Genomic DNA, 57671 nt, shown 5'->3' on the forward strand with positions numbered 1-57671 from the left:
CTCGGCGGCCCATTGCCGTTCGGACTGCGACGGGGTTGCCTGGGTTCCGTTGTCGCGACTCGACTCGGCCCGGTCCGCGCTTCCTGCATTGACCAGTTGGCGGTCGTGCGCTCGGTCGGCGTCGGAGGTGGCCAACTTCTTTTTCGCTTCGCGGTTCACGATCAGCCGACCCACGGCCACCGCAATGCTGGCAACGATGAAGATGGTGAGGATGGTGAAGGCTGCACCGAAGGTGAGCTCGAAGGCAATGCCGTTCTGACCGAGGCTGAAGTCGACGAAGAAGCCGATGATCCAGCTGAGCAGTCCGCCGAGGAGTCCACCGACCACCGCGGCCTTGAGCCAGACCATGGTGAGGTCCTGGCCGTCGTCGGGATCGGGGTGAGCGCGTCGATCGCGGACACCGTCGATTCCGGCCCAGACGACGATCACGAGAATGACCAGTGCGTACGCCACCCATCGCAACGCCGAACCACTCAACGGCCACATCGACACTGCCGCCCCCAGCAGCAATCGAACGACGGCGTTGATCAATCCCATACCTATGCCACGCACTGCCCACCCAGTCATGCGCCACAGCATATGCGCCCGTCGCCCATCGTGTGTCAGGGCCCACAGAATTGGAGTCCGGTACAGCCGGGCCGGGGTGACCGGAAGCGAGCAGTACTGTCGGTTCCATGCCTGCCGATTTCGGTGCCCGCCGTGGTGCCTTGCGAGAACTGTTGGCCGCGGACGGCCTCGATTCGATGTTGATCACCGATCTGCTCAACGTCCGATATCTGACGGGCTTCACCGGCTCGAATGCGGCTTTGCTGGTGTCCAGTGCCGACTCCGTCGGTCGCGAGGAAGAGACCGTGATCTGCACCGACGGCCGGTACGTCACGCAGATCGCCGAGCAGGTACCGGACCTGCGGGCCGAGATCGATCGCGCGTCGGCGATGCATCTCCTCCGCTCGGGTGTGTCGGGGCGTGGCGGCCGTATCGGTTTCGAGAGTCACGTGGTGACCGTCGACTCGCATCGTGCGTGGTCCGAGCTCGACGGCGGTGTGGAGTTGGTGCGTGCGCCGGGTGTCGTGGAGTCGTTGCGCATGGTCAAGGACGAGTTCGAGGTGGGGTTGCTCAGGGACGCCTGCCGCGCCGCCGATGATGCTCTGGCTCGGTTGATCGACGGGGGAGGTATCCGTGCCGGTCGGACCGAACGTGAGGTGGCCCGCGAGCTGGAATCGTCGATGCTCGACCACGGAGCCGATGCGATCTCGTTCGAGACCATCGTCGCAGCGGGTGCCAACTCGGCGGTTCCACATCACCGGCCCACCGATGCGGTGCTGGCCGACGGCGACTTCGTCAAGCTCGACTTCGGTGCACTCGTCGGCGGCTACCACTCCGACATGACTCGGACTTTCGTCATCGGGACTCCCGCGCAGTGGCAGCGCGATCTGTACGAACTGGTGCAGCGGTCGCAAACTGCCGGTCGCGACGCCTTAGCACCGGGAGTGAGCACCGCCTCGGTCGACGCTGCATCCCGCTCGGTTATCGAGGACGCGGGGTATGGAGAGTACTTCCTGCACGGGCTCGGTCACGGCGTCGGTCTGGAAATCCACGAAGCGCCGGGAATCGGGAAGACGAGCACCGGTACACTGCTGAGCGGTGCTGCGGTCACCGTCGAGCCGGGTGTCTACTTCTCCGGTCGCGGTGGCGTTCGGATCGAGGACACACTCGTCGTTCGCGACGGGGGTCCGGAACTGCTCACCCTGACAAGCAAGGAACTCACGTCCGTCTAGCGCGCGGGCGGGAGTGAATCCCGCACGTGACCGACGGCGCGTCACGCGCACAAACGATTGAGGAGACGCGAAGCAAGTGGCTTCCACCAGCGATTTCAAGAACGGACTGGTTCTCAACCTGGAGAACCAGCTGTGGTCGATCATCGAATTCCAGCACGTCAAGCCGGGCAAGGGACCCGCATTCGTGCGGACCAAGCTCAAGAACGTGCTCTCGGGCAAGGTCGTCGACAAGACGTTCAACGCCGGTGTGAAGGTCGAGACCGCAACGGTCGACCGTCGCGACATGACGTACCTCTACCACGACGGTAGCGACTACGTGTTCATGGACGCCGACACCTACGACCAGCTCTCGATCGGTGAGGCCACCGTCGGCGACGGCGCCCGCTTCCTACTCGAGAACCTCCGCGTTCAGGTCGCCATGCACGAGGGCGTGCCGCTGTACGTCGAGCTTCCCGTCACCGTCGAGCTCGAGGTCAAGCACACCGATCCCGGTCTGCAAGGCGACCGCTCCACCGGCGGCACGAAGCCTGCGACTCTCGAGACCGGAGCCGAGATCTCGGTGCCACTGTTCATCAACACCGGCGACAAGCTCAAGGTCGATTCGCGTGACGGCAACTACCTCGGGCGTGTGAATTCCTAACGTGTCATCGAAGAAGTCGACGGGCGCGCAGAACAGTGCTCCCGGTGCGAAGAAGCTGGGTGCGCGCCACAAGGCCCGCAAACGAGCCGTGGACTTTCTGTTCGAGGCCGAGGCGCGCAACGTCGATCCCGTGAACCTGGCGACCGAGCGCATCGAGCTGGCCCGTGCCGACGACACCATCGCGCCGGTCAGCGACTACACCTCGACGTTGGTCGAGGGTGTGGCGGAGAACCTCGATCGTCTCGACGGAGTGATTGCCGATCACCTCAAGGACTGGACGCTCACGCGTTTGCCTGCGGTCGACCGAGCCATTCTTCGCGTAGCCGTGTGGGAGTTGTTCCACGCCACCGACGTGCCTCCCGTCGTTGCCGTCGACGAAGCCGTCGAGTTGGCCAAGCAGTTGTCCACGGACGATTCGCCCGGCTTCGTCAACGGTGTGCTCGGCCAGATCGTTCTGGTCGCGCCCCAGGTTCGTGCCGCCGCTGCGGCGGTCTCGAGCCGCACGCAGTCAGACGCGTCCGGCGAACCGTCGGTCGACGCCGAGCAGTGATCAGCCGGTCGAAGCTCGTGTGACCGAACGCTCTGCGAGCCTGCTGGTCCTGGTTCGCAGAGCGTTGCTAGGCTCTACGCAGTTGTTGTCAGACATCCTTTAACGATCCGTCCAGAGAGGCGGAGAAGGAGGTCGTAGTTTGCCTGCGCCCGAAAGCTCGTCCGCGAACCCCGCTGTACGTGAATTGCTGTCCTCGGCCGATGTGGGTCGCACCATCTCCCGTATGGCGCACCAGATCATCGAAAAGACCGCGCTCGATGGCCCCGACTCGCCACGTGTCGTTCTGCTGGGTATTCCCACCCGCGGTACCACTCTGGCCGAGCGCCTCGCCGAACGGATCGAGGCATTCTGCGGCGTGCGGCCCCCGCTCGGTTCTCTCGACATCACCCTGTACCGCGACGATTTGCGCAACAAGCCGCATCGTCCACTCGAACGGACGTCGGTGCCGGTCGGTGGCGTCGACAACGCTCTGGTCGTACTGGTCGACGACGTGCTGTTCTCGGGCAGGACAGTTCGCTCCGCGCTCGATGCGCTCCGAGATCTCGGTCGACCCCGCGCCGTTCAACTGGCGGTTCTCATCGATCGTGGCCACCGCGAACTTCCCCTACGGGCGGATTATGTGGGCAAGAACGTCCCTACTGCGCGCACCGAGGACGTATCGGTGTTGCTGTCCGAGCACGACGGCCGTGACGGTGTGAGCCTGTCCGAGGGAGGATCGACGCGGTGAAGCATCTTCTGTCGGTCTCCGATCTGACGGCCGAATCGGCCACCGAAATTCTCGACGAGGCCGAACGCTTCGAGCAGGCGCTGCTCGGCCGAGAAGTGAAGAAGCTGCCGACACTGCGCGGACGCACCATCATGACGGTGTTCTTCGAGAACTCGACACGTACCCGCGTCTCGTTCGAGGTGGCGGGCAAGTGGATGAGTGCCGACGTCATCAACGTCAGCGCCAGCAGCTCGTCGGTGTCGAAGGGGGAGTCGCTCCGCGACACCGCGATGACGCTGCGCGCCGCCGGTGCCGATGCGCTCATCGTCCGACACCCGGCATCCGGTGCCGCACACCAGATAGCTCAGTGGACCGCCGGCCAGGGCACTGGCCCCAATGGTCATTCAACAGGCTCCAATCCAGATAGCGGTCCCGCGGTCATCAACGCCGGCGACGGTACCCACGAACACCCCACCCAGGCGTTGCTCGACGCTCTCACGGTCCGGCAACGACTCGGCGACATCGCAGGACGCCGCATCGCGATCGTCGGCGACATCCTGCACAGCCGGGTGGCGCGCTCGAACGCGATCCTGCTGGCAACGCTCGGTGCCGAGGTGGTGCTGATCGCACCACCGACCCTGCTGCCCGTCGGAGTGACCGGCTGGCCGGTGCGGGTCTCACACGACATCGACGCCGAACTGCCCGGTCTGGACGCGGTGCTGATGCTCAGAGTGCAGGCCGAACGCATGAACGGCGGGTTCTTCCCCTCCGCTCGCGAGTACTCGATCACGTACGGGCTGTCCCAGCGGCGGCTCGACCTGCTGCCCGAGCATGCCGTGGTGCTGCACCCCGGTCCGATGCTGCGCGGTATGGAGATCGCGTCCTCCGTGGCCGACTCTCCGAAAACTGCAGTCCTGCAACAGGTTACGAATGGAGTCCACGTGCGAATGGCCGTGCTGTTCCGATTGCTGGTCGGTTCGGACGGGGGTGCATCGTGAACGCATCCGCAACCTCCGTCCTGCTCCGCGGGGTATTGCTGTACGGCGAAGGCCCCGAAACCGACGTCCTGATCACCGGCGAGGAGATCGCAGGAATCGGTTCGGACCTCGACGCCGACGGTGCCGAGGTCGTCGATGCGCGCGGCCAAGTCCTGCTTCCCGGATTCGTCGACATGCACACGCACCTGCGCGAGCCCGGCCGTGAGGACACCGAAACGATCGAATCCGGTTCGGCAGCAGCCGCTTTGGGCGGTTACACTGCGGTGTTCGCGATGGCGAACACCGATCCGGTTGCCGACTCGGTAGTGGTCACCGATCACGTCTGGCGTCGGGGACAGGAAGTCGGTCTTGTCGACGTCCACCCGGTCGGTGCGATCACCGTTGGGCTGAAGGGCAAGCAGCTCGCCGAGATGGCCACGATGACAGCGGGAATCGGCCGGGTGAAGATGTTCTCCGACGACGGCCACTGCGTCGACGATCCACTGATCATGCGTCGGGCGCTGGAGTACTCGAGTTCCCTCGGTGTGCTCATCGCCCAGCATGCCGAGGAGCCCCGGCTCACTGTCGGTGCCGTTGCGCACGAGGGTCCCACTGCGGCTCGGCTCGGACTGGCAGGTTGGCCGCGCGCGGCCGAGGAGTCGATCGTGGCACGGGACGCCCTGCTGGCCCGTGACGCGGGTGCGCGGGTGCACATCTGTCATGCATCCACCGCGGGCACCGTCGAGTTGATGAAGTGGGCACGCGAACAAGGTATTTCGATCACCGCCGAGGTCACCCCGCATCACCTGCTGCTGGACGACTCTCGACTCGAGACGTACGACGCGATCAACAAGGTGAACCCGCCCCTGCGCGAGAAGTCCGACGTCGAGGCGCTGCGCAAAGGCTTGGCCGACGGTGTGATCGATTGTGTGGCAACGGATCACGCACCGCACGCCGAGCAGGACAAGTGCTGCGAATTCTCGATCGCTCGCCCTGGGATGCTCGGACTCGAAACCGCCCTGTCCATTGTCGTCGACACGATGGTGAATCCCGGCCTGCTCGACTGGCGAGGCGTGGCGCGAGTGATGAGCGAGCGTCCCGCGGAGATCGTCGGACTGACAGATCAGGGACGCCCTGTCGAGGTCGGGGAGATCGCCAACCTCACTCTGGTCGATCCGAACAGGAACTGGACGGTCTCCGGTAAGAACCTTGCGAGCGTTGCACACAACACGCCGTTCGAGGACATGACCTTCTCCGCGAAGGTGACCACGACCGTGTTGCGCGGACGAATCACCGTCCGAGACGGAGTCGTAGCGAACAGAGCGGGAGAGTAGAACCGTGGACAGAGTTCTCATCGTCATCGGATTCGTCCTGTTCTGGGCGCTGATGATCGCACTGATCTTCTGGGGTTGGCGCGGACGGCAGAAGCGTCAGGAAGGACGCATCGGCGAGTTCCCGCCCGTGCCGGATGACCTGGGTAGCACCCTGATTGCGCCGGGCACCGGACTGTATGTCGGCAGCACCATCGCGCCGAGCTGGCAGGACCGCATCGCCGTCGGCGACATCGGCCATCGCGCGACGGGTGAGCTGTCGCGATACGACAAGGGCATTCTGCTCGATCGAGACGGCGAGTCGCCCATCTGGATTCCGGCGGAATCGATTCGCGCAATCCGTACCGAGCGCGGACTTGCCGGCAAGGTCATGACGAAGGACGGGCTCCTGGTCATTCGCTGGGAACTGCCGACGGGGACCGAGATAGACACCGGCTTCCGGGCCGACGACAAGCAGATCTACCCGGTGTGGACAGCGAGTTCCACCGGCGAAACCAAGGAGGAAACCGCGTGAGCAGCGCAGTTCTTGTTCTGGAGGACGGCCGGACATTCCGCGGCACCACGTTCGGCGCTCAGGGGCGCACCCTCGGCGAGGCCGTGTTCTGTACCGGAATGACCGGGTACCAGGAGACACTCACCGACCCGAGCTATCACCGACAGATCGTCGTCGCGACCGCGCCGCAGATCGGGAACACCGGCTGGAACCAGGAGGACGGTGAAGCCGCCAGCGCCCAGGATCCCAACAAGATCTGGGTGGCCGGATACGTCGTGCGAGATCCGGCGCGCCGAACGTCCAGTTGGCGCTCGACCGGGACTCTGCAGGATCAGCTCGAGGCGCAGAACGTCGTCGGGATCGCCGGAATCGATACGCGTGCTCTGGTGCGGCACCTGCGCACGCGCGGTTCGATGCGAGCGGGAGTGTTCTCGGGCGACGCACTGGGCACCTCCGAGGAGATGCTCGAGCAGGTGGTGGGTCAGCCGTCGATGCTCGGCGCCGATCTCGCCGGTGAGGTGACCACCGGAGCCGGCTACACCATCGAGCCGAGCGGAGATGCTCGATTCACCGTCGTCGCAGTCGATCTCGGCATCAAGACCAACACGCCGCGGATGTTCGCCGAGCGCGGTATCCGCGTACACGTGGTGCCCTCGAACGCCACCATCGAGCAGGTCCTGGAACTGAACCCGGACGGCGTATTCCTGTCCAACGGACCGGGAGACCCGGCCACGGCCGACACCAGCGTCGCGTTGACCAGGCAGGTACTCGAACGTGAGCTGCCGCTCTTCGGCATCTGCTTCGGCAACCAGATCTTCGGGCGCGCACTGGGGCGTGGCACCTACAAGATGAAGTTCGGCCACCGCGGCATGAACATCCCGGTCATCGAGCACACCACCGGTCGCATCGCGATCACCGCGCAGAACCACGGGTTCGCCCTCGAAGGTGAAGCAGGCGAGGAATTCGAGACCGACTTCGGTCGAGCCCGAATCAGTCACACCTGCGCCAACGACGGCACCGTCGAAGGCGTCGAACTGATCGGCGGGAGCGCCTTCTCCGTGCAGTACCACCCCGAGGCCGCGGCAGGTCCCCACGACGCCGCCTACCTCTTCGACCGTTTCACCAGCGTCCTTCAGGAGAAGAAGTAATGCCACGCCGCACAGACCTGAATCACGTCCTGGTCATCGGATCCGGCCCGATCGTCATCGGCCAGGCCTGTGAGTTCGACTACTCCGGCACCCAGGCCTGCCGAGTACTGCGCGAGGAAGGACTCCGCGTCAGCCTCGTCAACTCCAACCCCGCGACGATCATGACCGACCCCGAGTTCGCCGACGCCACCTACGTCGAACCGATCACCGCGGAGTTCATCGAGAAGATCTTCGCCCGTGAGGCCGAGCAGGGCCATCCCATTCAGGCCGTGCTCGCCACGCTGGGCGGACAGACGGCACTCAATGCCGCTGTGGCGCTGCATGATCAGGGCCTTCTCGCCAAGTACGGGGTCGAACTGATCGGTGCCGACTTCGACGCCATCCAGCGCGGCGAAGATCGGCAGAAGTTCAAGGACATCGTTGCCAAGGTCGGCGGAGAATCCGCCAAGTCGGCCGTCTGCTACACCATGGACCAGGTCCGCGAGACCGTTGCCGAGCTCGGTTTCCCAGTCGTCGTGCGGCCGTCGTTCACGATGGGCGGGCTCGGTTCCGGATTGGCGTACAACGACCAGGATCTGACCCGAATCGCCGGCGGTGGTCTCGCGGCCTCCCCGTCGGCGAACGTCCTCATAGAGGAATCCATCCTCGGCTGGAAGGAATACGAACTCGAGCTGATGCGCGACGGCCGCGACAACGTGGTCATCGTGTGTTCCATCGAGAACGTCGACCCGGTCGGTGTGCACACCGGCGATTCGGTGACCGTCGCGCCGGCGATGACCTTGACCGACCGCGAATACCAGAAGATGCGCGACCTCTCCATCGACATCCTGCGAGAGGTGGGCGTCGACACCGGTGGCTGCAACATCCAGTTCGCGATGGATCCAGCGGACGGCCGCCTCGTCGTCATCGAGATGAATCCGCGCGTGTCTCGCTCGTCGGCGTTGGCGTCCAAGGCCACGGGTTACCCGATCGCGAAGATGGCCGCCAAGCTGGCCATCGGCTACACCCTCGACGAGATCGTCAACGACATCACTCGCGAGACTCCGGCATGCTTCGAGCCGACTCTGGACTATGTCGTCGTGAAGGCGCCGCGTTTCGCGTTCGAGAAGTTCCCCGGAGCCGACGGAACCTTGACCACGACGATGAAGTCCGTCGGTGAGGCGATGTCGATCGGCCGCAACTTCACCGAGGCCTTCGGCAAGGTGATGCGCTCGCTCGAGACCAAGCGGGCGGGCTACTGGACCGGCCCCGAGGTCGAGGCGGAGAGTCTGGAGGCTCTGCTCGAGGACCTGTCCGTTCCACAGGACGGTCGGATGTACGGCATCGAGAAGGCTTTCGCGATGGGTGCCACCCTCGAGCAGCTCTTCGAGGCGACCAAGATCGACCCCTGGTTCCTCGACCAGTTCCAGCAGATCCACGAACTCGGCGTCGAGGTTCGCGAAGCGGCCGAATTCGACGAGGCGCTGTTGCGTCAGGCGAAGTACCACGGGTTGTCCGACCGGCAGATCGCGGCTCTGCGTCCCGAACTGGACGGTGAGGACGGTGTGCGTGCGCTGCGTACCGAACTCGGGGTCCATCCGGTCTACAAGACGGTCGATACCTGCGCCGCCGAGTTCGAGGCCAAGACGCCGTACCACTACGGCACCTACGAGCTCGACCCGGAAGCCGAATCCGAGGTGGCCCCGCAGCCCGACCGTCCCAAGGTTCTCATCCTGGGCTCCGGTCCCAACCGAATCGGTCAGGGCATCGAATTCGACTACAGCTGTGTGCACGCTGCGCAGACGCTGTCCGAGGCCGGCTACGAGACGGTGATGGTCAACTGCAACCCCGAAACCGTCTCCACCGACTACGACACCGCCGACCGCCTGTACTTCGAGCCACTGACCTTCGAGGACGTCCTCGAGGTGTACCGGGCCGAGGCCGCGTCGGGCACCGTGCGAGGCGTCATCGTTCAGCTCGGCGGCCAGACGCCGCTCGGCCTGGCCAAGCGACTGAAGGCCGCAGGCGTTCCGATCGTCGGCACGTCGCCCGAGGCCATCGACCTCGCCGAGGACCGGGGCGAATTCGGCAAGGTCCTCGACGCAGCCGGTCTGCCCGCAGCCAAGTACGGCACCGCGACGACGTTCGACGGTGCCCGTGACATCGCCGCGGGCATCGGATACCCGGTGTTGGTGCGTCCGTCCTATGTTCTCGGTGGACGCGGCATGGAGATCGTCTACGACGAGGCATCGCTGGCGACGTACATCTCCAACGCGACGGAGATCTCGGACGACCGTCCGGTGCTGGTCGACCGATTCCTCGAAGACGCGGTCGAAATCGACGTCGATGCGCTGTGCGACGGCACCGAGGTGTACATCGGCGGCATCATGGAGCACATCGAGGAGGCCGGTATCCACTCCGGCGACTCGGCGTGTGCTTTGCCACCGATCACGCTCGGCAAGACCGACATCGAGAACGTCCGAAGATCCACCGAAGCCCTCGCCAAGGGCATAGGTGTGCGCGGACTGCTCAACGTGCAGTACGCGCTCAAGGACGACATTCTGTACGTCCTCGAGGCCAATCCCCGCGCAAGCCGTACGGTGCCGTTCGTATCGAAGGCGACTGCCGTACAACTCGCTAAGGCTTGCGCACGAGTGATGCTGGGGGAGAGCATCGCCGAACTTCGCACTGCGGGAATCCTGCCGAAGACCGGCGACGGTGGCACCGTCCCGGCCGGGGCTCCCATCGCAGTCAAGGAAGCGGTGTTGCCGTTCAACAGGTTCCGCCGAGCGGACGGAACCGGCGTGGATACGCTGCTCAGCCCCGAGATGAAGTCCACCGGTGAAGTGATGGGAATCGACTTCGATTTCGGTACCGCCTTTGCCAAGAGTCAGACGGCCGCGTACGGCTCCCTTCCTGCAGGCGGCGCAGTGTTCGTGTCGGTGGCGAACAAGGACAAGCGGTCGCTGATCTTCCCGGTGAAGCGACTCGCGGATCTGGGTTTCACGATTCTGGCGACAGAAGGTACGGCAGATGTGTTGCGGCGCAACGGAATCAAGTGTGAACAGGTGTACAAGCAGTCGGGCGAGGATGTGCCGGAGGGTGAGCCGACCATCGTCGATCGGATTCTCGCCGGTGATGTCTCGATGGTGATCAACACCCCGTACGGAAATTCGGGTCCCCGAGTCGACGGGTACGAGATTCGTAGTGCCGCAGTGGCGCAGAACATTCCGTGCATCACCACGGTGCAGGGCGCGTCGGCTGCCGTGCAGGGCATCGAGGCCGGAATCGCCGGCGGAATCGGCGTCCGTTCTTTGCAGGATCTGCATGCAGGGTTGAAGGAAGGTCTGGTTCTGCCGTGAGCCATCGCAGTTGGTCGGATCGGTTGCGTTCGGCGGTGAGTGCGCGTGGTCGGCTGTGCGTCGGCATCGATCCGCATCCGGCGCTGCTCGAGGCGTGGGACTTGCCGCGCTCATCGGACGGTCTCGAGGTGTTCGCCGAACTGTGTGTCGAGGCGTTCGTCGGTGAGGTGGCGATCGTCAAGCCTCAGGTGGCGTTCTTCGAGGCGTACGGTTCCGCCGGATATGCAGTTCTCGAGCGCACCGTGAGTGTTCTTCGGGATGCGGGCACCCTGGTGATCTCCGATGCGAAGCGCGGAGATATCGGTACGACGATGGATGCGTATGCACAGGCCTGGCTCGATCCCGAATCGCCGTTGTCCTCCGATGCAGTCACGGTGTCGCCGTACCTCGGCGTCGATTCTCTGAACGAGACCGTCGAGCGAGCGGTGCGCCACGATCGTGGTCTGTTCGTGCTGGCCAGAACCTCGAATGCCGAGGGGGCGACGCTACAGCAGGCCAGGACCTCGGACGGTGGATCGGTGGCTCAGGCGATCGTCGATGCGGCGGCGACGCGTAATCGCGTCGATGCCGACACAGTCGGACTGGTCGTCGGCGCCACTCGTGACCACGGTCTCGATCTGTCGAACTACACCGGGCCGATCCTCGCGCCGGGTCTGGGAGCGCAGGGAGCGACGGTTGCCGACCTCGCGGACATCTTCCGCGACTCCCGCAAGCTTCTGCTCCCCAACTCCTCCCGTGGTGTGCTGGCGGCCGGACCGTCTGTGACTGCATTGCGCGATGCAGCGATGCGGCTGCGCGACGACGTCGAAATCGGTCTGTCATAGTCGATGCTGCTGCGCTCGGGCAGTCGGGGGCGAGTTAGCGGAGAACGTCCGTCGTCGGTACGGTCGCTAGCGCTGCCGACGAACGGTGCGGCCGGCCCGTGCAGAGTGTTCGCGGCCGCGCTCCGTGGCAGCCGAACACCGATGGTCGACGTGCCGACAGTAGGTCGTGTGCGCCGTATCGCCCAGAACGAGAAGACGGAGGAACCGACAGTGGCCCTTCCCCAGTTGACCCCGGAACAGCGCGCTGCTGCCCTCGAGAAGGCCGCTATCGCCAGGAAAGCGCGCGCCGAGCTCAAGGAGCGTCTCAAGCGCGGCGGTACCGATCTGAAGCAGGTCCTCACCGATGCCGAAACGGACGAGATCCTCGGAAAGATGAAGGTGTCCGCTCTGCTCGAGGCTCTGCCGAAGGTGGGCAAGGTCAAGGCCGCGGAGTTGATGACGGAGTTGGAGATCGCGCCCACCCGGCGACTGCGCGGCCTCGGTGATCGGCAGCGCAAAGCGCTGTTGACGAAGTTCGACTTCGAGGCCTGACGACGGTGAGTGACGCTGCGGCGACGTCCGTACCGGAACACAAGCGGGGCCGGCTGGTGGTGCTCTCCGGCCCCTCCGGCGTCGGCAAGTCCAGTGTCGTTCGGCTCGTGCGGGCTGCGCTGCCCGAGCTGGTGTTCAGCGTGTCTGTCACGACGCGATCGCCGCGGCCGGGCGAGGTGGACGGTCAGGACTACCACTTCGTCTCCGCCGACGAGTTCGATCGGATGATCGCCGACGGTGAGTTGTTGGAGTGGGCGAGTATTCACGGAGGTTTGCAGCGGTCCGGAACTCCGGCGGCCGCAGTGGATGCTGCTCTCGACGCCGGGAGTCCGGTGTTGCTCGAGCTCGATCTGGCCGGCGCTCGGGCCGTGCGCGTATCCAAGCCGGAGGCGCTGCTGGTGTTCATGGCTCCGCCGACCTGGGACGACCTGGTGTCTCGACTGGTCGGTCGCGCGACGGAGGAGAGCGCCGCCACCCAGCGTCGGTTGGAGACGGCACGGGTGGAATTGGCGGCGCAGGACGAGTTCGACACCGTCGTTGTCAATACCGATGTCGACCATTCGTGCGAACAGTTGGTATCCTTGTTGGTCGGTAGGTCGTCGGTCGGTAACACCTGACCATTTCCACGGCGCACGATGCCCCGACCAGCTGGTTCGTAGTACCAACGATGCAATTTCAGGAGATCATCAGTGAGCAGCACTTCAGCGGCCGTTTCCGACTTCGACGGACGCAGCGCTCTGCCGGCCTACGACACGCCGCTCGGCATCACCAATCCGCCCATCGACGAGCTGCTTGCGCGCACGTCGTCCAAGTACGCCCTCGTCATCTACGCAGCCAAGCGTGCACGCCAGATAAACGACTACTACAACCAGCTCGGTGACGGCATCCTCGAGTACGTGGGACCTCTCGTCGAGCCCGGTCTGCAGGAGAAGCCGCTGTCGATCGCGCTTCGTGAGATCCACGCGGACCTCCTCGAGCACACCGAAGGCGAATAACAACCCGACAGGGGACATCTGACGTGCATGTGGTCGTCGGGGTGGGCGGTGGAATCGCCGCCTACAAGAGTTGTGCGCTCATTCGAAAGTTCACCGAGAACGGCCATCACGTTCGCGTGATTCCGACTGCGTCGGCGCTCGAATTCGTCGGCCGTGCGACTTTCGAGGCGTTATCCGGAAATCCCGTGCATACCGGCGTGTTCGCCGATGTACCCGAGGTTCCGCACGTCCGGTTGGGGCAGGAAGCAGATCTCGTGGTCGTTGCTCCGGCCACTGCGGACCTGATGGCTCGAATCGCAGGCGGGCGAGCGGACGATCTGCTCACTGCGACGTTGCTGACCGCTCGGTGCCCCGTCGTCCTTGCGCCGGCTATGCACACGGAGATGTGGGAGCACCCGGCCACCGTCGCGAACGTCGCGACGCTCCGATCCCGCGGCACCCAGGTGATCGAGCCCGCGTCGGGTCGCTTGACCGGGCGCGACACCGGTTCGGGCCGCCTGCCCGAACCCGAGGAGATCTTCGCCCTCGCCATGTTGCTGACCGAGCGTGCAGAGGCGATGCCCCGCGATCTCGAAGGGCGACGAGTACTGATCTCGGCCGGGGGCACACGGGAACCCCTCGACCCGGTTCGCTTTCTCGGCAATCGCAGCTCGGGTAAGCAGGGGTACGCATTGGCGCGAGTCGCGGCTCAGCGCGGAGCGCAGGTCACCTTGATCGCCGGATACACCAGCGACCTCGAGGCCCCGGCGGCAGTCGACGTGGTCCACGTCAAGACCGCGTCGGACATGCAGGACGCGGTGCGCTCGCATTCGTCCGACGTCGATGCGGTGGTGATGGCGGCCGCGGTCGCCGACTTCCGGCCGGAGTCCATCGCGAGCAGCAAGATCAAGAAGGGCTCGAACGAGCCGTCCTCGATTCCTCTGGTACGCAACGACGACATCCTCGCCGGTCTGGTCCGCGCTCGGCACGACGGAAACGTTCGGTCGTCCACGGTGATCGTCGGGTTCGCCGCCGAAACCGGCGACGCCGACGGTGATGTGCTGACCTACGCGCGTGCCAAGCTCCAACGCAAAGGCTGCGACCTGCTCGTCGTCAACGCGGTCGGTGACGGCAAGGCATTCGAAGTCGACCACAACGACGGATGGCTGCTGGGATCCGACGGTTCCGAATCCGCTCTGGGGGAGGGCTCGAAAGCCCTTCTCGCCAGCAGAGTGTTGGATTCGGTCGCACAGATGCTTCGGTCCCGCGATCCCCGGCCGGCTCTGGATTCCCAGCCGGCTTCGAAGATGCACTGATGCCGAGGGTGCACGATCGATGTCGTAGCAACTAGCGTTCTGGGCACCGGGTGACAATGCGTTCGAGGTTTGCCTTGCTACCGCAGGGGCGATAACACCGAAGGAACATCAATTTTCGTGGAGTGCCCGACCGACGCGAGGCGTCGGTCGGGCAGGAACATGCGTCGAGAGGAAGTCCGTGAGCAAGTCCGGTAGTCGGCTTTTCACCAGCGAGTCAGTTACAGAAGGTCATCCCGACAAGATCTGTGACGCCATCAGCGATTCCATCCTCGACGCTCTGCTGACCGAGGATCCACGATCCCGGGTGGCGGTGGAGACGCTCGTCACCACCGGGCAGGTCCACGTCGCAGGTGAGGTCAATACCACTGCTTATGCAGACATCCCGAAGATCGTGCGCGAGAAGGTGCTCGAGATCGGATACGACTCGTCCGCCAAGGGATTCGACGGAAACTCCTGTGGCGTCAACGTGGCCATCGGCGCGCAGTCTCCCGAGATCGCGCAGGGCGTCGATCACTCACACGAGGCTCGCGTCGAGGGAATGTCCGACGACGAGATCGACCGTCAGGGTGCCGGCGATCAGGGGTTGATGTTCGGTTACGCGAACACCGATACCCCCGAGTTGATGCCCTTGCCGATCGCGTTGGCGCACAGGCTTTCTCGCAGGCTGACCGAGGTGCGCAAGAGCGGCGTGTTGCCGTACCTGCGTCCGGACGGCAAGACTCAGGTCACCATCGAGTACGACGGCGACAACGCCGTCCGTCTGGACACTGTCGTCATCTCGACTCAGCACGCAGCCGACATCGACCTGGACAATCTGCTGACCCCCGACATTCGCGAGAAGGTGCTGGGCTCGGTGCTCGCAGAGCTGGACGTCCCGTCTCTCGACACGTCCGATGTGCGATTGCTGGTCAATCCCACCGGGAAGTTCGTGCTCGGTGGTCCGATGGGAGACGCGGGTCTGACCGGCCGCAAGATCATCGTCGACACGTACGGCGGCATGGCTCGGCACGGCGGCGGCGCATTCTCGGGTAAAGACCCGTCGAAGGTCGACCGCAGCGCTGCCTACGCCATGAGGTGGGTCGCCAAGAATGCAGTTGCGGCCGGCCTGGCCGATCGCATCGAGGTCCAGGTGGCGTACGCCATCGGCAAGGCGGCACCGGTCGGGCTGTTCGTGGAGACGTTCGGCACCGAGAAGACCGATCCCGCGCGTATTCAGGCGGCGATCAGCGAGGTCTTCGACCTCCGTCCCGGGGCCATCATCCGCGACCTCGACCTGCTGCGCCCGATCTACGCACAGACGGCCGCGTACGGCCACTTCGGCCGTACGGACATCGATCTTCCGTGGGAATCCACCGATCGCGCCGACAAGCTTCGGGCTGCCGCGGGCCTGTAAGTCCCTCGACAGCTGCAGTGATGTGGCCGCACGTACCCTGTTCGCACCGGCTCGGTGCTCCCACGGCGAGTGTGGGGTGACGATCGAGAAGGAGGTGCGGTGGCCGGTGTGACGCGGGTTGCGGCAACCGATCTCCCGATCGCCCGTATTCTCCCGATGCTGCCGCTGCCGCACCTCGACCGCGAGTTCGACTACCTCGTTCCCGAGGAAGCCAGCGACGATGCTCAGCCCGGGGTGCGGGTACGGGTGCGTTTCGCAGGGAGACTCGTCGACGGATTCGTTCTCGCCAGGTTGGCCGAAACCGACCACACCGGTCGGCTCGGTTGGCTCGACCGGGTGGTGTCTCCTGAACGTGTCCTGACGCCGGAGATCACCGAGTTGGTCACGGCGGTTGCCGACCGCTATGCAGGAACTCGGGCGGACGTGCTGCGTCTGGCAGTTCCGGCTCGTCACGCTCGGGTCGAGGCAGAGCCCACTCCGGTCGTCGACGAGGTCGAACAACCGGTCGTCGATCGGGCGGGGTGGGCTGCCTACATCCACGGGTCCAACTTTCTCGATGCTCTCGGTGAGCAACGTGTCCCACGTGCCGTGTGGCAGGCCTTGCCCGGCGAATCGTGGCCCGTCCGATTGGCCGAGTTGGCGGCCGTCACAGTGGGGAGTGGACGGTCCGCAGTGGTTGCGGTTCCCGATCAACGGGATCTCGACCGTATCGAGAGCGCATGCGTGGCAGCGGTCGGTGCCGACCGCGTGGTGGCGCTGTCGGCGGGGCTGGGACCGGCCAAGCGATACCGGCAGTGGCTGCGTTGTCTGAGGTCGGGCCCGGTGGTCGTGGTGGGTACTCGTAGCGCGGTGTTCGCGCCCGTGTCGAACCTCGGCTTGATCGCGATCTGGGACGACGGTGACGACAGTTTCGCCGAACCGCGCTCGCCGTATCCGCATGCCCGTGAGGTCGCGTTGCTCCGCGCGCACGTGTCGGGTGCCGCGGCCGTCGTCGGCGGCTACTCCCGAACGGCGGAGGCCGAGGCGCTTGTCGATTCCGGTTGGGCACACGATCTGGTTGCCCCTCGTGAGCTGATTCGCGAACGCCAACCTCACGTGGTTGCGCTGGCCGATTCCGACCACGCGCTCGCTCGCGATCCCGCAGCCCGGGTGGCTCGTCTGCCAGCGATCGCATTCGAGGCCGCCCGTGCGGCATTGAAGGCCGATGCCCCCGTCCTGGTCCAGGTTCCGCGCGCCGGTTACGTGCCGTCGTTGGCATGCGCGAAATGCCGCAACCCGGCTCGGTGCCGACGCTGCAACGGACCACTGGCTTTGCCCTCCGCTCCGGGAAGTGACGGTGCGGGTAGTCCGACGTGCTCGTGGTGTGGAATCGCCGACGCCGCACACCGTTGCACGGTCTGTGGGTCTCGCAACCTCCGAGCGGTGGTCATCGGAGCGGGACGCACGGCCGAGGAACTCGGCCGAGCTTTTCCGGGCGTACCGATACACAATTCCGGCGGGGCAACCGTCCTCGATTCCGTGCGGCCCGGTGGCTCGCTCGTGGTGTCGACCGTCGGCGCCGAGCCGACTGTGGACGGCGGCTACGGCGCGGCGCTGCTGCTCGACGGTTGGGCCCTGCTGGGCCGAGCGGATCTGCGCGCGGCAGAAGAGACACTGCGTCGCTGGATGACGGCCGCAGCGCTGGTTCGGCCCGGTACGGCGGGGGGACGGGTGGTCGTCGTGGCCGAGTCCGAGATTCCCACCGTGCAGGCGCTGGTGCGTTGGGATCCGCTGTGGCACGCCAGGAGTCAGCTGGACGAGCGGGTCGAGGTTCGATTTCCGCCGGCTGTACACGTGGCGGCGATCGACGGGACCACCGACGCGATCACCGCGTTGGTCGAGAGTGCGGATCTGCCCGAGACGGTCGAGATCCTGGGCCCGGTCGATCTCCCCGACGGTCAACGCGCACCTGCGGGCAGCGGCGAGGACGTGTTGCCGGGGGACGTGCAGCGCCTCCTGATTCGGGTCCCGCGAAGCACCGGAGCGGCGCTCGCCCGAGCCCTGTCGACCGCGCAGGCGGCGCGCAGCGCGAAGAAGCTCGGCGGGGGTGTACGGATCCAGATCGATCCCATCCGGATCGGGTGATCGAATGCCGTCGCGGCCGTAGCCCTTCCGGCGGTCCCGGCAGTCCCGATGCGACGTGATGATCGGTGCGGAATCGTCACACGCTGCTGTCACTCCCTAGGATGGGCAACCGACATCGTTTCGTCCACCTCAGGGAGTTGCCTTCAGTGCGCGTCGTCTTCGCCGGAACACCGGAACCCGCGGTCCCGTCACTCGCGCGACTGGTGGAGTCCGAACGGCACGAGGTGATCGCCGTGGTCACCCGGCCCGACGCCGCCGCCGGCCGCGGACGCAAGACCGTCCGCTCACCGGTCGGGTTGCTGGCAGACGAGCACGGTATTCCGGTGTTCACGCCCGCGAAGCCGTCGGACCCTGATTTCGTGGCACAGCTGACCGACCTCGCACCCGATGTGTGCCCGGTCGTCGCGTACGGCGCGTTGCTGCCGCAGCACGTACTCGACATCCCACGCTTCGGCTGGATCAATCTGCATTTCTCACTGTTGCCTGCGTGGCGTGGCGCGGCACCGGTACAGGCCGCCATTGCCGCGGGCGACGACGTGACGGGAGCATCGACGTTCCTGCTCGACGCCGGTATGGACACCGGACCCGTGCTCGGCGTCACCACCGAGCGGATTCGCGATTCCGACACCACCGGTGATCTGCTCGAGCGTCTGGCATCGAGCGGAGCCCACCTTCTCTCGGCGACGTTGGACGCCATCGAGGACGGAACAGCGTCCGCGCGACCGCAATCCGAGGACGGTGTGTCCTACGCGAGCAAAGTGAGCGTCGATGCCGCGCGCATCGACTGGACGCGATCCGCGGCATTCGTCGACCGCCACATCAGATCCGTCACCCCGGCCCCGGGAGCGTGGACGACCATCGGCGATCTTCGCGTCAAGATCGCACCGGTACAGCTGTCACCCGAGACTTTGGAGCCGGGAGCAATCGAGGTCCGCAAGAGCGGTGTGCACATCGGAACCGGAACCGGCGCAATCGTTCTCGGAGATATTCAACCTCAGGGCAAAAAGGTCATGAAGGCACTCGACTGGGCGCGCGGCGCTCGGCTGGACGATACGGCGGTGGCACGATGACAGAGCCCGACAGGCCTCGCAAGCGCGAATCGAGCCCGCCCCGCAAGCACGTCAAGAAGTCGCCGGGGGCACGTGGTCCCAAAGGAAACCGGCCGCCGCAAGGCGCCGGACCACGCGCGGTCGACGCGATCGATCCGGCGCGGCGCGCGGCGAGAGACGTGCTCAAAGCGGTTCGGGAACGCGACGCGTACGCGAACCTGGTTCTGCCCGGGTTGCTGCGCGAGCGCAAGTTGGATTCGCGCGATGCTGCTCTGGCCACCGAACTCGCCTACGGCGCATCCCGCGCTCGGGGTGTGCTCGACGCCGTAATCGCGCACGCCGCTGGGCGTCCTGCCGCAGAGATCGACGGGCCGCTCCTCGACATCCTGCGGCTCGGGTCGTACCAGCTGCTGCGGACCCGCGTTGCCCCACATGCAGCCGTCGCCACGTCGGTGGATCTCGCCCGCGCCGAGTTCGGTTCCGGCAAAGCAGGTTTCGTCAACGCGGTGCTGCGGCGGGTGTCCGAACGAACTGCAGCGCAATGGGTGGACGAGCTGGCACCAACGGATCCGGTCGGTCATCTGGCCTTCGAGTACGCCCATCCGAAATGGATCGCGCAGGCTTTTGCCGACGCGCTCGGCGCGGATGCCGGCGAACTCGCCGCGGTCCTCGAGGCGGACGACGCCCGTCCCTCGGTTCACCTCGTCGCGCGGCCGGGAGAGATTTCCGCAGAGGAATTGGCCCTGATCACCGGGGGAGAGGAAGGCCCTTATTCGCCGTACGCGGTGCACCTCGACGGCGGCGACCCGGGCAAGCTCGATGCCGTCCGTGACGGTCTGGCCGGAGTTCAGGACGAGGGCAGTCAGCTCGTCGGTCGCGCTGTGACCTTGGCACCGTTGCTCGGCGACGACAGCGGACGTTGGTTGGACCTGTGCGCCGGTCCAGGTGGCAAGGCCGCGCTGCTCGGAGCCCTGGCGGAGATCGACGGTGCACGGGTCGACGCCGTCGAACCCACCCCGCACCGCGCCGACCTGGTGTCGAAGACCACGAAGGACCTTCCGGTGACCGTGCATATCGTCGACGGCCGCGAGTCCGGCCTCGACAAGGGCTACGACCGCGTGCTCGTCGACGCGCCGTGCACCGGTCTCGGAGCGCTGCGTCGTCGCCCCGAAGCGCGGTGGCGTCGCCAACCGTCCGACGTGGCGGCGTTGGTCACCCTGCAGAAGGAATTGTTGGCGGCAGCGATCGATCTGGTGCGGCCCGGCGGAGTGGTGCTGTACTCGACGTGCTCGCCCCATCTGTCCGAGACGACGGCCGTCGTTGCCGATGCCGTGCGGCGCTACGGCGTCGAACAGCTCGATACCCGTGAGCTGGTGCCGGGCGTACCGCAACTGGGTGACGGCCCGTCGGTGCAATTGTGGCCCCATCGGCACGGTACCGACGCGATGTTCATGGCGGCGCTGCGCAAGCCGGTGTGACCAGCAAGCCTTTGTGATCAGTTTTCGGCCAGGTACGCATCCGCCACGTCCTTCGGTGCGTACACCAGCCACCCGTCGACAATCAGTTCTTGCACTTCGTCGGTCTCGGCATTGTCGACGTCGATCAGCACGGCGGAGAAGCCGTCGAAGTGCGGAATCGTGAAGCACGACCGCGGATGCGCGGCGAGGATGGCTTCTTTCTCGTGCAGGTCGGCCGTGCGGACGGCGAGGATGGGTCCGCTGGGCGGGGTCTCGTCGCCGAAACGTTTCAGGTCGGCCTTGCTGAACGGGCGGACCCACGCGAACACGTTCTTGCCCACCGACCACCCCGGTCGACCGTACGTGGATGTCGCGGTGACCCCGGGCAGCTCGGCGATCACTGCCGTCACCGAATCCATGGTGGTCATGGGCGAACGATACCGGCTCGGCTAGGCTCGTCAATCGTGGTTTCCCCGATGATTGCCCCCTCCATTCTGTCCGCAGATTTCGCACGGCTCGCCGCCGAAGCAGAGGCGGTCTCCGGAGCCGACTGGCTGCACGTCGATGTCATGGACGCGCACTTCGTGCCCAATCTGACCCTCGGGCTTCCCGTCGTGAAGAGTCTGTTGAAGGCGACCGACATCCCCCTCGACTGCCACTTGATGATCGAAGACCCAGCGCGGTGGGCCCCGCCGTACGCAGAGGCGGGGGCGTACAACGTCACCTTCCATGCCGAAGCGACCGACGACCCGTCGGCTGTGGCGCGGGACATCCGCGCGGCGGGCGCGAAGGCCGGGCTGTCCGTCAAGCCGGGTACACCGATCGAGCCGTACCTCGAGATTCTGCGTGACTTCGACACCCTGTTGGTCATGAGCGTCGAGCCCGGTTTCGGCGGGCAGTCGTTCATGCCCGAGGTGTTGTCCAAGGCCAAAGCCGTTCGGGCACTGGTTGATTCCGGCGATCTGCGCCTGGTCGTCGAGATCGACGGCGGAATCAACTCGGATACGATTGAGCAGGCCGCCGAGGCCGGAATCGACTGCTTCGTCGCCGGTTCGGCCGTGTACGACACCGCTGATCCTGCTGCTGCGGTGCGCGATCTCCGCGCTCGAGCCGTTCGCGCGTCCCACCACCTGTCGTGAGCGACGCCCCTGGCGCAGTCGTATCGATCCTCGAGGCCATGACCCTTGCCGTCGAGGCATCCGAGTCCGCCCGGGGCATCAGTAGTCCCAACCCTCCGGTCGGTGCCGTGATCCTCGATTCTCGCGGCGCCGTTGTGGGTATCGGATCCACGCGTCCACCCGGCGGACCACACGCCGAGATCGTCGCACTCACCGAAGCAGGCGAACGGGCGCGCGGTGGCACTGCACTAGTGACGCTCGAGCCGTGCAATCACACGGGCCGCACCGGTCCCTGTTCGCAGGCGCTCGTCGCGGCCGGGGTCGCGTCGGTCGTCTATGCGGTGGCCGATCCGAACCCGCTCGCGTCCGGAGGGGCGGACATGCTGCGCACCGCCGGGATCCGAGTGGAACAGGGAATCGGTGCGAACCAGGTACAGCAGGGGCCACTGCGGGCGTGGCTGCACAAGCAACGCACCGGACGCCCGCACGTGACGTGGAAGTACGCTGCCACCCTGGACGGCCGAAGCGCCGCAGCCGACGGCACCAGCCAGTGGATCACGGGTCCGCAGGCACGAGCACACGTGCACGTCGAGCGCGCCAAGCTCGACGCCATCGTCGTGGGAACCGGCACCGTCCTGGCCGACGATCCGCGGCTGACGGCGCGTCGCCCCGACGGCACCCTGGCACCGCATCAGCCGGTTCGAGTCGTCGTCGGGTCCAGGCTCGTACCGGAGACCGCGGCTATCCGCGGGCCGGAGGCACCCACGGTGTTTCTCGACACACACGATCCCGCTGCGGTGATCGATGCGCTCGGCGAGCACACCGACATCCAGATCGAAGGAGGACCGACCATGGCCGGCGCGTTCCTGGCCGCCGGTCTCGTGGACCGCGTCGTGGCCTACATCGCGCCCGCGGTGTTGGGCACCGGACCTGCGGCGGTGGAGAATGCGGGAATCGGAACAATTGCCGACGCAATTCGGTTCCGCACGGAGACAGTCACCATGATCGGCAACGACATCGTTCTGAGTGTCGTGCCCGAAGGAGCGAAGTAGATGTTCACCGGAATTGTCGAAGAGCTCGGCGAGATCGTGGCGAAGGACGAACTGACCGACGCGGCTCGCTTCACCGTCCGTGGTCCCGTGGTTACCTCCGACGCAGGTCACGGCGACTCCATCGCGGTCAACGGCGTGTGTCTGACCGTCGTCGAAGTGCTTCCCGACGGCGGCTTCACCGCCGACGTCATGCAAGAGACGTTGAATCGCTCCAGTCTCGGGGCTCTCGAGGTCGGCAGTCGAGTCAATCTCGAACGCGCTGCAGCCCTGGGCAGCCGGCTCGGTGGGCACCTCGTCCAGGGCCACGTCGACGGCACCGGAACCGTCGCCGGCCGATCACCCTCCGAGAACTGGACGGTCGTGCGGATCAGCATGCCCACGTCGGTCGCGCGTTACGTCGTCGAGAAGGGCTCGATCACCGTCGATGGCGTTTCGCTCACCGTGTCCGGACTGGGAGTCGACGACGGAACACACTGGTTCGAGATCTCGCTGATTCCCACCACCCTCGACCTGACGACCCTCGGCACAGCCGAGGTCGGTTCGCCGGTCAACCTCGAAGTCGACGTCATCGCCAAGTACGTGGAGCGGCTGCAGACGATCGACGCACAGTAAGTACTGTTGAAGTGCACGCAGGTAACGGTGCACCGAAGACATTTCCAGGGCGCTGAGCCAGGCCCGAGACCTATGGAGCACTTTCGTGACCAGGTTCGACAGTATCGAGCGCGCAATTGCGGACATCGCTGCGGGCAAAGCAGTGGTGGTCGTCGACGACGAGGACCGTGAAAACGAAGGCGACCTGATCTTCGCCGCCGAGAAGGCCACCCCGGAACTGGTCGCCTTCATGGTCCGCTACACCTCGGGTTACCTCTGCGTTCCGCTGTCCGGTGAGGATTGCGATCGACTCGGCCTGCCGCCGATGTTCGCCACCAACCAGGACAAACACGGGACGGCGTACACCGTGACCGTCGACGCGCGCGAAGGTATCGGAACCGGTATTTCCGCCTCCGACCGAGCCGCAACGATGCGCCTTCTCGCCGACCCGGATACCGGTGCCAACGACTTCACCCGTCCCGGCCACGTCGTACCGCTGCGGGCCAAGGAAGGTGGAGTGCTGCGTCGCCCCGGACATACCGAGGCGGCCGTCGACCTCGCCCGCATGGCCGACCTGCGTCCCGCCGGAGTCATCTGCGAGATCGTCAGTCAGAAGGACGAGGGAGCGATGGCGCAGACGGACGAGCTGCGGGTGTTCGCCGACGAGCACGATCTCGCGCTGATCTCCATCGCCGACCTCATCGCCTGGCGCCGTAAGCACGAGAAGCATGTGGTGCGGGTGGCGGACGCACGGATCCCCACCAGCCACGGCACGTTCCGAGCCGTCGGCTACCAGAGCATCTACGACGAGGTCGAACACGTCGCATTGGTGCGCGGCGACATCGCGGGGCCGGATGGCGACGGCAGCGACGTCCTGGTCCGGGTGCACTCGGAATGCCTCACCGGCGACGTCTTCGGATCCCTCCGGTGCGACTGCGGGCCGCAACTCGATGCGGCCCTCGAAATGGTGGCCGCCGAGGAACGCGGAATCGTGCTGTACATGCGCGGACACGAAGGCCGAGGAATCGGTCTGCTGCACAAGCTGCAGGCTTACCAGCTTCAGGACGCGGGCTCGGACACCGTCGATGCCAACCTGCAGCTCGGCCTGCCCGCCGACTCCCGGGACTACGGAATCGGTGCCCAGATCCTCGTCGACCTCGGGGTGTCGTCCATGCGTCTGCTCACCAACAACCCGGCCAAGCGCGTCGGGCTCGACGGCTACGGCCTGCACGTCACCGAGCGAGTGCCGATGCCGTTGCGCGCCAACGCCGAAAACCTCACGTACCTGCGTACCAAACGCGACCGAATGGGCCACGACCTCACGGGGTTGGACGACTTCGAGAATGGTCATTCCGCAGGCTCCACTCCTGTCGAAAATGGTCGTTCCGCAGGCTCCACTCCTGTCGAAAATGGTCATTCCGCAGGCTCCACTCCTGTCGAAAATGGTCATTCCGCAGGCTCCACTCCTGTCGAAAAGGGGGTCACACCATGAGCGGCGAAGGCGAACCCACCCTCCAACTGGCAGGTGCCAGTGACCTGAAGCTGGCGATCGTCGCCGGTCAGTGGCACCAGAAAATATCCCAGGCGCTGCTCGACGGTGCGTTGCGCAAAGCAGAATCGGCGGGGGTGCAGGACGTCACGGTCGTTCGTGTCGCCGGTGCCATCGAGCTACCCGTTGTCGCGCAGACGCTGGCCCGTAACCACGACGCCGTCGTTGCGCTCGGCGTCGTCATCCGCGGAGGTACACCGCATTTCGAGTACGTGTGCGATGCCGTCACGGCCGGCTTGACGCGAGTGTCGCTGGACGAGGGCACACCGGTGACCAACGGGGTGCTCACCACCAACGACGAGCAGCAGGCCCTCGATCGTGCCGGACTGCCCGGTTCGTTCGAGGACAAGGGCGCGCAGGCCACCGCGGCCGCGATCGACACGGCGCTGACTCTCAAGCATCTGCGCCAGCCGTGGACGAACCAGGAGTTCACGTGACCGGCAGCAAACCGACCCCGCAGTGGGACATGGAAGTGAAGTCGCGAAAGTCCTCTCGTTACGCCATAGCGACGGCGATACTGCTCGTCGTGGCTCATTCGACGGTTGCCATCCTGCTGCGGGTATCCCCGACCGGGGTGTACTTCCGGACCGCCGACCAACTCGCGATGGCAGGACTGGGACTGCTTCTGGGAAGCCTCGCACTGGTGCTGACTCGCCCGCGCATTCGCGTCGGTAGCGCGGGTGTCGCAGTACGAAATCTGCTCTCGGAGCGCCTGATCGAGTGGGATCTGGTCCGCGGACTGTCCTTTCCCGAGGGGGCGATGTGGGCCCGCATCGACATCCCGGACGACGAATTCATCATTGTGATGGCCATCCAGTCGAACGATCGTGACTACGCAGTCGACGCGGTGCGAAAGTTTCGGGCGCTCGAACGGAAATACGCACCCGCTGCGTCCGTTCCGGACCGACGCGGTGAACCAGAACAGAAGTAGGAGGCGCGCACCGCACCTGAGCTGGGGATGCGGAGAACGTCGGACCCGGCGACTAACGTGGATGCCGTGTCCGACCCCGCTACCTACCGTCCGGCCACCGGAACTATCCCGGTGGAACCGGGGGTGTACAAATTTCGAGATCCCCATGGTCGCGTCGTCTACGTGGGTAAGGCCAAGAGCCTCCGCAGTCGGCTCAACTCGTACTTCGCCGACGTCGCCTCGCTGCATCCACGCACGCGTCAGATGGTCACCACCGCAGCGTCGGTGGAATGGACGGTCGTCACCACAGAAGTAGAGGCACTGCAGCTCGAGTACAACTGGATCAAGGAGTTCGATCCGCGGTTCAACGTCCGGTATCGCGACGACAAGAGCTACCCGATGCTCGCGGTGACGATGAACGAGGAATTCCCGCGGCTGTTCGTCTACCGCGGACCCAGGCGAAAAGGCGTTCGCTACTTCGGTCCCTATGCCCATGCATGGGCCATTCGCGAGACGCTGGATCTCTTGCTCAGGGTGTTTCCCGCACGTACCTGCTCGACCGGAGTGTTCAAGCGACACAACCAGATAGGTCGACCGTGCCTACTGGGGTACATCGACAAGTGTTCGGCACCGTGCGTCGGCCGGGTCAGCGCGCAGGAGCACCGCAGCACCGTCGAGGACTTCTGCGATTTCCTCGCCGGCAAGACCGACAAGCTCGTGCGGCAGCTCGAGAAGAAGATGCAGGTGGCATCCGAGGAATTGGACTTCGAAACCGCAGCGCGCTTGCGCGACGACGTCGGCGCGCTGCGTCGAGCATTGGAGAAGCAGGCCGTCGTACTCGGCGACGGTACCGACGCAGACCTCGTCGCCTTCGCCACCGATGCGCTCGAAGCTGCCGTTCAGGTTTTCCACGTGCGAGGTGGCCGCGTTCGGGGACAACGCGGTTGGGTGGTGGAGAAGGCGGGCGAAGTGATCGAGCGACAGGACGAGGCCGATCTGCCCGCTCTGGTCGAGCAGTTTCTCACTCAGTTCTACGGCGAGCAGGCCGCGCTGACCGCCCAGGCACCCGGTGGTGACGACGGTGGTTCCAATGCAGTGCCACGCGAGGTACTGGTGCCGGTTCTACCGGAGAACGCCGACGAGGTACAGGTGTGGCTCAGTGAACTCCGGGGGTCCAATGTCACGCTGCGCGTTCCTCAGCGCGGCGACAAGAAGGCGTTGGCGGAAACCGTCGAGCGCAACGCCAAGGAAGCCCTCCAGCAGCACAAACTGAAGCGTGCGGGCGATTTCACATCGAGATCCGCTGCGCTGCAGGGGATTCAGGAAGCTCTGGATCTGGATTCGGCACCCCTGCGCATCGAGTGCATCGATATCTCGCACGTGCAGGGAACCGACGTGGTCGCATCGCTCGTCGTGTTCGAGGACGGGCTACCGCGCAAGAGCGACTACCGCCATTACGCAATCAAGGAAGCGGCCGGAGACGGGCATTCCGACGACGTCGCCAGCATTGCAGAGGTGACCCGGCGACGATTCCTCCGGCACTCCGCCGATGGGTCGACCGAAGGAAGCGGAGGCGATCTGGCACCGGAAGCCGCTCTCGATCCCCAGACCGGCAGACCACGAAAGTTCGCGTATCCACCGAACCTGTTCGTCGTGGACGGCGGTGCCCCTCAGGTGGCAGCGGCCGCGGCCGTGTTGGACGAACTGGGCGTGACCGACGTGGCAGTGGTGGGTCTGGCGAAGCGACTCGAAGAGGTCTGGGTGCCGGGCGAGGAAGATCCCGTCATCCTGCCGCGAACCAGCGAGTCCCTCTATCTTCTGCAGCGAGTGCGCGACGAGGCGCACCGATTCGCGATCACATTCCACCGCAGCAAGCGGTCGCGTCGCATGACGGCCTCGGCTCTCGATTCGGTCCGCGGACTCGGGGAATCGAGGCGAACGGCCCTGGTCGCACACTTCGGTTCCGTCGCCAATCTCAAGCGTGCGACGGTCGCGGAAATCGTCGAGGTGCCCGGAATCGGTGAGACGACCGCGAAGTCGGTGCTGGCGGCGCTCGGTTCGGACGCGGACGACGCCGATGTAAGCGATGATGGCAACGCAACTGCAACGACATCGGGCGAGAACACGACGCAACATGCGATCTCGCCGCGCGTGGAATCGGCGGGACAGGCTTCGTAGTGAGCGAACATCAGACAACGAGACATTCACCGTCCGACGAGCACCTCGAGCAGCCCTCCGAGGACGGGTCGCGCCACGACGGGATCGAGGTGGCGTTGGTCACCGGCGTCTCCGGTGCCGGATTGCGCACCGCAGCCAAAATTCTCGAAGACCTCGGCTGGTACGTCGCCGACAACCTGCCGCCCGAGCTGATCTCGAAGATGGTCGATCTCGGCTTGGAGTCCAAGCCGCGCATCGAGCGACTCGCACTGGTGATGGACGTCCGAAGCCGGCTGTTCACGGGCGATCTGGGGTGGGTGGTCAAGGAGCTCGACTCCAAGGGTGTGCGCAATCGAGTGCTGTTTCTGGACGCATCCGACGCCGTGCTGATTCGTCGATTCGAGTCCAACCGGCGCAGCCATCCACTGCAGAACGACGGCCAGGATGCCACGCTGACCGAAGGCATCACTGCCGAACGGATGCGGCTCGCCCAGGTCAAGGCTGCGGCAGATCTCACGGTGGACACCACGTCTCTGTCGGTGCACCAACTGCGGCGCAAGATCGAGACGGTGTTCGGTGCTGCCGAGATCAGCGGCGTCGGCGTCACCGTGCAGTCGTTCGGCTTCAAGTACGGCCTCCCGATGGACGCCGACCTGGTCTGCGATGTGCGCTTTCTGCCCAATCCGCATTGGGTGCCGGAGCTCCGCGAACACACGGGACAGGACGAGGACGTCCGCGATTACGTCCTGGGGCAGAACGGAGCACGCGACTACCTGGAGTCGTACACGCACGTCCTGAATCTGACGATCGAGGGTTACGTTCGGGAAGGCAAGAGGTACATGACGGTAGCGGTGGGCTGCACCGGAGGAAAACATCGAAGTGTCGCGATGACGGAGGCGTTGGCCGCGATACTTGCCGAACAGGGCGATGTGTCCGTGCGCGTGCTGCATCGCGATCTGGGTCGCGAATGAACGAGTTCGGCATCGACGAGTCGGCAACCGGCCCCAAGATCGTCGCGCTCGGCGGTGGGCACGGTCTGTACGCCACCCTCTCCGCAGCCAGGCTCCTCGGTCACGACGTCACCGCCATCGTCACGGTCGCCGACGACGGAGGATCCTCGGGTCGTCTGCGTGCCGAGCTCGGCGTCATCCCGCCCGGAGATCTGCGGATGGCCCTGGCTGCGCTGGCACGTTCCGACGAGCGAACGCAACTGTGGACCGATGTTCTTCAGCACCGGTTCGGAGGCACGGGCGCGCTGGCCGGACATTCGGTCGGCAACCTCATTCTCGCCGGCCTCACCGAGGTGCTGGGAGACCCGATCGCTGCGCTCGACGAAATGGTACGGATGCTCGGAATCGAGGGTCGAGTGCTCCCGATGTCGCCCATCGCACTCGACATCGAGGCCGACGTCTCCGGTCTCGAGGACGACCCCCGCGTCAGCCGCGTCATCCGCGGGCAGGTTGCCGTCGCGACCACCCCGGGAAAGGTGCGGCGCGTGCGGTTGCTGCCCACCGACCCGCCGGCGTCGCTGGAGGCGTTGACGGCGATCGACGAGGCCGACCTGGTGGTGCTGGGCCCCGGTTCATGGTTCTCGAGTGTCATTCCCCACGTTCTGGTGCCGGATCAGCTCGCCGCGCTTGCTCGTATTTCTGCACCGAAGGTGCTCGTGTTGAACCTGGCACCCGAACTGGGGGAGACCACCGGATTCTCCGCCGAGCGTCATGTCCACGTACTCTCCCAACACGCACCTGATTTGGGAATCGACTTCGTGTTGGTCGATTCCGCCTCGGTCCCGGAGGGCAGCAACCGCGAACACGTAGCGCGGGCAGCGGCTCGGCTCGGTGCCGAGGTCGTCTACGTCGATGTTGCCGAAAACGGCACTCACGCACATCATTACGGAAAGCTTGCTGCGGCTCTCGGCTCCATCCTGTCGTCCACCGGCGGCACGGCACCGACTGCTGCACGCAGAGAGGGGATCACTTCGTGGCCATGACAGCGGAGGTCAAGGACGAGCTGAGCAGGCTCACCGTCAGTCAGGTCAGTTGCCGCAAGGCCGAGGTGTCCGCGCTCCTACGATTCGCCGGTGGATTGCACATTGTCGCCGGTCGGGTGGTGGTCGAGGCCGAGGTCGATCTCGGGTCCATTGCCAGGCGGCTCCGTCGCGAAATCTTCGAGTTGTACGGCTACTCCTCGGACGTCCACATGCTCGGTGCAGGCGGACTGCGCAAGACATCGCGCTACGTGGTCCGGGTGGCCAAGGACGGCGAGGCCCTGGCTCGCCAGACCGGGCTGCTGGATCTGCGTGGGCGCCCGGTTCGCGGACTGCCCGCGCAGGTCGTCGGCGGCACGGTGGGGGACTCGGAGGCTGCGTGGCGCGGCGCGTTCCTGGCACACGGCTCGCTCACCGAGCCGGGCCGGTCTTCGGCGCTCGAAATCAGCTGCCCAGGCCCCGAGGCTGCGTTGGCCCTCGTCGGAGCGGCGCGCAGGCTCGGCGTAGCTGCGAAGGCTCGCGAGGTGCGCGGAACCGATCGAGTGGTCGTGCGGGACGGCGAGGCCATCGGAGCGTTGCTGACCCGTATGGGCGCACAGGACACCCGACTCGTCTGGGAAGAACGTCGAATGCGGCGTGAGGTCAGGGCGACCGCCAATCGACTGGCCAATTTCGACGACGCCAACCTCCGCCGATCGGCGCGGGCCGCCGTCGCCGCCGCAGCACGCGTCGAACGCGCCCTGAACATTCTCGGTGACGACGTCCCGGATCATCTCGCTGCGGCGGGTTCGCTCCGAGTCCAGCACCGCCAGGCTTCTTTGGAAGAACTCGGGCAGTTGGCCGACCCGCCGATGACCAAGGACGCAGTGGCGGGACGCATCCGACGCCTGCTGTCCATGGCCGACCGCAAGGCCAAGGAAACCGGAGTTCCGGACACCGAGTCCGCGGTCACCGCGGAGTTGCTCGACGAGGCGTGATCGCCCCGATCGAGTGATGCGCGCGCTCGGCCTGCGCGCACACTAGGGTAGGAACCGCGTGTGGCACCCCGCACGCAGGCACAATCAGACATCTGTTTTCACAACTTTTAGGAGCGAACAGTGACGATCCGGGTAGGCGTCAACGGCTTCGGCCGCATCGGGCGAAACTTCTTCAGGGCTGTCGATGCGCAGAAGGCGCTCGGTACCACCGACATCGAAATCGTTGCTGTCAACGACCTGACCGACAACGCGTCGCTCGCACACCTGCTCAAGTACGACTCGATCCTCGGCCGCTTGCCGCACGACGTCTCGCTCGAAGGTGAAGACACCATCGTCGTCGGCGGCCAGAAGATCAAGGCGCTGTCGCTGCGCGAGGGCCCGTCCGCACTTCCGTGGGGAGACCTGGGCGTCGACGTCGTCGTCGAGTCCACCGGCATCTTCACCGACGCCTCGAAGGCCCAGGGTCACATCGACGCCGGTGCCAAGAAGGTCATCATCTCCGCGCCTGCCAAGGGCGAGGACATCACCATCGTCATGGGCGTCAACGACGACAAGTACGACGGCAGCCAGAACATCATCTCCAACGCCTCGTGCACCACCAACTGCCTCGGCCCCATAGCCAAGGTCCTCGACGACGAGTTCGGCATCGTCTCGGGTCTGATGACCACGATTCACGCATACACGCAGGACCAGAACCTGCAGGACGGCCCGCACAGCGACCTGCGTCGTGCGCGCGCTGCAGCGCTCAACGTCGTCCCCACCGGCACCGGCGCAGCCAAGGCCATCGGCCTGGTTCTCCCGCAGCTGCTCGGCAAGCTCGACGGCTACGCATTGCGGGTGCCGATCCCCACCGGTTCGGTCACCGACCTGACCGCGCTGCTGAAGAAGAAGGCCAGCGCCGAGGACGTCAACGCTGCGATGAAGGCTGCTGCCGAGGGCCCGCTGAAGGGCATTCTGAAGTACAACACCGATCCCATCGTGTCCTCGGACATCGTGACGGACCCGGCTTCGTCCATCTTCGACGCGCCGCTGACGAAGGTCATCGACGACCAGGTCAAGATCGTCTCCTGGTACGACAACGAGTGGGGCTACTCCAACCGCCTCGCCGACCTCATCGGTCTCGTCGGCAAGTCCCTCTGACACCGATGGCTGTCAAGACACTGCAAGATCTGCTCGATGCCGGTGTCGAAGGCCGTGGCGTCCTCGTGCGATCGGACTTCAATGTTCCGCTCGAGGACGGCACGATCACCGATCCCGGCCGTATCCAGGCGTCGATCCCGACTCTTCGAACGCTGGTCGAGGCGGGTGCCAAGGTCATCGTGACCGCCCACCTCGGGCGCCCGGACGGCAAGCCCGACGCGAAGTACAGCCTGGCTCCGGTCGCGGCGAAGCTGGGCGAGCTGCTGGGACGCCACGTGCAGCTCGCGGGCGACGTGGTGGGCCAGGACGCCGAGGCTCGTGCCGAGGGTCTGACCGACGGCGACGTGTTGTTGCTGGAGAACATTCGTTTCGATCCGCGCGAGACCAGCAAGGACGAGTCCGAGCGAGCTGCTCTGGCTCGTGAGCTCGTTGCTCTCGCCGGAGACGACGCAGCGTTCGTCTCTGATGGATTCGGCGTCGTGCACCGTAAGCAGGCGTCGGTCTACGACGTGGCGCAGTTGCTGCCGCATTACGCGGGCACCCTCGTCGCTGCCGAGGTCGAGGTGCTGGCCAAGCTCACCGAGGATGCGGCACGTCCGTACGCGGTGGTTCTCGGCGGCTCCAAGGTCTCGGACAAGCTCGGCGTCATCGAGGCATTGGCCCCCAAGGTCGACACTCTCGTCATCGGCGGCGGCATGGCGTTCACTTTCCTTGCCGCGCAGGGATATTCGGTCGGTAACTCGCTACTGCAGGAGGATCAGATCGGGGTCTGCAAGGACCTGCTCGAGCGGTTCGGTGACGTGATCCACCTGCCCGTCGACATCGTCGTGGGAGACAAGTTCGCGGCCGACGCCGAGGCGAAGACCGTCAAGGCCTCCGAGATTCCGGACGGCTGGATGGGCCTGGACATCGGACCCGACTCGGTCAGTCGTTTTGCCGTCGTCCTCTCGAATGCCAAGACCGTCTTCTGGAACGGGCCGGCCGGTGTGTTCGAGTTCGACGCCTTCTCGGCCGGCACCAAGGGCATCGCAGAAGCGATCATCGGAGCCACCGAGAAGGGCGCGTTCAGTGTCGTCGGCGGCGGCGACTCCGCGGCGGCGGTGCGCACCCTCGGGCTGCCCGACGACGGCTTCTCGCACATCTCCACCGGCGGCGGTGCATCCCTCGAATACCTCGAAGGCAAGCAGCTCCCCGGCCTATCCGTACTGGAGGCGTAACGCATGGCACGTAAGCCGCTCATCGCGGGCAACTGGAAGATGAACCTCAACCACCTCGAGGCCATCTCGCTGGTGCAGAAAATCGCTTTCTCGTTGCCCGAGAAGTACTTCGACAAGGTCGATGTGACGGTGATCCCGCCGTTCACCGACATTCGCAGCGTGCAGACCCTGGTCGAGGGCGACAAACTCCTGCTCACCTACGGTGCGCAGGACGTGTCGTCCGAGGACAAGGGTGCCTTCACCGGTGAGATCAGCGGATCGATGCTGGCCAAGCTGGGGTGCACCTACGTTGTCGTCGGTCACTCCGAACGACGCACGCTGCACAGCGAGGACGATGCCGTCGTGCTCGCCAAGACGAAGGCGGCGCTGAAGAACGGTCTCACCCCGATCGTGTGCATCGGAGAGGGTCTGAATATCCGCGACGCCGGCGAGCACGTCGCCTACAACGTGGCTCAGCTGCGGGGTTCGCTCGACGGATTGTCGGCCGACGACATCTCCAAGGTCGTCATCGCCTACGAGCCGGTATGGGCAATCGGTACCGGCCGGGTCGCGTCGGCGTCGGACGCTCAGGAAGTGTGCGGTGCCATCCGTGAGGAGCTGAAGTCGCTCGCCTCGGCCGAGGTCGCCGCGGGCGTGCGAGTGCTTTACGGCGGCTCGGTCAATGCCAAGAACGTCGGCGAGATCGTCGGCCAGCCCGATGTCGATGGCGCACTGGTCGGCGGCGCTTCACTCAAAGCGGACGAGTTCGCCACGTTGTCGGCCATTGCCGCAGGTGGACCCCTGCCCTGATCGGCCGGCGGCACCGCTGATTCCACCGGTTTTCGGACACCTCGCGTCGGCGGGGTGTCCGAAGCCGTTCGCGGGGCCAGGTAGGCTGCTGAAGGCATCGAATCGAGTTTGAGGTGGACATGGATCTGTTTCTGGATATTCTGCTGGTCATCACCAGCCTGGCACTGATCTTGCTGATCCTGCTGCATCGCGGCAAGGGCGGCGGATTGTCCAGCCTGTTCGGTGGCGGAGTGCAGTCCAGCCTCTCCGGTTCCACCGTCGTCGAGAAGAACCTCGATCGACTCACGGTCTTCACCGGCATCATCTGGCTCATCGCCATCCTCGGTATCGGCCTGGAGATCAAGTACACCTGATCGAATGCTGCTCCGAGTGCGAGTTGGTGACGGAGCGGCGATACTGGGTGAATGAGCGAATTCTCCTACGAGTCAGTCGGTTCCCCAGCATTCGTTCCACCGACAGCTCAGGGTCGGGAGTTGACCGAGCCTCTCCGTGAGGACATTCGCTACCTCGGCGGCATCCTGGGTGAGATCATTCGCGAACACGAGGGCGACGACGTGTTCGATCTCATCGAGGCTGCACGTGTCGAGTCCTTCGCCGTCCGACGGTCCGAGATCGAACGGGACGATTCGGTAGGTCGCTACACCGATGTGGAAGTGGCACAGGCAGTTCCACTCATTCGAGCGTTCAGCCACTTTTCGCTGTTGGCCAACCTCGCCGAAGATCTACACCGTGAACGGCGTCGAGCAATCCACCTCGACCGCGAAGATCCGCCGCAGGACAGCAGTCTCGACGCCACCTGGCTGAAGATCGATGCCGCGGCTCCGTCGCGCGAGCAGGTCGCCGCCGCACTGACCGATGCGCTGGTGGCTCCGGTGATCACCGCCCACCCCACCGAGACACGTCGACGCACCGTCTTCGATGTGCAGTCGAAAATAACCGAACTGATGCGCAGGCGCGATGTGGCCACCGCAGCCGTCGAAGGCAAAGCTGCACGCGCGACCAACGAACTGGCCTCGATCGACACCCAGATCCGTCGACAAGTGCTCACCCTGTGGGAGACGGCCTTGATTCGACTGTCGCGCTTGCGAATTCAGGACGAGATCGAAGTAGGCCTGCGTTACTTCGATTCCTCGTTGTTCGACGTCATGCCGGCCCTCAATGCCGATGTGCGCGCAGCGCTTCGGGCGCGGTGGCCCGAGGACGACCTGCTGCCCCGCCCCATTCTGCGCCCCGGTTCGTGGATCGGCGGTGATCGAGACGGCAATCCGAATGTGACCGCAGAGGTAGTGCACACTGCGACGCATCAGGCGGGCTACGTCGCATTCGAGCACTACCTCGACGAGCTGGTCGGACTGGAGAAGGAACTCTCGATGTCCGCGCGTCTGGTGGACGTCACCGAAGATCTCGCAGCTCTGGCCGACGCCTCGAGCGAACCGGACGACAGGCGATCGGACGAGCCGTATCGGGTTGCCGTCGTCGGCATTCGAGCCCGGCTCACTGCCACCGCCCAGGCGGTACTCGACGCGGTGCCGGTCGCGGGGATAGACCTCGGGGCGCAGAAGTACGACGGACCCCAGGACATCCTCGATGACCTCGAAGTCATCGATCGTGCGCTACGGGCCGACGGCGATGCACTGATCGCAGACGATCGCTTGCTTCGGCTCCGACGATCGGTGGAGACGTTCGGATTCCATCTGCAGGCGCTGGACATGCGGCAGAACTCGGAAACACACGAGGAAGTGGTCGCAGAACTGCTCGCCTGGGCTGGTGTGCATCCGGACTACGCGTCCCTCGACGAAGGCGAGCGCGTGTCCGTACTGGCGCAGGAGCTCGCCACTCGACGCCCGTTGATCGGCCCCAACGCGGAACTCAGTGAACTCGCCACCAAGGAACTGGGCATCGTCAGGGCCGCCAAGGAGGCCATCGACCATCTGGGTCCCGACGCGATCCAGAACTACATCATCAGTATGTGTCAGTCGGTCAGTGACATGCTCGAGGCAGCGTTACTGCTCAAGGAAGCGGGGATCTTCGACCCCGGAACCGACGGCTCGGTGCCGACGTCCACGGTGGGTGTCGTTCCGCTGTTCGAGACCATCGAGGATCTCCAGCAAGGCGCAGCGACGTTGCTGGCAACCCTCGACGTTCCGATCTACCGCGCCCTCGTTGCCGGGCGCGGAATGAATCAGGAAGTCATGCTGGGGTACTCGGACTCGAACAAGGACGGCGGGTATCTCGCAGCCAACTGGGCCCTCTACCGCGCCGAGTTGGACCTGCTCGAGGCCTCCCGCAAGACGGGTATTCGTCTGCGGCTCTTCCACGGTCGCGGCGGCACCGTCGGCCGAGGCGGCGGACCGAGCTACGACGCGATCCTGGCGCAGCCGCCCGGAGTGGTGCAGGGTTCGCTTCGGCTCACCGAACAGGGCGAGATCATCGCGGCGAAATACGCCGAGCCGTCGATGGCGCGCCGCAACCTGGAGTCGCTGGTCGCAGGAACCCTCGAATCGACTCTGCTGAACGTGGAGGGTCTCGGCGACGCAGCAGAAGCCGCGTACGACATCCTGGACGACCTCGCGGCCAAGGCTCGGGCGGCATACGGCCGGCTGGTGCACGAGGAGCCCGGTTTCGTCGAGTATTTCCGCACCTCGACACCGGTTGCCGAGGTCGGCGAGCTGAACATCGGCTCCCGCCCCGCATCGAGGAAGCCCACGAACTCGGTGTACGACCTGCGTGCCATTCCATGGGTCATGTCGTGGAGTCAGTGCCGCGTCATGCTGCCCGGGTGGTACGGCACCGGTTCGGCATTTCAGGAGTGGGTCGGCGACGACGATTCCAAGCTCGAGGTGCTCACCGACCTGTATCGAAAGTGGCCGTTCTTCCAGACCGTTCTGTCCAACCTCGCGCAGGTCATGGCCAAGTCGGATCTGGGCATCGCCGCTCGGTACGCGGAGTTGGTTCCCGACGCAGACCTACGCGCACGGATCTTCGGCATGATCGAGGCCGAACACGCCACGACGGTGCGGATGTACCTGAAGATCACCGGCCACAGTCGACTGCTCGAAGACAACCCGTCGCTGGAACGCTCCGTGCACAACCGGTTCCCGTACCTGGAGCCACTCAATCAGATGCAGGTCGAGATGCTCCGGCGCTACCGCAACGGCGACGACGACGAACGCGTCAAGCGAGGGATCCTGCTGACGATGAACGGTCTCGCGACGGCGCTGCGCAACAGCGGCTAGCCCCTGTGCGCGTTGTGCGTACCCAGGTGTACGCACAACGCTCACGACAGGCGCGGAACCGGTCGGCGGCGGGTGGCGTCCAAGAAGTATGAGGCAGTGCAGCAACGACACCGAGGCCTGGCGAGACGGATCCGCCTACCGCGCGAACGGTAGGCGGATCGGTCGCTCGACAACAGGACGTTTCAGGGGCATCGCCGGCTACGAGGACAATCGGCCGGGGTGTGACCCCGACGCCGTCGAAACCGACTAGCCGAGTGGTGTCAGTCCGTGTCCAGCTCGGATGCTGCGCCGGCGTCGAGGAACCAGACCGTCGACTCGGTGCCCAGAGCGCCGGCCGACGGAACGTCGTCGGAGTCGGCCCCGCCCACCGCAGCCGCGACGGCGTCGGCCTTGTTCGCGCCCGATACGAGCAACCACACGTGCTGTGCGCGGCGAATCGCCGGCAGTGTCAGTGTGATGCGCACCGGAGGAGGCTTGGGGGAGTCCTCGACTGCAACGACGAAGCGATGCTCCTCGCGGACCGCGTCCGTGTGTGGGAACAGCGAATTGATATGCCCCTCGCCTCCCATACCCAGCAGATGGATGTCGAACGCCGGTGTCGGTTCGCCTTCGGAGTGAGAATGCAAGATCTGCGCATACGTCGCAGCTGCCACCTCGGGGTCGCTTCCGTGTGGTCCGTCGGACGCAGCCATGCGGAACACCCGGTCCGGATGGACGTCGACGTGATCGAGCAGAGCCTGCGAGGCCTGCACCTCGTTGCGTTCCGGGTCACCGGCGGGGAGGAAGCGCTCGTCACCGAAGTAGATGTCGACCTTGCTCCAGTCGATCGATCCGGAATCCTGACGTAGTGCTTCCAACAACGCTATGCCCGTGCCACCGCCGGTCAGTACCACCGACGCCGTGCCTCGCTCGGCCTGCGCGGCCGTGACGACGTCGACGAATCGAGACCGAGCGGCGTCGACCAGGGACTGCGCGTCCAGATATCGAAGAACCGATGTCTTACTCATAGCTCACTTTCGACAGTCCGTGCAGGGCGAGTTCGTAGATCTCGTCGGTATCGAGACGGCGTAATTCCTCGGCGAGGCATTCGCGGGTGTTGCGACGTGCGAGCGCTACTTCGGCGTCGGGCTGACCGGTACGCCGCAAGGTCGCGGTCTTACCGGTCTGCGGTCGCGTCAGCGAAATGCTGCTGTTGTCTCTGATCAGCTCCACCTTCAGCTCGCCCGCACGGCGGTGGACCGGCACGTCGAGTTTGGCGGCCAGCCAACCGGCCAGAATGTCGAGTGCGGGCTCCTCTGCCAGTCCGGACACCGTGGCCGAGACGACGGCCTCGAACGGAGCCTGGTCGAGCGCGGTGGCCAACAGGCCACGCCAGTAGGTGATGCGACTCCAGGAGAGATCGGTGTCACCCTCGGTGTAGCTGCTGAGCCGTCCCTTGATGGCCGCAGTGGTGTCGGGGGAGTTGGTGGCATCGGTGATACGTCGAATTGCCAGCCGCCCCAGCGGATCCTTCGCCGGAACGGTCGGTGCCTCGTCCGGCCACCACGCCACGATGGGGGTGTCGGGAAGGAGGAAAGGAATGACGACGCTGTGCTCGTGATCGGCGAGCTCGCCGTTCAGGCGCAGGACGACGACTTCCGACGCGCCGGCGTCTCCTCCGACTCGGATCTGTGCGTCGAGGCTCGACTCGGCCGATCGGTCGCCGCGGATGAGCACGATGACGCGGCACGGGTGCTCGCGACTCGCCTCGTTCGCGGCGTCGATCGCTCTCTCTGCTTTCGCCGGATCACGACTGGCGACGATGAGGGTCAGCACGCGGCCGATCGTCACCGCGCCACCTGCCTCGCGCACCTCCACCAACTTCTTGCCGACCTCGGCCGTCGTGGTGGCGGGAATGTCGACAATCACGGCCTTCTCCATTCGCGTCCGGTGCGGTGCATCATCTCGTCACCCGAGGACGGGCCCCAGGTGCCTGCCTCGTACGGCTCGGCCGTTCCGCCCGAGGCCCAGTACTCGAGAATCGGGTCCAGGATCTTCCACGACAACTCCACTTCGGCATTGACCGGGAAGAGCGAGGGCTCGCCGAGGAGTACATCGAGAATGAGTCGCTCGTATGCCTCCGGCGAGGACTCGGTGAACGCCTGTCCGTAGCTGAAATCCATGCTGACGTCGCGTACCTGCATGCTCGACCCGGGAACTTTGGAGCCGAAACGCATCGTGACGCCCTCGTCGGGCTGAACTCGGATCACCAATGCGTTCTGACCGAGTTCCTCGGTCATCGTGGCATCGAACGGCAGATGGGGAGCCCGCTTGAACACCATTGCGATCTCGGTAACTCTGCGGCCCAAGGCTTTTCCAGTGCGCAGGTAGAACGGCACTCCGCCCCACCGTCGCGTGTCCACTTCCATGGTGATGGCGGCGTACGTTTCGGTGTTGGACTCGGAGTCGAAACCTTCTTCTTCCTTGAGGCCCTTCACCTTCTGGCTACCCTGCCAACCTGCGGAGTACTGACCCCGGGCAGAGGTGCGATCGAGAGGTTCGGCGAGCTTCGTTGCCGAGAGCACTTTGATCTTCTCGGACTGCAGTTCGGTTGGGTTGAAGCTGACCGGCTCTTCCATCGCAGTGATGGCGAGCAGCTGCAGAAGATGGTTCTGAATGACGTCGCGGGCTGCGCCGATACCGTCGTAATAGCCGGCGCGGCCGCCCAATCCGATGTCCTCGGCCATCGTGATCTGGACGTGATCGACGTAGTGCGCATTCCAGATCGGATCGAACAACTGGTTGGCGAAGCGCAGTGCCAGAATGTTCTGCACCGTCTCCTTGCCGAGATAGTGATCGATCCGAAAAACGGTGTCCTCCGGGAACACTCGGTTCACGATCGCGTTGAGTTCCTTCGCGCTCTGCAGATCGTGGCCGAACGGCTTCTCTATGACGACGCGTCGCCAGTTCCCTTCCTGACCCTGAGCCAGACCCGAACGCGAAAGCTGTTGTAGTACAACAGGAAAAGCGCCGGGTGGGATCGAGAGGTAGAAGGCGTGGTTTCCGCCGGTGCCGCGAGTGGAGTCGAGTTCGGTCAGTGTCCGCGACAGCTCGTCGAACGCAGCATCGTCGTCGAACGAACCCTGAACGAATCGGAAGCCCTCGGCGAGGGTGTTCCACACCTCTTCACTGAACGAAGTCCGAGCATGATCGCGCACGGAGTCGTGCACGATCTTCTCGAAATCCTGGTTCTGCCATTCGCGCCGAGCGAACCCGACCAGGGCGAAACCGGGGGGTAGCAGCCCCCGGTTCGCCAGGTCGTACACCGCAGGCATGAGCTTCTTCCGCGCGAGGTCGCCGGTCACCCCGAAGATGACCATGCTGCACGGCCCGGCGATACGGGGGAGCCGCTTGTCTCGCGCGTCGCGAAGTGGGTTGAGCCAGTCCGCGGAATTCAGGTTTTCTGTGTCTGCGGTGGGCACAGGTCAGCTCTTCTGACCTGCTTGGCGGAGCTGCTCCTCGGTCGCTTCGAGCAACTCGTTCCAGGCAGCCTCGAACTTCTGCACGCCCTCGTTCTCCAACGTCAGGAAGACATCGGTGAGGTCGATGCCCAGCGCCGAGATGCGGTCGAAGATCTCCTGTGACTCCGGCCCCTTACCCGAGACGGTGTCGCCGACGATCTCACCGTGATCGGCGACCGCGTCCATGGTCTTCTCGGGCATCGTGTTCACGGTGTTGGGCGAGACGAGCTCGGTGACGTACATGGTGTCCGGGTAGGCATCGGACTTGACGCCGGTCGATGCCCACAACGGACGCTGCGGCCGCGCTCCGCTTCCGACGAGCTCGCGAAAACGCGGGGCGACCTCGAAGACCTGCTGGTAGGCGACGTACGCCAGGCGCGCGTTGGCCAGAGCTGCCTTGCCCTTGAGCTCCTCGGCGTCCGGGGTGCCGATCGCATCGAGACGGGAATCTATCTCGCTGTCCACGCGGGAGACGAAGAACGACGCGACCGAGTGGATCTTGTCGAGATCGTGACCGGCAGCGCGCGCTGCTTCGAGACCGTCCAGGTACGCGTTCATCACCAGTTCGTAGCGCTCGACGGAGAAGATCAGCGTCACGTTGACGCTGATTCCCTCGCCGACCACCTTCGCGATTGCGGGGATTCCTTCTTCGGTCGCCGGGATCTTGATGAGCAGATTCGGACGGTCGACGATCTTCCAGAGCTCGACGGCCTGCTCGTACGTCTTGTCGGCGTCGTGCGCCATGCGGGGATCGACCTCGATCGAGACTCGTCCGTCGACGCCGGCGCTGGCCTCGTACTGCGGTACGAGAATGTCGCACGCCTCACGAACGTCATCGGTGGTGACGGTGCGGATCGTGGTCTCGACGTCGGCACCCTCGCCGGCGAGCTTGGTGACCTGCTCGTTGTACGCGTCACCCTTGCTCAACGCGGCCTGGAAGATCGACGGGTTCGTCGTCACGCCGACGACGCTCTTGGTGTCGATCAGATCTTTGAGGTTGCCCGACCGGATGCGGTCGCGGGACAGGTCGTCCAGCCACACCGAGATTCCGGCGGCGGACAGCTCTGCGAGGTTCTTGTTCTGGGTCATGAGTTATCCCTTCACGTTGGTGATGGAGCGCTGCGCGGCTGCGACGACGGCGTCGGCAGTGAAGCCGAATTCGCGGAAAAGTGTTGCCGCGTCGGCAGATTCGCCGTAGTGCTCGAGCGAGATGATCTCGCCGAAACCTCCGACGATCTTCCACCACGGCATTGCGATGCCGGCCTCGACGGATACGCGCGCCTTGACGGTGGGCGGAATGACCTGGTCGCGGTAGTTCTGGTCCTGGCTCTCGAACCACTCGACACACGGCATCGACACCACGCGCGCCGCGATGCCCTGCTCCTCGAGCTGCTTCTGAGCCTCGACCGCGTACTGCAGCTCGGAGCCGGTCCCGATGAGAACGACGTCGGGGGCCGACTTCGAGGACTCGGACAGGATGTAACCGCCCTTGGACACACCCTCGAAGCTGGTGCCTTCCAGGATCGGGATGCCCTGACGCGTCAGAGCGAGACCGACCGGACCGCTGCTGCTCGACCGGGCCAGCACGGCCTGCCAGGCGAACGCCGTCTCGTTCGCGTCACCGGGACGCACGACCGAGAGGTTCGGAATCGCGCGCAGCGCCGCGAGGTGTTCGACCGGCTGGTGCGTGGGGCCGTCTTCGCCGAGACCGATGGAATCGTGGGTCCACACGTAGATGGGATCGATGTCCATCAGTGACGCCAAGCGAACCGAGGGTCGCATGTAGTCGCTGAACTGCATGAACGTTCCGCCGTATGCGCGAGTGGGCCCGTGCATGACGATGCCCGACAGGATTGCACCCATCGCGTGTTCGCGGATACCGAAGTGCAGGGTGCGGCCGTAGGGCTCGGCGTCCCAATCGTCGGTGGAGATCGACGTGGGTCCGAAGGACTTCGCACCCTTGATCGTGGTGTTGTTGCTTCCCGCGAGGTCGGCGGAGCCACCCCAGAGTTCGGGCAATACCGGGCCGACCGCGTTGAGGACTTCGCCCGAAGCCGCGCGGGTGGCGACGGCCTTGCTGCCGGGCTCCCAGGTCGGCAGTACATCGGTCCAATTCTCGGGCAATGTGCCCTGGGTGAGGCGGTCGAGCAATTTCTTGCGCTCGGGCTCGCGCTGGGCCCAGGCCTCGAACTGTGTCGTCCATTCGCTGTGTGCGGCGTGGCCGCGTTCCTGCAGCTTGCGGGTGTGGCCGATGACCTCGTCACTGACCTCGAATGTCTTGGACGGGTCGAAGTCGAGGGCTTGCTTGACCTTTGCGACCTCCTCGTCGCCCAGGGCGGCACCGTGGACGGCGCCGGTGTTCATCATCGTGGGAGCCGGGAACCCGATGATGGTGCGCAGGACGATGATCGACGGCTTGTCGGTGACGGCCTTGGCCGCCTCGATCGCTTCCTCGATCGCGGTGACGTTCTCGCCGCCCTCGACGACCTGTACGTGCCAGCCGTAGGCCTCGTATCGCGCCGCGGTGTCCTCGGACAGCGCGATGTCGGTGGAGTGCTCGATCGAGATCTTGTTGTCGTCGTAGAACAGAATCAGGTTGCCGAGCTGCTGAGTGCCTGCGAGCGACGACGCCTCGGAGGTGACGCCTTCTTCGATGTCGCCGTCGGAGGCGATCACATAGATGAAGTGATCGAACGGACTCTCACCGAGCGCGGGCTCGGGATCGAACAGTCCGCGTTCGCGGCGCGACGCCATCGCCATTCCCACAGCGGATGCCAGTCCCTGGCCGAGTGGGCCGGTGGTGATCTCCACGCCGTCGGTGTGGCGAAACTCGGGGTGCCCCGGAGTCTTGGACTTGTACGTCCGCAGTGCCTCGATGTCGGCGAGCTCGAGTCCGAAGCCACCCAAGTAGAGCTGCAGGTACAGGGTCAAGCTCGAGTGGCCGCACGAGAGCACGAAACGGTCGCGGCCGATCCAGTGCGTGTCGGTGGGGTCGTGACGCATGGTGCGCTGGAACAGGGTGTATGCGAGGGGAGCCAGGCTCATCGCGGTTCCGGGGTGGCCGTTGCCGACCTTCTGCACTGCGTCCGCTGCCAGAACACGAACGGTGTCGACCGCTCGGGTGTCCAGGTCCGTCCAGTCGCTGGGGTGGTGCGCCGTGGTGAGGACGTCAATATCGTCTGTGATCGACACGAGCAGAAATCTCCTGACATTCGTTCGAGTTGTGGCTCCGGGGAATCGTCGCTCGACGGCAACTGCACAGTGCCTTTGTGGTGCGCGCACACAGTCGGTGCCGAAGGACTTCCTCCACCAGCCTAGTTCTGTCCGACCCTGCTGTCGTGCCTTCCCCCGGCAGATTGCGTGCGGGCCGTTCGTGTACGAGAATTGCCCACTTTGGGTGCCCTGCGAATTGGAGGTGCAAACCCCGCCGTCTACCATCGTGCGTAGTAGGTGCACGATCGTCGATTCCGGTGACAGATTTCCGGATCGTGCCGATCGGTCCTGTGCGCTGACGTCCATGGTCGTCGCGCCGAGTGAACCCGCGTGCCGGTGGCGCGTGAGCAAGTGGCTTAGCGCCAGAGAACGACAGTCGTGCGAGGAGACGCAGTGCGAATTGGGCAGCAGCCGGGCGGACACGGATTCGCCGGCGGCCCCGGATTCGGAGCAGACGATCAGGCCGAGTCCGCGCAGGCCGCATCGGCGACGTCCGCCCCGCGTAGAGCACTCGCACTTTTTCTTGCGTATGTCGCGCTCACGAAGCCCCGGGTCATCGAACTTCTTCTGGTCACGACCATTCCGGCGATGCTGTTGGCCGACCGAGGCAACGTCGATCCTTGGCTGATCCTCACCACGCTGTTCGGCGGAATGTTGGCCGCGGCCAGCGCCAACACGCTGAACATGGTGGTCGACGCAGATATCGACAAGGTGATGAAACGCACCGAGAAGCGACCCCTGGCCCGCGGTGCCATGCCCGTGTCACACGCCCTGATCTTCGGGCTCGTCCTGGGCGTGTTCTCGTTCTTCTGGCTGTGGGCCACGACCAACCTGCTCAGCGGTGTGCTGGCCGTTGTGACGATCTGCTTCTACATCTTCGTCTACACCCTGGTGCTCAAGCGGCGCACCTCACAGAACGTGGTGTGGGGCGGGGCGGCCGGATGTATGCCGGTGATGATCGGTTGGTCCGCCGTGACCGGCACGATCGGCTGGCAGGCACTGGTGATGTTCCTGGTCATCTTCCTGTGGACACCGCCGCACACCTGGGCGCTCATGCTGCGATACAAGGAGGACTACCAGGCCGCCAACGTGCCGATGCTGCCGGCGGTCGCCTCGGAAACGAAGGTCACCAAGCACATCGTGCTGTACGCCTGGGCCACGGTTGCCGCGACGCTCGCATTGGCACCGGGATCGGGAGTGATCTACACGGTCGTAGCGGTGGCGTCGGGAGTGTGGTTCCTCGTGGTTGCCCACCGTCTGTACGCAGGCGTGCGAGCGGGTACTCCGGTCAAGCCGCTCAAGCTGTTCATTCTTTCCAACGAATATCTGGCCCTGGTGTTCTGCGGTCTGGCCGTGGACTCGGTGCTGGGCTGGCAGACGCTGGCCCAGCTCCTTTCCTGAGCCGACGTCGGCCTCGAGCAGTCTGCTCAAGGAATCAGCACGATCGATCCCGTCGTCTTGCGCGATTCCAGGTCGGTGTGCGCCTGGGCTGCATCCTCGAGCGCGTAGTGCGCACCGACCTCGACTGTGAGAGAACCGCTCGCCACCGCGGCGAACACATCACCGGCCCGCCACTCCAGCTCGGCCCTGTCCCGGATGTGATGCGCGAGCGTGGGCCTGGTGAGGAACAGTGAGCCCGCTCCGTTGAGACGTTGCGGATCGAGCGCAGGAACCGGGCCGCTCGCGGCACCGAACAGGGCGAGCGTGCCCCTGATCCGCAAGGACGCCAGACTGGCCTCGAACGTGTCTGCACCCACTCCGTCGTACACGGCATGGACACCCTCACCACCGGTGATCTCGCGCACGCGTGCGGCGATGTCGTCGTCGTAGCGCAGCACGTGGGCGGCACCGGCCTGCGCCGAGCGCTCTGCTTTCGCGTCCGTGGACACCGTCGTGATCACCTCGACGCCCTTGGCCACCGCCAGCTGCGTCAGCATCAGTCCGACGCCACCCGCTCCGGCGTGGACGAGCACGGTGTCACTCCGCTGAGCGGGATATGTGGATTCGATCAGATAGTGCGCAGTGATGCCCTGCAGGAGCGCTGACGCAGCCTGATCTGCAGGAACGCCGTCGGGAACCGAGATGGCCGACGAGACGTCGACCAGCACGTACTCGGCATAGCTTCCCGGTGCCGCTGCCCAGGCGACGCGATCGCCGACGGCGAAGGTCGTGACCTCCGACCCGATCTCGTCGACCACCCCTGATCCCTCGTCGCCGGGAACGTACGGCAGTGGTCGCGGATACAGGCCGCGGCGAAAATAGGTGTCGATGTAGTTGATCCCGATGGCGTCCGTCCGAACCAGGATCTGCGTGGGGGACGGTGTCGGCACCGGGACGTCGACGACGGTCAGGACCTCGGGTCCACCGGTGGCGTCTACTCGAATGGCTCGCATGGACACTGTTCTACACGGGCATGCGGTCCGCTGGCACCGTGAAAGTACCCGGCGGACGCGATCGGCCGAAGTTACCCGGCGGTAACGACAGGTCGGGTCCGTGCGAGGGTGGTGGACCACCTCGGTATCGTGTCGGCATGGCTACCGAAATCGACACTGCGGGCAACGAGAAGAACGAGTCGAACGAGGTTCCGAAGGGAACGCTCGCGGCGGTGAAGGGCTTTCTCGCCGATCACGGCAATTCGGCGAGTGTGGTGATCCAGCCGGTCGGTCGGGCCGGAACCCGCCTCACCATGGTCGGTGCCGATGGAGTTCTCGGTGATCAGGTGGTGCCGACCTACGCCATCGCCAAAGCGATCGTCGACGAGCTCGATGGACTGACCGAGGCCGAGTGGGACCGCGAGCTGGTCAGCTCGGTCGATCCGGCCGACGGACATCACGAGAAGATGGCCGGTTGGGTAGCTCGTCAGAAGAAGTTCCCCACAGCGCGTAACCAGGCAATCGTCTGATCGACGATACGTCGCAAAACTTGTTCGATTCGTGGGGAACCAATCCGGAACCTCGTGCGTCGAAGTCAGTGGAGGGGCAGTCGGCCATCTGAGGGGGAGGTCGGCTGCCCCTCCGCCTCGTTCGAAACCGGACCGACTTCACGCACCGACCGCAACGCCCTCCGTGCTTTCCATCGGTGCAACCTCGGCCGGGCCGCGGGTGCGGCACGCCGCCCACACAGCAGCCGTTGCAGCCGTGCACGCGCCCGCTCCGGCGACGTGGAACGCGACGAGGACTTCCGGGACACCCGTGAAGTACTGCACCAATCCGATCAAGGACTGAGCCAGTACCAACGCGATCAAGACGTGCAGGCGGCGCTTGACCGTGCTGGATGCTTTCACCGCGTACAGCGCGAAGCCCAGACCGACGAGAAGTGCGAGGTAGCCGACCAGAAACTGGGAATGCGCATGAACGAGCGTCACGATCTCGATTCCCAGACGCGGTACCGGTTCTTGGATGCTCTTGTCGCCGGCGTGTGGCCCGGCACCGGTCACCATCGTGCCCGCAATCAGCACTCCTGCCAGGGCGATCCCTGATAGTCCCGTGAGCGCTCTGAGTGCACCGGGCACCGTGGGCACGGACTGCGACGGCACATCGCTCTCGCCGACCTTGAAGTACAGCAGCGTGGCCAACCACACCATCGCCATCGAGACGACGAGGTGAACAGCCACCGTCCACCACAGCAGTCCGGTCAATACGGTGAATCCGCCGATCACGGCCTGCACGACGGTGCCGAGCGGCATCAGCCAAGCAAAAAAGAGCACTCCGCGACGGCGACGCGCCCTGGTCACGGCCACGACAGTGGCGGCGGCAGCAAGAACCACCACGAACGTCAGCAGACGATTGCCGAACTCGACGGCCTGGTGCAGCACAGGCACCTCGGACACACCCACCGGAGTGAAGCTGCCGGGGAAGCACTGTGGCCAGGTGGGGCACCCGAGACCGGACCCGGTAACGCGAACCACCGCGCCGGTGACGGCTATGCCACCTTGCGTGACGATTGCGATGAACGCGAGAATTCGCTGCGTCCGAAGCGAAGGCAGGGGCAAGTAGTCCACGAGGCGCCGAAAAACGCCGTAGAGCTTCCGGAGGAGGAGCACAACACGATGGTAAACGCCGATCAACTACACAGCGTCGTTGGGTACTGAGCCTCCGTCAGGTGAACTTGAACGTGCGGACCGCGAGGGTGCCGCACACCGCCGCCCACACCAGCAGTACCACCACGCCGAAGATGTCGAAAGACGAGGACACACCTCTGCTCAGCGCCTCGCCCAGGGCACCGGACGGAACGATGCGTGCGACGTTCTGCAGTCCCTGGGGGATCTGGTCGTCGACGAACACCGCACTGCCGATGCCGAGCATGACGAACCAGGCGATGTTCGCCAGGGCCAACACGATCTCTGCCCGGAGCGTCCCGCCGAGCAGCAACCCCATCGACGCGAAGGTCACCGTGCCGAGCGCGATGATGACGGCACCGAGTACCAGACCCGTAGCGGTGGGGCGCCAACCCAGAGCCACCCCGATGGAGCCCAGCAGAATCGACTGCAGAATCACAACGATCACCACCGCAGCCGATTTGCCGCCGATGATGCCCCATCTCGGAAGCGGAGTGGCACCGAGTCGCTTCAGCGCGCCGTAGCGGCGATCGAAGCCGACCGCGATGGCTTGGCCGGTGAACGCCGTCGACATGATGGCCACCATCATCACCGCAGGAACCACCTGGCCCACCCGGTCGTCACCCAGTGCGCCGAAGGGCAGCAGGGTCAGACCGATCAGCAGTGTGATCGGGATGAACATCGTCAGCAACAATTGTTCGCCGTTGCGCAGCAGCAACTTCAGTTCGAGGCGGGTCTGCGCGAACAACATTCGCGACGCCGAGGCCGGTTGCGGGCGAGGCGCGAACAGACCCGTCTCGAATCGGTTGCCGGCGAGCCGGGCTTCTCTTCGCACCGTCACTTCCTCAATTCTCTCCCGGTCAGTTCGAGGAACACGTCCTCGAGACGGCGCTGATCGACCTGCAACTCGGTGGCCAGGACGTCCTGTTGAGCGCACCAGGATGTGACGATCACCAGTATCTGCGGTTCGATCACACCCGACACGACGTAGGAGCCGGGCGACGGTTCCGACGGTACGTACCCCGCTGGGAGCGCGGCGCCGAGCATCGAGACATCGAGACCGGGGGGAGCGGTGAACCGTAATTGTCCTTCGGCGCCTTGTTTGGTCAGTTCCGACGGCGAACCCGATGCCACGACGCGGCCGTTGTCGATGATCGTCAACCGATCGGCCAGCTGTTCTGCCTCGTCCATCAGATGAGTCGTGAGCAGCACGCCCACACCGTCGCGCCGCAACGCGTCGATCAGCTCCCACACGAGCAGCCGGGCCTGTGCGTCGAGGCCGGCAGTCGGTTCGTCGAGGAACACCAGTTCGGGTCGTCCGACGATGGCGCAGGCCAGCGCGAGTCGCTGTTGCTGTCCACCGGACAGTCGTCGATACGGGGTGCGGACGGCCGACGTCAGACCGAGGCACTCGAGCAGCCACGCCGGGTCGTGGGGGTCGGAGGAGTACGACGCGACGAGTTCGAGCATCTCACCGGCTTTGGAACCGGGATATGCGCCGCCGCCCTGGAGCATGACGCCGATGCGCGGCCGCAGCTGCGCCGACTCCGCTATCGGGTCGAGTCCGAGAATGCGAACGGAGCCACTGTCGGGAGTGACGAATCCTTCGCACATCTCGACCGTGGTGGTCTTGCCGGCACCGTTGGGGCCCAGCAATGCGAGCACCTCGCCGGGGCCGATGTCGAGGCTCAGGCCGTCGACGGCATTGACGCCGTCGTAGGACTTGCGCACATCGCTGAGCTGCACGACAGGTTGCGTCGCATTCGACGTCCCGGGGATCACGAGGACTCAGCGTATTCGTCGGCTGTGCGGTCGCCTGCCGGTGGTCCGGTGCGGGTGGGCCACGGCATACGGTTTCGGGTGAACAGGTACAGCACTGCAATGGTCAGGATGGTCATCACTGCGGCCTGCACGATCTGAAAGGGCAGGTACTCGCTGCCGTTCGGCATCAGGATGACGCTCACCAGAGACGAGAAGGCGATCGCAGGTCGACGGAACGACGGCCTCGTCGCCCAGGCTGCCAGCGGAATCACTGCCCAGAGCAGGTACCAGGGTTGTACCACCGGAAACAGCAGGACCACCGCACCCAACGCGACGCCGAGGGCGCCGACAGGATGCAGTCGCCCGCGCAGAACGGCAATCAGCATGCGGACCACGATGATGCCGGCGACCACGGCGGCGATCGGACGCGTGAGACCGAGCACAGCGGTGGTGTGATCGCCGAGGCCGAGCAGCACGCCCACGAACCCGGTGCCCAGGCCGAGGATCGTCGGTATCGACATCCAACTGCGTACGACGCCTGCGGTGCCGAGTGTGTTGATCCAACCGAAGCCGAGTCCGCTGCCCAGGCTCACGGCGACTTGCACGACGATGACGATCGTGCCGAGCAGTATCGCCACGCACACCACGGATCGAAGAGTTCCACCCCATCGCTTGGACAACGCCATTCCCACGAAGCCCAGTGCGATGAGAGATGGGATCTTGACGGTGGAAGACAGCGCGATCAGAGCGGCACCGCCGACGAGGAATGCGATGTCGGTCTTCCGCAACGCGCCCGGGCGTTCGACCGCGCGAAGAGCCAGTTCGGTACCCGCCAGCATCAAACCGATCATCAGCGCCTCGTTGTGGATACCGGCGACCAGGTGGAACAGCAGCAACGGATTTGCGGCTCCGAGCCACAGCGCGCTCACGGCGGCCACCCCGCAGCGTCGAGCCAGACGTGGAAGAGCCCAGACGATCAATGCGACGCCGACCAGCGCGAGCAGGCGATGAAGAAAGATGCCGGCGACAATGTTCTCGCCGGTCAGGTAGGTGATGCCCCGCCCCATCCACAGGAACAACGGACCATATGGTGCCGGGGTTTCCCGCCAGATGTTCGGAACCGTGCGGGTCAGCACATTGTCGGCACCCAGTGCATCGACCGGACCGACCTCGTACGGGTCCAGTCCACGTGCGGTGATCTCGCTCTGCGCCAGGTAGGAGTAGACGTCTCGGGAGAACATCGGTGGTGCCACGCACAAGGGCAGAATCCACAGCAGCAGGGTGCGGTCCATCTGCGAACGGGTGAGACGACGCGGTATGTGGCCGGATCGAGTCCGTCCGAGTGCGAACCTTCCCAGCAACAGCCACGCCAGCACGACGATGACCGTTCCTGTCATCGTCACGGTCAGCGCCGACGTCGCCATTCGGGAAGGCAGGCTCAGGAACCGAACGCCGGCGATCGGGTTCTGCAGCACCGGCTGCGCTCCGGCACCGAGGGCTCCGATGGTCATCAGTAGCGCGCCCACTGCGCCGAAGCGGCGGATGTTTCGGAGCTGGGTCGTCTCGGACGGATCGAGCCCGGGCGCTTCCTGCTCGTCGCCGTGCAGCGTGGCCACTCCGCCACCCGGTGGAGCGGGCTCGAGGCCGATGACTCTGCGTGCGGGACCCAGCACGTAACGGCGGAGGATCGGCCCGAGCGAGGGTCCCAGGTTCGCACCGCGCCGTACGCGTGCTTTTCCTGTGAAGCGTGAGCGTTCGGAACTCTGCTCACTGTCGGTCGCCGGCACAGTGGGAGCGTAGCTGTGCTCATCTTCGGTGCCCGCACCGTCCTACCGGCCGAGTTCGGACCTGCAGCACGATCGGCATAGGGCACCCTTGCTGGACCACGTCCAGCAATTCCGTCACACTGGTGTTGTGAAAACAACCGAGAGCACGTTCGCGCGTCCGGGGAGCGTCGATTCCTCGACCGCCGGCGCAAGCGCGCCGTCGGTTCGACAGCCCTCGCTCCCCGAAGGTCAGACCAGGGGCGCGGTGGTCACTCTACTGCTGGAGGAAGGCCCCATCACGGCTTCCGACATCGGCACTCGCCTGGGTTTGAGCGCAGCAGGTGTCCGACGCCACCTCGATGCACTCATCGATGCAGGCGAAGCTCGCATCACCACCCCGGCCGGTGCGCGTCAACGTGGCCGGGGCCGACCGGCCAAGTACTTCCAGCTCACCGCGGCCGGACGTAATCGTCTCGGTCACACCTACGACGATCTTGCCGGTGCAGCGATGCGCCAACTTCGCAAGATCGGCGGAGACGCGGCCATCGAGACGTTCGCCCGGCAACGGGTGAACACCATCGTGGCCGACGTCGAGCCTGCCTCGGGGTCCGACGCACACGCCGTCGAGGATGCCGCCGGTCGGATCGCAGACGCCTTCAGTGCGGCCGGGTTCTCCGCGACCACCCGTCAGGTCGGCAACGGGGTGCAGATCTGCCAGCACCACTGCCCGGTCTCGCACGTCGCTTCGGAGTTTCCGGAACTGTGCGAAGCCGAACAAGCCGCGTTCGCCGAGATCCTCGGCACACACGTACAGCGGTTGGCCACCATCGCCAACGGGAATTGTGCTTGTACGACGCATGTGCCGCTCACACCGACGCGACACTCGAACACCGATAGTTCCGACAAGAAGACTTCCGACGCACAGCCCCGTGTCGGAGAACGCCCACGCCTCCGGAAGGAGCCCGCATGACCGTCACACCAGACCAGGTGACACCCACCGCGCCGCTGACTCAGGACGAGGCCATTGCCTCACTCGGGACGTACGGATACGGCTGGGCCGATTCGGACGTAGCCGGTGAATCCGCCAAGCGCGGTCTCTCCGAGGCTGTGGTCCGCGACATCTCCGAGAAGAAGAGCGAGCCCGAGTGGATGCTCGAGGCACGCCTGAAGGCGCTCAAGACCTTCGAGCGCAAGCCGATGCCGAACTGGGGATCGGACCTCGATGGCATCGACTTCGACAACATCAAGTACTTCGTGCGTTCCAGCGAGAAGCAGGCTGCAACGTGGGACGACCTACCGGAAGACATCAAGAACACGTACGACAAGCTCGGCATCCCCGAGGCCGAAAAGCAGCGCCTCGTATCCGGTGTCGCTGCTCAGTACGAGTCCGAGGTCGTCTACCACTCGATCCGTGAGGACCTCGAGGCCCAGGGGGTGTTGTTCCTCGACACCGACACTGCGCTCAAGGAGCAGCCGGAACTGTTCCGCGAATACTTCGGCACCGTCATTCCTGCGGGCGACAACAAGTTCTCGGCGCTGAACACCGCGGTGTGGTCCGGTGGATCGTTCATCTACATCCCGCCGGGCGTCCACGTCGACATCCCGCTGCAGGCCTACTTCCGGATCAACACCGAGAACATGGGCCAGTTCGAGCGCACGCTGATCATCGTCGACGAGGGTGCCTACGTGCACTACGTCGAGGGCTGCACCGCGCCGATCTACAAGTCCGATTCGCTGCACTCCGCCGTGGTCGAAATTATCGTCAAGAAGGGTGGTCGCTGCCGCTACACGACCATCCAGAACTGGTCGAACAACGTCTACAACCTGGTCACCAAGCGCGCCAAGGCCGAGGCCGGCGCGACGATGGAGTGGGTCGACGGCAACATCGGCTCCAAGGTCACCATGAAGTACCCCGCAGTGTGGATGACCGGTGAATACGCCAAGGGCGAGGTGCTCTCGGTCGCGTTCGCAGGCCCGGACCAGCACCAGGACACCGGCTCGAAGATGTTGCACCTCGCGCCGCACACATCGTCGAACATCGTCAGCAAGTCCGTCGCTCGTGGCGGTGGCCGAACGTCGTACCGCGGACTGATCCAGATCAACAAGGGTGCACACGGCTCTCGTTCGACCGTGAAGTGCGACGCGCTGCTTGTCGACACGATCAGCCGCTCCGACACCTACCCGTACGTCGACATCCGTGAGGACGACGTGTCGATGGGCCACGAGGCCACCGTCTCGAAGGTCAGCGACGATCAGCTGTTCTACCTGATGAGCCGCGGCATGACCGAGGACGAGGCGATGGCGATGGTCGTTCGCGGATTCGTCGAGCCGATCGCGCGCGAACTCCCGATGGAGTACGCGCTCGAGCTCAACCGGCTCATCGAGCTGCAGATGGAAGGGTCGGTCGGATAAGTGAGCAACCCCGTTACCGGAGTGATGGGTGCCGTGGCATCCGAGAATCCAGAGTCGGCCAAGGAAGACAAGTCGAAGCTGGTTGCGAACAAGGGCGCTCAGTTCACGTCCTACGACGTGAACGCGTTCGAGATCCCGTCCGGTCGTGACGAGCTCTGGCGATTCACGCCGCTGCGTCGACTCCGTGGCCTGCACGACGGTTCGGCCGTCGCCGACGGGACCGCCCAGGTCACCGTCGGCGCGCCGGATTCGGTGTCCGTGGAAACGGTCGGCCGTGACGACGAACGCCTCGGTAAGGCCGGTGTTCCGGCAGACCGCATTGCTGCTCAGGCATTCTCGGCGTTCACCGAGGCCACGATCGTCTCCGTGCCGAACGAGGTCGAGGTGGCCGATCCGATCGAGATCGCTATCGATGGCCCGGGCGTCGAGCACGTCGCCTACGGCCACGTGCAGATCAGGCTCGGCACGTTCGCTCGTGCCACCGTCGTGATCGATCAGCGCGGCAGCGGAACGTACGCCGAGAACGTCGAGTTCGTTCTCGGCGACAGCTCGCAGCTGCACGTCGTACTGATCCAGGACTGGCAGTCCGACGCCGTGCACGTCGCGGCACACCACGCGATGCTCGGACGCGATGCCGTGTTGCGGCATTACAACGTCAGCCTGGGCGGAGATCTGGTACGCATCAGCCCGACGGTGCGCTACAGCGCCCCCGGTGGCGATGCCAACATGCTCGGGCTGTACTTCGCCGATGCAGGCCAACACCTCGAGCAGCGACTGCTGGTCGACCACTCGGCTCCGCACTGCAAGTCCAACGTGATGTACAAGGGTGCGCTTCAGGGTGAGGTCGGCCCGGGCAAGCACGATGCGCACACCGTGTGGATCGGTGACGTTCTCATTCGGGCCGAAGCCGAGGGAACCGAGACCTACGAGCTCAACCGAAACTTGGTGCTCACCGACGGAGCCCGTGCGGATTCGGTACCGAACCTCGAGATCGAGACCGGAGAGATCGTCGGAGCAGGCCATGCCAGCGCCACCGGTCGCTTCGACGACGAGCAGCTGTTCTATCTGCGCGCTCGCGGAATTTCGGAGGAGGTGGCCCGACGCCTCGTCGTACGCGGCTTCTTCCACGAGATCATCGACAAGATTCCGGTCTCTGCCGTCCGTGAACGCCTGGACGCGGCCATCGAGACCGAACTCGCCATCGTCGGCGCGTAGGTCCCACCCGAACCTCTCTCGACTGCACAAAGGAATTTCTGATGTCCACACTCGAAATACGCGATCTGCACGTCAGCGTCGCCAACTCCGACTCGACTGCGGAGCCGATCAACATCCTCAAGGGTGTCGACTTGACCGTGAAGTCCGGCGAGACGCACGCGATCATGGGACCCAACGGCTCCGGCAAGTCCACCCTGTCGTACGCCATCGCAGGTCACCCCAAGTACACGGTCACGTCGGGCACCATCACTCTCGACGGTGAAGACGTCCTCGAGATGAGCGTCGACGAGCGGGCTCGCGCCGGCCTGTTCCTGGCGATGCAGTACCCGGTGGAGGTGCCCGGCGTCTCCATGTCGAACTTCCTGCGCACCGCCGCCACCGCCGTACGCGGCGAGGCTCCCAAGCTGAGGCATTGGGTCAAGGAAGCCAAGAACGCCATGAGCGAACTCGAGATCGAGGCCAACTTCCTCGAGCGCAATGTCAACGAGGGCTTCTCCGGCGGTGAGAAGAAGCGCCACGAAATTCTGCAACTGGGGCTGCTCAAGCCGAAGATCGCAATCCTGGACGAAACAGATTCCGGCCTGGACGTCGACGCGCTGCGCGTGGTGTCCGAGGGAGTCAACAAGTACAAGGAACGTGAAGACGGCGGAGTGCTGCTGATCACGCACTACACCCGCATCCTCCGCTACATCAAGCCCGACTTCGTGCACGTCTTCGTCAACGGCGAGATCGTGAAGTCCGGCGGGGCCGAGCTGGCCGACGAGCTCGAAGCCAATGGTTACGCCGGCTACGCCCAGGCCGCGACCACCGGAGCATGAGTATGGCTGCACCGGCAGCCGAGGCGGTGGCGGCATCGTTCGATGTCGCCACCATTCGACGCGATTTTCCCATCCTCTCGCGCACCGTCCGTGACGGAAAGCCACTGGTGTACTTGGATTCCGGCGCGACGTCGCAGCGGCCCACCCAGGTCCTCGATGCCGAGCGTGACTTCCTGACCACGTGCAACGCCGCGGTCCACCGCGGGGCGCATCAACTGGCGGAAGAAGCCACCGATGCGTACGAGGGTGCCAGGGCAGCGATCGCGTCGTTCGTCGGGGCGAATGTCGACGAGATCGTGTTCACCAAGAACGCGACCGAGTCGCTCAACCTTGTTACGTATGTCCTGGCCGACCAGCGCTTCGATCGTCATCTCGGTCCCGGCGACGAGATCGTGATCACCGAACTCGAACATCACGCCAACCTCGTTCCGTGGCAGGAGCTTGCAGCCCGAACCGGCGCGGTTCTGCGGTGGTACGGCGTCACCGACGACGGACGAATCGATCTCGATTCGCTCGAATTGTCACCGGCGGTCAAAGTCGTGGCCTTCACGCACCAGTCCAACGTGACCGGTGCCGTCGCTCCAGTCGAGGAACTGGTGCGCCGTGCCCGCGCTGTCGGCGCGCTCGTCGTGCTCGATGCGTGCCAGTCGGTGCCGCACATGACGGTCGATTTTCACGCGCTCGACGTCGACTTCGCCGCGTTCTCCGGTCACAAGATGCTCGGTCCTTCGGGAGTAGGCGTCCTGTATGGCAAAGCTGCACTTCTCGAGGCCATGCCTCCGTTCATCTCGGGCGGGTCGATGATCGAGACCGTCACCATGGAAAAGACGACGTTCGCCGCGCCTCCGCAACGCTTCGAGGCCGGGGTTCCGATGACTTCCCAGGTCGTCGGACTGGGCGCAGCTGTGCGGTATCTGGAGAACGTCGGTATGGACGTGATTGCCGCCCACGAAAAGGCTTTGGTTGCAGCCACTCTCGCCGAGTTCGCACAGATCGACGGGGTCCGCGTCATCGGTCCGACGGAGAATGTCGACCGAGGTTCGGCGGTGTCGTTCGTGGTCGACGGTATTCACGCGCACGACCTAGGCCAGATTCTCGACGACGAGGGTGTCGCGATCCGCGTCGGGCATCACTGTGCCTGGCCGCTACACCGGCGCTTCGGTGTAGCCGCAACGGCCCGAGCGTCGTTCGCGCTGTACAACACGGTCGACGAAGTGCAGGTTCTCGCACAGGCGATTCGTCGCGCCCAGTCGTTCTTCGGCACCAGCGATCACGGCGGGGGAGGTGGGCACTAGATGCGCATGGAGCAGATGTATCAGGAAGTGATTCTCGATCACTACAAGCACCCGCATGGCCGCGGACTGCGTGAGCCGTTCGGCGCGGAAGTGCACCACGTCAATCCCACTTGCGGTGACGAGGTGACTCTGCGGGTTCACCTGGAGAACGGCACCGTTGCGGACGTCTCGTACGACGGCCAAGGGTGCTCGATCAGTCAGGCCGCGACATCGGTGTTGACCGACCAGGTCGTCGGCCTGACGGTCGCCGACGCATTGAAGACCGTGGATTCGTTC

53 protein-coding genes (2 of these 53 cut by a window edge) are annotated in these 57671 nt (G+C 65.0%); 41 read left to right on the forward strand and 12 right to left on the reverse strand.

Translation table 11 applies throughout. The annotated features are described in order from the left end of the window. Positions 1–567, reverse strand: the 5' portion of a protein-coding gene (locus ACIGGF_RS04595) for a B-4DMT family transporter (protein ID WP_397520207.1). The gene continues 102 nt to the left of window position 1, outside the view; the window shows 567 of its 669 coding nt (coding positions 1–567); the start codon lies at positions 565–567; its stop codon lies beyond the left edge, outside the window. Positions 568–674: 107 nt separating this feature from the next. Between ACIGGF_RS04595 and ACIGGF_RS04600 the strand changes: the two genes are divergently transcribed. From ACIGGF_RS04600 to ACIGGF_RS04685, 18 genes are all read left to right on the forward strand, one after another. Next, positions 675–1778, forward strand: coding sequence for a M24 family metallopeptidase (locus ACIGGF_RS04600; RefSeq protein WP_397520208.1), 1104 nt, complete (start codon positions 675–677; stop codon positions 1776–1778). Between the two features lie 76 nt (positions 1779–1854). Beyond that, positions 1855–2418 (forward strand): elongation factor P, encoded by a 564-nt coding sequence (gene efp / locus ACIGGF_RS04605; protein ID WP_027496978.1) that lies wholly within the window; start codon positions 1855–1857, stop codon positions 2416–2418. Between the two features lies 1 nt (position 2419). Beyond that, positions 2420–2968 carry a transcription antitermination factor NusB gene (nusB, locus tag ACIGGF_RS04610; RefSeq protein ID WP_397520209.1) on the forward strand — a complete coding sequence of 183 codons (549 nt, stop codon included), beginning with the start codon at positions 2420–2422 and terminating at the stop codon, positions 2966–2968. A gap of 139 nt (positions 2969–3107) precedes the next feature. Beyond that, positions 3108–3695: a bifunctional pyr operon transcriptional regulator/uracil phosphoribosyltransferase PyrR gene (gene pyrR, locus ACIGGF_RS04615; protein ID WP_397520210.1), complete on the forward strand. Its 588-nt coding sequence runs from the start codon at positions 3108–3110 to the stop codon at positions 3693–3695. Further along, positions 3692–4672: an aspartate carbamoyltransferase catalytic subunit gene (locus ACIGGF_RS04620; protein ID WP_397520211.1), complete on the forward strand. Its 981-nt coding sequence runs from the start codon at positions 3692–3694 to the stop codon at positions 4670–4672. The genes pyrR and ACIGGF_RS04620 overlap by 4 nt, the downstream gene beginning before the upstream one ends. Beyond that, positions 4669–5985 carry a dihydroorotase gene (locus ACIGGF_RS04625; RefSeq protein ID WP_397520212.1) on the forward strand — a complete coding sequence of 439 codons (1317 nt, stop codon included), beginning with the start codon at positions 4669–4671 and terminating at the stop codon, positions 5983–5985. Before ACIGGF_RS04620 ends, ACIGGF_RS04625 begins: the two co-directional genes overlap by 4 nt. A gap of 4 nt (positions 5986–5989) precedes the next feature. Next, entirely contained in the window at positions 5990–6496 is a 507-nt protein-coding gene (locus tag ACIGGF_RS04630; RefSeq protein WP_397520213.1) for a transporter, read from the forward strand. After that, complete coding sequence (gene carA / locus ACIGGF_RS04635) at positions 6493–7623, forward strand: glutamine-hydrolyzing carbamoyl-phosphate synthase small subunit (RefSeq protein ID WP_397520214.1); 1131 nt, start codon at positions 6493–6495, stop codon at positions 7621–7623. The genes ACIGGF_RS04630 and carA overlap by 4 nt, the downstream gene beginning before the upstream one ends. Continuing rightward, positions 7623–10964, forward strand: coding sequence for a carbamoyl-phosphate synthase large subunit (gene carB, locus ACIGGF_RS04640; RefSeq protein WP_397520215.1), 3342 nt, complete (start codon positions 7623–7625; stop codon positions 10962–10964). The genes carA and carB overlap by 1 nt, the downstream gene beginning before the upstream one ends. Next, positions 10961–11788, forward strand: a complete 828-nt coding sequence (gene pyrF / locus ACIGGF_RS04645; RefSeq protein WP_397520216.1) for an orotidine-5'-phosphate decarboxylase — start codon at positions 10961–10963, stop codon at positions 11786–11788. Before carB ends, pyrF begins: the two co-directional genes overlap by 4 nt. Before the next feature lie 210 nt (positions 11789–11998). Continuing rightward, positions 11999–12319, forward strand: coding sequence for an integration host factor, actinobacterial type (gene mihF / locus ACIGGF_RS04650; RefSeq protein ID WP_008716579.1), 321 nt, complete (start codon positions 11999–12001; stop codon positions 12317–12319). 5 nt (positions 12320–12324) lie between these two features. Next, on the forward strand, positions 12325–12936 hold the full coding sequence (gene gmk, locus ACIGGF_RS04655; protein WP_397520217.1) for a guanylate kinase: 612 nt from the start codon (positions 12325–12327) through the stop codon (positions 12934–12936). Between the two features lie 72 nt (positions 12937–13008). Next, positions 13009–13314 (forward strand): DNA-directed RNA polymerase subunit omega, encoded by a 306-nt coding sequence (rpoZ, locus tag ACIGGF_RS04660; RefSeq protein ID WP_008716576.1) that lies wholly within the window; start codon positions 13009–13011, stop codon positions 13312–13314. 23 nt (positions 13315–13337) lie between these two features. Next, complete coding sequence (gene coaBC / locus ACIGGF_RS04665; RefSeq protein WP_397520218.1) at positions 13338–14609, forward strand: bifunctional phosphopantothenoylcysteine decarboxylase/phosphopantothenate--cysteine ligase CoaBC; 1272 nt, start codon at positions 13338–13340, stop codon at positions 14607–14609. Between the two features lie 178 nt (positions 14610–14787). Further along, positions 14788–16002 carry a methionine adenosyltransferase gene (metK, locus tag ACIGGF_RS04670; protein ID WP_397520219.1) on the forward strand — a complete coding sequence of 405 codons (1215 nt, stop codon included), beginning with the start codon at positions 14788–14790 and terminating at the stop codon, positions 16000–16002. A 156-nt stretch (positions 16003–16158) separates the two neighbouring features. Next, a complete protein-coding gene (locus tag ACIGGF_RS04675; RefSeq protein WP_397520437.1) occupies positions 16159–18126 on the forward strand; it encodes a primosomal protein N' in 1968 nt (655 codons plus the stop codon). A gap of 146 nt (positions 18127–18272) precedes the next feature. Then, the gene (gene fmt / locus ACIGGF_RS04680; RefSeq protein WP_397520220.1) at positions 18273–19196 is read left to right on the forward strand and encodes a methionyl-tRNA formyltransferase; all 924 of its coding nucleotides are present in this window, start codon (positions 18273–18275) and stop codon (positions 19194–19196) included. Further along, positions 19193–20653: an RsmB/NOP family class I SAM-dependent RNA methyltransferase gene (locus ACIGGF_RS04685; protein ID WP_397520221.1), complete on the forward strand. Its 1461-nt coding sequence runs from the start codon at positions 19193–19195 to the stop codon at positions 20651–20653. The genes fmt and ACIGGF_RS04685 overlap by 4 nt, the downstream gene beginning before the upstream one ends. Before the next feature lie 17 nt (positions 20654–20670). Here the strand turns inward: ACIGGF_RS04685 and ACIGGF_RS04690 are convergent, their stop codons facing one another. Continuing rightward, the gene (locus ACIGGF_RS04690; RefSeq protein WP_397520222.1) at positions 20671–21060 is read right to left on the reverse strand and encodes an MmcQ/YjbR family DNA-binding protein; all 390 of its coding nucleotides are present in this window, start codon (positions 21058–21060) and stop codon (positions 20671–20673) included. A gap of 36 nt (positions 21061–21096) precedes the next feature. Between ACIGGF_RS04690 and rpe the strand changes: the two genes are divergently transcribed. The 15 genes from rpe (at position 21097) to ppc (ending at position 37358) form a co-directional block, all read left to right on the forward strand. After that, positions 21097–21771, forward strand: a complete 675-nt coding sequence (gene rpe, locus ACIGGF_RS04695; RefSeq protein ID WP_397520223.1) for a ribulose-phosphate 3-epimerase — start codon at positions 21097–21099, stop codon at positions 21769–21771. Positions 21772–21809: 38 nt separating this feature from the next. Continuing rightward, on the forward strand, positions 21810–22802 hold the full coding sequence (gene ribD, locus ACIGGF_RS04700; RefSeq protein ID WP_397520438.1) for a bifunctional diaminohydroxyphosphoribosylaminopyrimidine deaminase/5-amino-6-(5-phosphoribosylamino)uracil reductase RibD: 993 nt from the start codon (positions 21810–21812) through the stop codon (positions 22800–22802). Then, positions 22803–23414 carry a riboflavin synthase gene (locus tag ACIGGF_RS04705; protein ID WP_397520224.1) on the forward strand — a complete coding sequence of 204 codons (612 nt, stop codon included), beginning with the start codon at positions 22803–22805 and terminating at the stop codon, positions 23412–23414. A gap of 85 nt (positions 23415–23499) precedes the next feature. Next, positions 23500–24885: a bifunctional 3,4-dihydroxy-2-butanone-4-phosphate synthase/GTP cyclohydrolase II gene (locus ACIGGF_RS04710; RefSeq protein WP_397520225.1), complete on the forward strand. Its 1386-nt coding sequence runs from the start codon at positions 23500–23502 to the stop codon at positions 24883–24885. Next, positions 24882–25379, forward strand: coding sequence for a 6,7-dimethyl-8-ribityllumazine synthase (gene ribH / locus ACIGGF_RS04715; protein ID WP_397520226.1), 498 nt, complete (start codon positions 24882–24884; stop codon positions 25377–25379). The genes ACIGGF_RS04710 and ribH overlap by 4 nt, the downstream gene beginning before the upstream one ends. Before the next feature lie 29 nt (positions 25380–25408). Next, entirely contained in the window at positions 25409–25873 is a 465-nt protein-coding gene (locus ACIGGF_RS04720) for a PH domain-containing protein (protein WP_397520439.1), read from the forward strand. Positions 25874–25939: 66 nt separating this feature from the next. Continuing rightward, a complete protein-coding gene (uvrC, locus tag ACIGGF_RS04725; protein WP_397520227.1) occupies positions 25940–28030 on the forward strand; it encodes an excinuclease ABC subunit UvrC in 2091 nt (696 codons plus the stop codon). An 83-nt stretch (positions 28031–28113) separates the two neighbouring features. Then, a complete protein-coding gene (gene rapZ / locus ACIGGF_RS04730; RefSeq protein ID WP_397520440.1) occupies positions 28114–28980 on the forward strand; it encodes an RNase adapter RapZ in 867 nt (288 codons plus the stop codon). Further along, the gene (gene yvcK, locus ACIGGF_RS04735; RefSeq protein WP_397520228.1) at positions 28977–30002 is read left to right on the forward strand and encodes a uridine diphosphate-N-acetylglucosamine-binding protein YvcK; all 1026 of its coding nucleotides are present in this window, start codon (positions 28977–28979) and stop codon (positions 30000–30002) included. Before rapZ ends, yvcK begins: the two co-directional genes overlap by 4 nt. Next, a complete protein-coding gene (whiA, locus tag ACIGGF_RS04740; protein ID WP_397520229.1) occupies positions 29993–30976 on the forward strand; it encodes a DNA-binding protein WhiA in 984 nt (327 codons plus the stop codon). The genes yvcK and whiA overlap by 10 nt, the downstream gene beginning before the upstream one ends. 120 nt (positions 30977–31096) lie before the next feature. Next, positions 31097–32116, forward strand: a complete 1020-nt coding sequence (gap, locus tag ACIGGF_RS04745; RefSeq protein WP_397520230.1) for a type I glyceraldehyde-3-phosphate dehydrogenase — start codon at positions 31097–31099, stop codon at positions 32114–32116. 5 nt (positions 32117–32121) lie between these two features. After that, on the forward strand, positions 32122–33333 hold the full coding sequence (locus tag ACIGGF_RS04750; protein ID WP_397520231.1) for a phosphoglycerate kinase: 1212 nt from the start codon (positions 32122–32124) through the stop codon (positions 33331–33333). A gap of 3 nt (positions 33334–33336) precedes the next feature. Further along, positions 33337–34122 carry a triose-phosphate isomerase gene (gene tpiA / locus ACIGGF_RS04755; protein ID WP_397520232.1) on the forward strand — a complete coding sequence of 262 codons (786 nt, stop codon included), beginning with the start codon at positions 33337–33339 and terminating at the stop codon, positions 34120–34122. A 119-nt stretch (positions 34123–34241) separates the two neighbouring features. Beyond that, positions 34242–34475 carry a preprotein translocase subunit SecG gene (gene secG, locus ACIGGF_RS04760; protein ID WP_032398009.1) on the forward strand — a complete coding sequence of 78 codons (234 nt, stop codon included), beginning with the start codon at positions 34242–34244 and terminating at the stop codon, positions 34473–34475. A gap of 51 nt (positions 34476–34526) precedes the next feature. Further along, positions 34527–37358, forward strand: a complete 2832-nt coding sequence (ppc, locus tag ACIGGF_RS04765) for a phosphoenolpyruvate carboxylase (RefSeq protein WP_397520233.1) — start codon at positions 34527–34529, stop codon at positions 37356–37358. A 260-nt stretch (positions 37359–37618) separates the two neighbouring features. Here ppc and pgl read toward each other — a convergent pair whose 3' ends face one another. From pgl to tkt, 5 genes are read right to left on the reverse strand one after another with little or no spacing between them, the layout of a single operon-like run. Further along, entirely contained in the window at positions 37619–38365 is a 747-nt protein-coding gene (gene pgl / locus ACIGGF_RS04770) for a 6-phosphogluconolactonase (RefSeq protein ID WP_397520234.1), read from the reverse strand. Then, complete coding sequence (gene opcA / locus ACIGGF_RS04775; protein WP_397520235.1) at positions 38358–39266, reverse strand: glucose-6-phosphate dehydrogenase assembly protein OpcA; 909 nt, start codon at positions 39264–39266, stop codon at positions 38358–38360. The genes pgl and opcA overlap by 8 nt, the downstream gene beginning before the upstream one ends. Beyond that, entirely contained in the window at positions 39263–40819 is a 1557-nt protein-coding gene (zwf, locus tag ACIGGF_RS04780) for a glucose-6-phosphate dehydrogenase (protein ID WP_397520236.1), read from the reverse strand. The genes opcA and zwf overlap by 4 nt, the downstream gene beginning before the upstream one ends. A gap of 3 nt (positions 40820–40822) precedes the next feature. Then, complete coding sequence (gene tal / locus ACIGGF_RS04785) at positions 40823–41947, reverse strand: transaldolase (RefSeq protein ID WP_397520237.1); 1125 nt, start codon at positions 41945–41947, stop codon at positions 40823–40825. A gap of 3 nt (positions 41948–41950) precedes the next feature. Continuing rightward, entirely contained in the window at positions 41951–44050 is a 2100-nt protein-coding gene (gene tkt, locus ACIGGF_RS04790) for a transketolase (RefSeq protein ID WP_397520238.1), read from the reverse strand. A gap of 414 nt (positions 44051–44464) precedes the next feature. Here tkt and ACIGGF_RS04795 point away from each other — a divergent pair, with 414 nt between their 5' ends. Next, entirely contained in the window at positions 44465–45472 is a 1008-nt protein-coding gene (locus tag ACIGGF_RS04795; protein WP_397520239.1) for a heme o synthase, read from the forward strand. A gap of 26 nt (positions 45473–45498) precedes the next feature. On the opposite strand, the gene ACIGGF_RS04800 is transcribed toward ACIGGF_RS04795, so the two are convergent. Then, positions 45499–46464 carry a quinone oxidoreductase family protein gene (locus tag ACIGGF_RS04800; RefSeq protein WP_397520240.1) on the reverse strand — a complete coding sequence of 322 codons (966 nt, stop codon included), beginning with the start codon at positions 46462–46464 and terminating at the stop codon, positions 45499–45501. A 137-nt stretch (positions 46465–46601) separates the two neighbouring features. On the opposite strand from ACIGGF_RS04800, the gene ACIGGF_RS04805 reads away from it, so the two are divergent. Next, a complete protein-coding gene (locus ACIGGF_RS04805; RefSeq protein WP_397520241.1) occupies positions 46602–46973 on the forward strand; it encodes a hypothetical protein in 372 nt (123 codons plus the stop codon). Between the two features lie 138 nt (positions 46974–47111). On the opposite strand, the gene ACIGGF_RS04810 is transcribed toward ACIGGF_RS04805, so the two are convergent. The 4 genes from ACIGGF_RS04810 to mptB are packed head-to-tail and all read right to left on the reverse strand — an operon-like array spanning position 47112 to position 51598. Next, positions 47112–48113, reverse strand: a complete 1002-nt coding sequence (locus tag ACIGGF_RS04810) for a heme A synthase (RefSeq protein ID WP_397520242.1) — start codon at positions 48111–48113, stop codon at positions 47112–47114. A 55-nt stretch (positions 48114–48168) separates the two neighbouring features. Next, positions 48169–48969, reverse strand: a complete 801-nt coding sequence (locus ACIGGF_RS04815; protein ID WP_397520243.1) for an ABC transporter permease — start codon at positions 48967–48969, stop codon at positions 48169–48171. Further along, complete coding sequence (locus tag ACIGGF_RS04820) at positions 48966–49874, reverse strand: ABC transporter ATP-binding protein (protein ID WP_397520441.1); 909 nt, start codon at positions 49872–49874, stop codon at positions 48966–48968. The genes ACIGGF_RS04815 and ACIGGF_RS04820 overlap by 4 nt, the downstream gene beginning before the upstream one ends. 32 nt (positions 49875–49906) lie before the next feature. Further along, the gene (gene mptB / locus ACIGGF_RS04825) at positions 49907–51598 is read right to left on the reverse strand and encodes a polyprenol phosphomannose-dependent alpha 1,6 mannosyltransferase MptB (protein WP_397520442.1); all 1692 of its coding nucleotides are present in this window, start codon (positions 51596–51598) and stop codon (positions 49907–49909) included. 205 nt (positions 51599–51803) lie between these two features. Here mptB and ACIGGF_RS04830 point away from each other — a divergent pair, with 205 nt between their 5' ends. The 6 genes in view from ACIGGF_RS04830 to sufU are tightly spaced (at most 41 nt apart) and all read left to right on the forward strand, a layout consistent with a single transcriptional unit that may run on beyond the window. Continuing rightward, a complete protein-coding gene (locus tag ACIGGF_RS04830) occupies positions 51804–52625 on the forward strand; it encodes a helix-turn-helix transcriptional regulator (RefSeq protein WP_397520244.1) in 822 nt (273 codons plus the stop codon). Continuing rightward, positions 52622–54067: a Fe-S cluster assembly protein SufB gene (gene sufB, locus ACIGGF_RS04835; protein ID WP_397520245.1), complete on the forward strand. Its 1446-nt coding sequence runs from the start codon at positions 52622–52624 to the stop codon at positions 54065–54067. The genes ACIGGF_RS04830 and sufB overlap by 4 nt, the downstream gene beginning before the upstream one ends. A 24-nt stretch (positions 54068–54091) precedes the next feature. Next, positions 54092–55282: a Fe-S cluster assembly protein SufD gene (gene sufD / locus ACIGGF_RS04840; protein WP_397520443.1), complete on the forward strand. Its 1191-nt coding sequence runs from the start codon at positions 54092–54094 to the stop codon at positions 55280–55282. Positions 55283–55323: 41 nt separating this feature from the next. After that, the gene (sufC, locus tag ACIGGF_RS04845; protein ID WP_397520246.1) at positions 55324–56100 is read left to right on the forward strand and encodes a Fe-S cluster assembly ATPase SufC; all 777 of its coding nucleotides are present in this window, start codon (positions 55324–55326) and stop codon (positions 56098–56100) included. 2 nt (positions 56101–56102) lie between these two features. Further along, a complete protein-coding gene (locus tag ACIGGF_RS04850) occupies positions 56103–57395 on the forward strand; it encodes a cysteine desulfurase (protein ID WP_397520247.1) in 1293 nt (430 codons plus the stop codon). After that, positions 57396–57671: the 5' portion of a Fe-S cluster assembly sulfur transfer protein SufU gene (sufU, locus tag ACIGGF_RS04855; RefSeq protein ID WP_397520248.1), read on the forward strand. The gene runs 222 nt beyond the window's last position; the window shows 276 of its 498 coding nt (coding positions 1–276); its start codon is at positions 57396–57398; the stop codon falls past the right edge of the window. It abuts the gene before it with no gap.

Origin of the sequence: Rhodococcus sp. NPDC078407 (genome assembly GCF_044542515.1) — a bacterium.
Lineage (GTDB): Bacteria > Actinomycetota > Actinomycetes > Mycobacteriales > Mycobacteriaceae > Rhodococcoides.

Excerpts from the sequence above, each read along its gene's own strand:
- ACIGGF_RS04685 (WP_397520221.1), top strand. The coding sequence starts at position 19,193 with ATGACAGAGCCCGACAGGCCTCGCAAGCGCGAATCGAGCCCGCCCCGC.
- tpiA (WP_397520232.1), top strand. The coding sequence starts at position 33,337 with ATGGCACGTAAGCCGCTCATCGCGGGCAACTGGAAGATGAACCTCAAC.
- ACIGGF_RS04850 (WP_397520247.1), top strand. The coding sequence starts at position 56,103 with ATGGCTGCACCGGCAGCCGAGGCGGTGGCGGCATCGTTCGATGTCGCC.
- ribD (WP_397520438.1), top strand. The coding sequence starts at position 21,810 with ATGACCCTTGCCGTCGAGGCATCCGAGTCCGCCCGGGGCATCAGTAGT.
- ACIGGF_RS04675 (WP_397520437.1), top strand. The coding sequence starts at position 16,159 with ATGCTGCCGCTGCCGCACCTCGACCGCGAGTTCGACTACCTCGTTCCC.
- pgl (WP_397520234.1), bottom strand. The coding sequence starts at position 38,365 with ATGAGTAAGACATCGGTTCTTCGATATCTGGACGCGCAGTCCCTGGTC.
- ACIGGF_RS04705 (WP_397520224.1), top strand. The coding sequence starts at position 22,803 with ATGTTCACCGGAATTGTCGAAGAGCTCGGCGAGATCGTGGCGAAGGAC.
- secG (WP_032398009.1), top strand. The coding sequence starts at position 34,242 with ATGGATCTGTTTCTGGATATTCTGCTGGTCATCACCAGCCTGGCACTG.
- ACIGGF_RS04720 (WP_397520439.1), top strand. The coding sequence starts at position 25,409 with ATGGAAGTGAAGTCGCGAAAGTCCTCTCGTTACGCCATAGCGACGGCG.
- ACIGGF_RS04805 (WP_397520241.1), top strand. The coding sequence starts at position 46,602 with ATGGCTACCGAAATCGACACTGCGGGCAACGAGAAGAACGAGTCGAAC.
- tal (WP_397520237.1), bottom strand. The coding sequence starts at position 41,947 with ATGACCCAGAACAAGAACCTCGCAGAGCTGTCCGCCGCCGGAATCTCG.
- yvcK (WP_397520228.1), top strand. The coding sequence starts at position 28,977 with ATGAACGAGTTCGGCATCGACGAGTCGGCAACCGGCCCCAAGATCGTC.
- ACIGGF_RS04800 (WP_397520240.1), bottom strand. The coding sequence starts at position 46,464 with ATGCGAGCCATTCGAGTAGACGCCACCGGTGGACCCGAGGTCCTGACC.
- ACIGGF_RS04750 (WP_397520231.1), top strand. The coding sequence starts at position 32,122 with ATGGCTGTCAAGACACTGCAAGATCTGCTCGATGCCGGTGTCGAAGGC.
- ppc (WP_397520233.1), top strand. The coding sequence starts at position 34,527 with ATGAGCGAATTCTCCTACGAGTCAGTCGGTTCCCCAGCATTCGTTCCA.
- sufC (WP_397520246.1), top strand. The coding sequence starts at position 55,324 with ATGTCCACACTCGAAATACGCGATCTGCACGTCAGCGTCGCCAACTCC.
- sufD (WP_397520443.1), top strand. The coding sequence starts at position 54,092 with ATGGGTGCCGTGGCATCCGAGAATCCAGAGTCGGCCAAGGAAGACAAG.
- carB (WP_397520215.1), top strand. The coding sequence starts at position 7,623 with ATGCCACGCCGCACAGACCTGAATCACGTCCTGGTCATCGGATCCGGC.
- ribH (WP_397520226.1), top strand. The coding sequence starts at position 24,882 with ATGAGCGGCGAAGGCGAACCCACCCTCCAACTGGCAGGTGCCAGTGAC.
- ACIGGF_RS04600 (WP_397520208.1), top strand. The coding sequence starts at position 675 with ATGCCTGCCGATTTCGGTGCCCGCCGTGGTGCCTTGCGAGAACTGTTG.
- sufB (WP_397520245.1), top strand. The coding sequence starts at position 52,622 with ATGACCGTCACACCAGACCAGGTGACACCCACCGCGCCGCTGACTCAG.
- ACIGGF_RS04690 (WP_397520222.1), bottom strand. The coding sequence starts at position 21,060 with ATGACCACCATGGATTCGGTGACGGCAGTGATCGCCGAGCTGCCCGGG.